The organism is Paenarthrobacter nitroguajacolicus, assembly GCF_029952445.1.
GTDB lineage: Bacteria > Actinomycetota > Actinomycetes > Actinomycetales > Micrococcaceae > Arthrobacter > Arthrobacter nitroguajacolicus_B.
The window spans coordinates 1-57,671 of sequence record NZ_JAQPPK010000023.1; the positions used below are offsets into that span (position 1 = coordinate 1).

A 57,671-nucleotide genomic window follows, 5' to 3' on the forward strand; every position below is an offset into this window, starting at 1 on the left:
GCGGAGTCCGTCGCGGCCGGGGTCAGCGTCATGGCGCACTGGAGCGCGCAGTAAGGGCAGTGGGTATCGGCGCCGTTGGGCATCTAGATGTGTCCGATCGTGTTGCGCTTCCGGGCCGGGCGGATGTAGCAAACCCAGCAGACGGTGAGCATCAGGACATAGGCTGCAACGAATCCGTAGAACGCGGGTGTGTAGGAGCCGCTTGTTGTGTTGGAAGCGTTGAGCACCTGCGGGATGACGAAGCCGCCGTAAGCGCCGATCGCCGAGATCAGGCCGAGGGAAGATGCCGCAAGGCGGGCCGTGGCGGCGCTGCTTGCACCGGACCGGGCTGCCCGGCTGGACGTTGCAAAGATCACCGGGATCATGCGGTAAGTTGCGCCGTTTCCGAAGCCGCTGGCCACGAAGAGGAGCAGGAACAGGGCCAGGAACAGCCAGAAGCTCTTCAGGGGCAAGGTCCAGATCATGGTGAGGGTGATGACGGCCATCGAAGCAAATGAGGTGATGGTCATCCGCGCGCCACCCATGCGGTCCGCCATGCGTCCGCCGTAGGGACGGGCCAGTGAACCGACCAGCGGGCCGAGGAAGGCCAGGGACAAGGCCACGGCGCCGACATGGATCGAGGAGAAATCAGGGAAGTAGTCCTTGATCAGTTTGGGGAACACTCCTGCGAAACCGATGAACGAGCCAAACGTGCCGATGTAGAGGAACGCCATGATCCAAAGGTGGGGTTCCTTGACGGCGGCCAGGGAACCGGCCACATCACCCTTGGCGCTGGTGAGGTTGTTCATGTACTTCCAGGCACCGAAGGCGGCGATGATGATCAGCGGGATCCAGATGATGCCTGCCATGGGCAAGTTCACGGTTCCTGCCGCCAGAAGGGTGATCGCGATGGGGACCACAAGCTGTGCGACGGCGGCACCGAGGTTACCGCCCGCGGCGTTCAGTCCCAGCGCCCAACCCTTTTCGCGGGCGGGGTAGAAGAAGGTGATGTTGGCCATCGAGCTGGCGAAGTTGCCGCCACCGAATCCGGCGAGGGCTGCGACCAGGAACATTACGCCGAAGGGCGTCTCCGGGTTCGCTACGCACAGGGCCAGTCCGGTGGTGGGGATCAGGAGGAGCAGCGCCGAGACGATGGTCCAGTTGCGGCCACCGAACTTGGGAACCATGAACGTGTAGGGGATGCGCAGTGTTGCGCCGACGAGGCTGGGGATGGAGATGAGCCAGAAGATCTGGTTGGTGTCGAATTTGAAGCCGGCTGCGGGGAGTTGGACCACAACGATGGACCACAGCTGCCAGACGACGAAGCCGAGGAATTCGGCAAAGATGGACCAGTACAGGTTTCGCTTGGCGATGGACCGGCCTTCGGCTTCCCACTGACCCTTGTCTTCAGCATCCCAGTTGGCTATCCAGCGGCCGGGGCGGTGTTCAAGGGTGGGGGTGGCGGCAGCGGTTGACTGGGCGGGAACCAGTGCATCTGCGGTGCTATCAACAGTCACGGAGTGCCTCCTTGGTGGGGGACGTTGTTCTTCCAAGGTAGGTTTGGCGCATTTCACGGACGGTCGCTGTTTGTAAACGCCCTGTGACATTTCCCTATCGGCGGGGTCACCGGCGCGTGAGACTGCGGTGAGGTAATGTGGCGGAGACCACATGGTGGGATTTCTCGGTACGTCCACATACTGGACTTGGTTGTCCGGTCAATGGACGCCGGGAACTATTATTGAACTCTCGAATAATCCTTCGCCGGACAGGCTCCGAGGGGCATTGGCCGGTGTGAACGAAAGCTGTTATTACATGTCTTCCACAGCACCATCCAGGGAAGGCGAGTCCACAAAACCAGTGAACTCGCGGGGCCGGGTCATTGTTGCAAGCCTCATCGGCACAACAATCGAGTTCTACGACTTCTACGTATATGCCACAGCGGCTGTCCTCGTGTTCCCCAGCCTGTTCTTCCCCAACCTGAATGCAACCACCCAGCTGTTGAGTTCCTTCGCGGTCTTCGGTGTGGCCTTCATCGCCCGCCCGCTCGGGTCAATCATCTTCGGGCACTTTGGTGACAAGTTTGGCCGAAAGGGAACCCTGGTCGCCTCGCTGCTGACGATGGGCATCGCAACCTTCCTGATTGGCTGCCTGCCCACTGCGGATGTGCCCGGCTGGACGGTGCTCGCTCCCGCACTCCTTGTGGTCATGCGCTTCGCCCAGGGCCTGGCGCTCGGTGGTGAGTGGAGTGGCGCTGCGCTTCTGGCTACGGAAAACGCTCCGGCGAACAAGCGGGCCATCTATGGCACGTTCCCCCAGTTGGGTGCGCCCATCGGCTTCATCCTGGCAAACGTCATCTTCCTGGTCTTCAGCTACACGCTATCCCCGGAAGCATTCCAGGCCTGGGGCTGGCGCGTCCCGTTCCTTCTCAGCGCAGTGATGGTGATCATCGGCCTTTACGTTCGACTCAAGCTGATCGAAACCCCGGCCTTCACTAAAGTTGTCCAGTCCAACGAAGTGGCCAAGCTGCCCATCGGCCGGGTCTTCAAGAGCAGCTGGCGCGAGCTGATTCTGGGCACGTTCATCATGCTGGCCACCTATGTGCTCTTCTACCTGATGACCACCTTCACGCTCACCTATGGCACCAAGCCCACGTTGGCTGGAGCCCAGGCTGCGGCCGAAAAGGCCGGGAAACCCTTGACCGAAGCTGCGGCGGCAGCGTTTGTTCCCGGCCTCGGCTACACCCGCAATGAATTCCTGTGGATGCTGATCGCCGGCGTTGTGTTCTTTGGCATCTTCACCCTGGTTGCGGGCCCCCTTGCGGAGAAGTACGGGCGCCGGAAGATGCTACTGACCGTGACGGCCGGCATCTTCGTATTCGGCCTGCTCTTCGTCCCGCTCTTCGGAGCCGGATTCGTGGGGACCATGGCGTTGCTGATCCTGGGCTTCACGCTGATGGGGCTGACCTTTGGTCCCATGGGCGCGCTGTTGCCCGAGTTGTTCCCCACGAACGTCCGTTACACGGGCTCGGCAGTCAGCTATAACGTCTCAAGCATCCTGGGCGCAGCTGTTGCACCGTTTATCGCCGTGTGGCTCTGGGAAGTCGGCAAGGGCAGCACCGTGCTGGTGGGTGTCTACCTCAGCGCAATGGCCGTTCTTACGCTCATTGCCCTGTTCCTGTCCAAGGAGACCAGGGACACTGACTACGAGAACAACGTAGCCTAAGCACCCCAAACAACGACGTCGGCCCCGCACCATTTGGTGCGGGGCCGACGTCGTTAATTCGTTAAGAGGTGCCTAGTCTTCGATGGTGGCGATCACGGCACCGGCCGCGACAGTCTCGCCTGCGGTGGCTGCGAGGCCCCGCACAGTGCCGGCCTTGTGGGCGGTGAGGGGTTGTTCCATCTTCATGGCCTCGAGGACCACGATAAGGTCGCCCTCGGCCACGACGTCGCCCTCGGAGGCTGCGACCTTGACGATGGTGCCCTGCATCGGGGAAGTCAGCGCGTCTCCGCCGGCAGCAGCCGCCGCGGCACCGGCCGAACGGGACCGCTTCTTGGACTTGCCGGACTTGGTTCCCGTACCGGCTGCAGCGGTGGCGACGCCGGCACCCAGGCCGGACGGCAGGACCACCTCAAGGCGCTTGCCGCCAACCTCGACGACGACGCGCTGGCGCTCACCGGCGTCGGGCGTTTCAGCGTTGGCGCCGGCAGCGGACCACGCCGGGATGCTGTTGACGAACTCGGTCTCGATCCAGCGGGTGTGGACCTTGAACGGGCCCTCGGCGGGCGCGAAATCGGGATCCGTGACAACCGCGAGGTCGAACGGGATGACAGTGGGGATACCCTCGACAACCATCTCTTCCAGGGCGCGGCGTGAACGCTGGAGCGCCTGGGCGCGGGTGGCGCCGGTGACGATCAACTTGGAGAGCATGGAGTCGAAGTTGCCGCTGATGACATCGCCCTGTTCCACGCCGGAGTCCACCCGGATACCGGGGCCCGTCGGGTTCTTCAGGGTGCTGATGGTGCCCGGTGCGGGCATGAAGTTACGGCCCGGGTCTTCGCCGGTGATGCGGAACTCGAAGGAGTGGCCGCGGACTTCCGGGTCCTCGTAGCCCAGGGCTTCGCCGCGGGCGATCCGGAACTGCTCGCGGACGAGGTCGATGCCCGTGACTTCCTCGGAAACACAGTGCTCCACCTGGAGGCGGGTGTTGACCTCGAGGAAGGAGATGGTGCCGTCCTGGCCCACCAGGAATTCGCAGGTGCCGGCGCCGAGGTAGTTGGCTTCCTTGAGGATGGCCTTGGAAGATTCGTAGAGGCGCTTGTTCTGCTCTTCGGTCAGGTAAGGCGCCGGGGCTTCCTCAACGAGCTTCTGGTTGCGGCGCTGCAGCGAGCAGTCGCGGGTGGAGACAACAACCACGTTGCCAAACGCGTCGGCCAGGCACTGGGTTTCAACATGCCGGGGCGCGTCGAGGAAGCGCTCAATGAAGCACTCGCCGCGGCCGAAGGCCGCTACGGCTTCGCGGACTGCGGATTCATACAGCTCGGGAATTTCTTCCATGGTGCGGGCTACCTTGATGCCACGTCCGCCACCACCGAACGCTGCCTTGATGGCAACAGGCAGGCCGAATTCTTCGGCAAACTTCAGGATCTCGTCAGCATTCTGAACCGGGTCCGCTGTGCCGGGGACCAGCGGAGCGCCAACCTTTTCGGCAATGTGGCGGGCCTGGACTTTGTCGCCGAGTGCGGAAATTGCTTCGGGGGAGGGCCCGATCCAGTTGATGCCGGCCTCGATCACCCTGGCTGCGAACTCGGCGTTTTCGGCCAAGAAGCCGTAGCCGGGGTGGATGGCGTCGGCGCCGGACTGCTTGGCGACCTCGATGATCTTGTCCATTACGAGGTACGACTCAGCAGCCGTGTTGCCGCCCAAAGCGTAGGCTTCGTCGGCGAGGCGGACATGGAGTGCGTCGCGGTCAGGGTCGGCGTAAACGGCTACGGAGGCAATGCCTTCGTCCCGGGCGGCTCGGATGATGCGGACCGCGATTTCGCCGCGGTTGGCAATCAAGACCTTGGTAAGAGGGCTGGAAATGGGCTGCGCCGGGTTAGCTGACAAGTTGTTGACTCCTTCTGTCCTTCAGGGAGCCTAGCGCGATTGTGAGGGTTCCGCCCATATTGATGGGGGATTCCGTGTGTGAGGCGATGTTCCTTTGTAGGGTTGCTACAAACCGCGTTTACTGAATGGCCGTGTCCCACAGTTCCGTAATGCCCACGTTCGCGTGGACCAGCAGGTCCCGCAGCGTCGAGATGGAAAGCCCGACGACGGCGTGCGGGTCACCGTCGACCTTGCGGATGAAGGCCCCACCCAGGCCGTCGATGGTGAAGGAGCCGGCACAGTGGAGCGGTTCGCCGGTAGCAATGTAGGCCTCGATCTCCTGCGGGGCCATCTCCGCGAAGTGCACCTCGGCGCTGGAGACGGCACCCACGGTGGCCCCCGTGCCGTCGGCCGTTTCGTCGTCGTCGAGGTCCGCAGCGGTGTCCCGGCAGTCAACCAGCCAATGTCCTGTGTGGAGCACTCCTTGTGAGCCGCTCATCCGCAGCATCCGCTCCCGGGCAACGTCCGCCGTGTACGGCTTGCCGTGGGACTCGCCGTCGAACTCGAAGACTGAGTCGCAGCCGATCACCAGTGCGCCCTCCGCCTCGGGGAGGGCGGCGACGGCCTCGGCCTTGGCCCGTGCCAACAGGAGGGCGGTGTCGTGGGCATCGGTCACGCCATACTTGGCCTGGACCGCGTCCTCATCGACGTCCGAGACCAGGACTTCGTGCCTGATGCCGGCCTCGGTGAGGAGCTTGGTACGGGCAGGGGACTGGGAGGCGAGGATCAATCGGGTCACGTGCCCAGCCTAATATGATCCTCCATCACCTCCGCCCCTCTTGGGCGCGACCCTCGATCACCTCCGGCCCTCTTGGGCGCGATCCTCGATCACCTCCGCCCCTCTTGGGCGCGATCCTCGATCACCTCCGGCCCCCCCCTTGGGCGCGACCCTCCATCACCTCCGGCCCCTTTGAGCGCGACGCTCCATCACCTCCCACCCCAAAACGACCGATGCTCTCTCACTATCGTCAGGAAAGTGAGAGAGCATCGGTGGATTCAGGCTGGTAGGTGAGAGAGCATCGGTGGATTCAGGCCCGTAAGTGAGCGAGGGCTAGTGCACCAGTTCCTCGGAGGAGGTCTTCGAGCGGTCGCTGCGGTCCAGCTTGGCGCCCTCTACATCCACGTCCGGAAGAATCCGTCCCAGCCACTTCGGCAGCCACCAGGCCTTTTCGCCGAGCAGGTACATGATGGCCGGGACAATCGTCATGCGGACAACAAAGGCGTCGATCAGCACGCCGAACGCCATCGCGAAGCCGAGCGGACGGACCATGGTCAGGTGGCTGAAGATGAAGCCGGAGAACACGCTGACCATGATGATTGCAGCCGCAGTCACTACGGCTGCTGCGTGGCTGAACCCGGAACGGACAGCATGCTTGGCAGATTCACCGTGCATGAAGGATTCCCGCATGCCCGAGGTAATGAACACCTGGTAGTCCATGGCCAGGCCGAACAGCACGCCGATCAGGATGATGGGCAGGAAGCTCAGTACGGCCCCAGGGTTGGCGACGTCGAAGATCCCGCCAAGCCAGCCCCACTGGTACACGGCAACTACGGCACCAAAGGCAGCAGCCAGGGAGAGCAGGAAGCCGCCGGTGGCCAGCAAAGGCACCACGATGGATCGGAACACCAGGAGCAGAAGGATCAGGGATAGTCCCACCACGATCGCCAAATAGGGTGGCAACGCAGCACCAAGCTTTGCGGACACGTCGATGTTGCCGGCGGTCTGGCCTGTCAGGCCGATCGTTGTGTCCAGGTCATCGTGGATCGCGGTACCTTTGGCGCGCAGATCGGACACAACCTGCACGGTTCCCGCGCTGGCCGGGCCTTCCTTCGGGATGACCTGGAAGACGGCGGTGCGGTGGTCGTCGCTGAGCGCAACCGGAACGGCTGCTACTACGTTTTCGACACTCCGGAGCCGGTCCGCGACGTCGTACTGCTTATTCTTGGCATCGTTTTCGCTGAGGCCCCCAGGGAATTCGGCAACCACGATAATCGGTCCCGTCATGCCTTCGCCGAAGCTGCTGCGCGTCAGGTCGTAGGCCTTGTAGGCCTGCGAATCCACAGGTTCCGAACCGCCGTCGGGCAGTGCCAGCCGCAGCTGCGAAGCGGGCAGCGCCAAGGCGCCCAAAAGGACAATGCTCGCAATCAGGGAAACCCACGGGTGGCGCGTGACGAGGCCGCCCCAACCTCCACTGCTTCGCTTCTCTTCCAGCTCGCGGTCTGTGGCTTCATGGCCGGGCTCTGCATTGTGCTTGGCAGCCTTCGCCCAAGCGCGCTTGGAGATGAGCCTGCGGCCAATCAGCCCCAGGACGGCAGGCGTCAAGGTCAAAGCCACGACGACGGCGACACCGACTGTCGCTGCGGCAGCAACACCCATGACGGCAAGGAACGGCAATCCGGGCACCACCAGGGCTGCCAGCGCGATGATGACGGTGAGTCCCGCGAAGAGCACGGCGTTGCCCGAAGTGCCGGTGGCCAAGGCGGCCGACTCTTCCCCGTCCATCCCGGCCAGCAGCTGGCCACGGTGGCGGTTGACGATGAAGAGGGAGTAGTCGATGCCCACGGCGAGGCCGAGCATCAGTGCAAGCATGGGGGAGATGGAACTCATGTCGATCACGCTGGTGAGCGCGAACGTTCCTCCGACGCCCACTGCCACGCCAATCAAGGCCATGAGCAGCGGAAGGCCTGCGGCGATGAGGGTGCCGAGCATGAGGATCAGGACCAGGGCCGCAACCGCGACGCCCACAATTTCCGCGATGCCGAAGATTTCGGAAACGTCCTCAGTAATTTCCTTGCTGGCATAGGCCGTAACGCCTGCGGATGAGACGCCCTGGACGATGTCCTGGACTTCCTTGCGGACGGCCGGGTCCACAGCGTTGATGGATGTCTTGAACTGGACCTGGGCAACAGCGGCCTTGTTGTCGCTGGAGACGAAGCGCAGGCCTTCGGAGGCCTCGGCCTGCCGCTTGCCGAGCGCCAGTTTGACGGCGCCGTCGGCAGCTTCCTTGTCTCCGGCGTCGAGCTTTTCCTTGGTTGCGGCCAGCTGGGCGCGGGTGGGTGCCAGCTGGGCGTCGATCTGGGCCGGCGTGAGACCGGAAGCGGCCAGCTGCTGTTCGGTGGCGGCGAGCTGGGCTTCGCCTGCGGTGAGCTGTGCACGTCCGGCATCCAACTGGGCCTTGCCTTCGGCTGCCGTGGCCTCACCTGCGGCGATGTCACCGGCTGCCTTGTCCAGCTGTTCCTGCGTTGTAAAGGGGTTCACAGTGGACTGGACGTCGGGCATGGCTTCAAGCTTGGTCAGCGCAGCAGAGACGGCATCCTTCTTCGCTTGGTCGAACCCGGCATCCCCGGCGTCGAAGACCACGCTGGCGGAGCCGCCGGACGCGTCAGGGAGGGCTTCCTTGAGTTTGTCAGCCATCCGCTGGGTTTCTGTGCCGGGAATGGTGAAGTTGTTGGACATGGTGCCGTGGAAGGCGGCGGCGGAACCGCCCACGGCCACCAGGACTGCCAGCCAGATGGAGATGACCAGCCAGCGGCGGCGATAGGAAAACTTGCCGAGACGGTAGAGGAACGATGCCATGTCAGAACCGATCTGTGGTGTTAGGAACGGAGGAGGATGCGGAGGCGAAAGAGCCCGACGCCGGCGCGAAGCCGGCACCCAAGAGCCCCATCGCGTCGATGAGGTGCTGGCGGAGGGCGGCGAGGGATTCGGGCGAAAGGTCCGGTCCATGTTCGGTGAACCAAACAGTCATGGCGGCCTTGCCGCAGGAGATGACCGAACCGGCCAGCGCATGGAGGTAGAGCTCGCTGACGCCGGAGCCCAACCTGCTGCGGGCGGCGTCGATGATCTGCTCTGTGCAGTGGTCCCAGGCCTCGAGCTCGGAGCGGGCCAGGGAACGGTTGTCCTGCGTGAGGCTGAACAACTCAGCCATGGGGGCAACAGACATCGGGTCGGCCAGCGCCATGAGGGCTGCTTGGGCGGATTCGAGGATGGACTCCTCAGCTGGGCGCAGCCGGAACTGCTCCAATGCATGGTCCATGAAGCCGTCTGCCACGGAGGCCAGGGCAGCTTCGAGGCTCGGGAAGTAGTTGAAAAACGTGCGTCGGGAAACACCTGCGCTGGCGGCGATGTCCTCGACGGTGAAATTGCCGGACCCTTGGCTGCGCAGAAGGTCCAGGGCTGCTGCGGCGATGGAGCTACGGGTGGCGGCTTTATTGAGCTCCCGCCGCGAAGGGGCGCTGGCTTCGGTGAGGCCAGGATTGTCTGTGGCCACATCTTGGCTGTTGGTTTTGGTCACGTTATTACACTAAGTGCAAGTTTGCACTCTGCGCAATTTGATTCAACTCTGGAGTAAAAGAAAATCCCGTTCTTGCCCATCGTCCCCCGCGTTTTGCGGCAGGAACGACGGGCAGGAACGGGATGGAGTGGGCGGGCCGTCAGGCCAGAAGGGCTAGCGGCCCAAAGGACTCAGAACTGCTGCGGCGGAGCCGGCGGGGCCTGGTTCATCGGGGGAGCCTGGTTCATCGGCGGGGCCGGAGGTGCGGGCTGCTGCGGAGCTGCGGGCTGGGAGGCCTGCTGGCCCGCAGTCTTGGTCAGGTAGACCGACTGGCCCGTGGCTCCCGGCTCGCCCTCACCCAGCGGAAGAACGTAGACGGCGGTGCCATAGGCACACACTTCGGTCCAGTTGGTTCCCATTTCGGAGGTGTCAAAGCGCATGGCAACGATGGCGTTTGCGCCGCGCTGTTGTGCTTCATTGACCATGCGCGCCATGACTTCCTGGCGGCTTTCGTAGAGCGCCTTGGTCATTTCGGGCAGCTCGCCGCCGCCCAGGGAGCGGAAACCGGCAAGCATCTGCGAGCCGATATCGCGCGAGCGGACGGTCAGGCCCATGACTTCGCCGAAGACGGCGTCAATACGGTGGCCCGGGATTTCATTGGAGGTGACGATCAACATGGTCAGAGCCTATCCAGCTTTGGGCCCATTAACGGGGAAATCCCCCGGGGAGAACTCCCCAGGGGATTCGCGCCGTTACCTGGCGGACCGGTGTCAGGCCTTGGAACCGGCCAGCTCCCGCTCGTCGGCTTCCGCGGCGGCCTTGTCGGCTGCGTACTCGTCGGCGAACGCGGCACCGTTACGTGGCGCGTTGTACAGCGACTCGTCCAGGATGCCCTGGCGCTTGGCGACGATCGCCGGAACCAGCGCCTGGCCAGCCACGTTGACGGCTGTGCGGCCCATGTCCAGGATGGGGTCGATTGCCAGCAGGAGGCCGACGCCGGCCAGCGGCAGTCCCAGCGTGGACAGGGTCAGGGTGAGCATGACGACGGCGCCGGTGGTACCTGCCGTTGCGGCGGAACCGAGCACGGAGACCAGCACGATCAGCAGGTACTGGGTGAAGTCCAGGTTGATGCCGAAGAACTGTGCCACGAAGATTGCAGCGACTGCCGGGTAGATGGCTGCGCAACCGTCCATCTTGGTGGTGGCGCCCAGCGGTACGGCGAAGGATGCGTAGCCGGAGGGGACCCCAAGGTTCCGTTCCGTGACGCGCTGGGTGAGCGGCAGCGTGCCGATGGAGGACCGGGAAACGAAGGCCAGCTGCACTGCCGGCCATACGCCGGAGAAGTACTGCTTGATGGAGAGGCCGTGTGCGCGGACCAGGATCGGGTACAGGACAAACAGCACCAGGGCCAAGCCGATGTAGATGGCGGCCGTGAACTTGCCCAGGGAGCCGATGGTGTCCCAACCGTAGATGGCAACGGCGTTACCGATCAGGCCGATGGTTCCCAGCGGGGCAACGCGGATGATCCACCAGAGCACCTTTTGGATGACGGCCAGTGCGGAGGCGTTGAACGTCAGGAAGACTTCGGCCTGCTTGCCAACCTTGAGCGCAGCAACGCCGACCGCGATCGCGACCACCAGGATCTGGAGGACGTTGAAGCTGACGGAGGTGCTCACCGTGGTGGCGGCGTTGGCGCTTTCGGTCACGGTGGAGCTGGCGCCGAGGCCCAGGAAGTTCTTGGGGAACAGTCCGATCAGGAACGCCCACCAGTCACCGGTCTTGCCGGCGTATTCGGCCTTCTGGGTGATGCCGGTAGCGGCGCCGGGCTGCAGGAGCACACCCAGGCCGATGCCGATCAGCACTGAGACGAGCGAAGTGATCGCGAACCAGAGCAGCGTGTTCCATGCAAGGCGCGCGGCGTTGGACACCTGGCGCAGGTTGGCAATGGAGCTCACCACGGCAGTGAAGATCAAGGGAACGACGGCGGTCTGCAGCAACGAGACGTAGCTGGACCCGATCGTCTGGAGGGTTGCGCCCAAGCCGTTGGGTGCGGTCTTGGTGCTGCCCGTGTACTTGGCGATGAGGCCGAGGACGAGCCCGATGATGAGGGCGGCGATGATCTGGACGCCGAAGGAACCGGCCCACTTGGGGAGCCGGAAGCCGGTCTTTCCAGCTGAAGGGGAAGTTTGGGTTGAGGTGCTCACCGGAACACGGTAGGTGCTTGGGAAATAACATAGCGAACGGACATTGAGAAATGTTACGTGCGCAAAAGTTATTCCTTGTGCGTTTGTGACGTTGCTCTCCGGCAAAACACCGATGCCAGGGGCGGGGGTTCGCGGCGTCGTTGTTTTGGGCCGCACCCGCTAACGCCGATCGCACCCGTAACCGCTGGTGCATTCGGCGGAAACGGGTGCGAAGCCAACGCCGAAGGGGTGCATTTGGCGGGTACGGGTGCGGGCACCGCGGAAACGGGTGCGAAGCCGACGCCGAAAGGGTGCGAACCCCGCCGGACAGGGCTTGGTAGAAACGCCAAGGCCGGACATCCGGCAGCGTGCGTCAAAGCGACGAAGGAGCAGCACGCCGAGGATGCCCGGCCTTTGGCCGTATGCACCAGGTCAACTCAGCCCAGCAACGCCTTTCGAAGCACGTCCAACCCCACCGAACCGATGTTCAGTGCTTTGCTGTGGAAGGACTTGAGGTCAAAGCCGTCCCGGGACTCGAGCTCGGCACGGATCTGCTCCCAGAGCCGCTGGCCCACCTTGTAGGAAGGAGCTTGTCCCGGCCAGCCGAGGTAGCGTGCGAACTCGAACTGCAGCTGGCCCTCGCTGATGTCCAGGTTGGCCTTGAGGAAGTCGAAGCCCTTTTCCGGAGTCCAGGTACCGGATCCCCATCGCTCGGGAACGGGCAGTTCCAGGTGCACGCCGATGTCGAACACCACGCGGGCTGCCCGCATGCGTTGTCCATCCAACATGCCCATGTGATCGCCCGGGTCCTTGAGGTAGCCAAGTTCCAGCATGAGCTGCTCGGCGTAGAGGGCCCACCCTTCACCGTGTCCGGAGACCCAGCAAACGTTGCGGCGCCAGTTGTTCAGGAGCTCGCGGCGGTAGGTTGCCGTCGCGACCTGCAGGTGGTGGCCAGGAACGCCTTCGTGGAAAACCGTGGTTGTTTCGGACCAAGTGGTGAAGGTGTCCTCGCCGGCGGGAACGGACCACCACATGCGCCCAGGGCGGGAGAAATCATCCGAAGGTCCGGTGTAGTAGATGCCACCTTCATCCGTGGGTGCGATCATGCATTCAAGAGTCCTCATGACGTCCGGGATGTCGAAGTGGACGTCTGCGAGCTCGGATACGGCCCGGTCGGAGAGTTCCTGCATCCAGGCTTTCAGGGCGTCGGTGCCGTGGATCTGCCGGGCGGGATCGTTATTGAGGATGCTCTTGGCTTCCTCGATCGAGGCACCCGGCTTGATCTGTCCGGCAACCTTCTCCTGCTCGCCGATAAGCCTGTCGAGTTCCTGCACACCCCAGGCGTACGTTTCCTCCAGATCCACTTGGGCGCCGAGGAACGACCGGGAAGCCAGGGCATAACGCTCGCGGCCAACGGCGTCCTTTTCGGGGGCGGCGGGCAACAGTTCGTCGCGAAGGAAAGCACCAAGTGTTCCGTAGGCTGACCGCGCGGCTGAAGCACCGGCGTCGAGCTTTGACTGCAGTTCAGCAGGAAGCGGCGCGCCCTCCAGCGAAGCGCCGGACGCCAGCTTGGCGAAAAAGCCGTCCTCCGCGGCGTACCGGCCGGTCTGTTCAATGACGATCCGAACCTGCCGGGCGGCCGATACCTTCCCATCCGAGGCGGCAGCGCGGAGAGAGGAAATGTAGCCCTCAATAGCGGCTGGTACATTCGCGGCCCGGCCGGCGATGTGCTCCCAGTGCTCAACGGTGTCGGTGGGCATGAGGTCGAAAATGGCGCGGATGTCCTGGGCCGGCGATGCGATGTTGTTCAGGTCCGCGGCGTCCCAGCCGGAGTCGTGGAACTCCAGGTCCAAGCCGAGCCGCTCGCGCATTGCGTCAAGGGTGACGACGTCGGACTCGTCGGCAGGCTCCAGGGCGGCCAGGGCCTCCAGCGCTTCCCGGGTGGCCCGTGCGTGCGCTTCAGCCCCTGCCGGCGAGTAGTCCTGGTATTCGGTTTCGTGTCCCGGCAACCCCAGCGTTGTGGCGAAGCTGGGATTGAGTTCGATCAGCTTTTCTGTGTACGCGTCAGCGACGGCATCGATGGCGGACTTCGGGCGTACAGGGGTGTTTGCAGTAGTCACCCACAGAGCCTAACCGCGACACCGCTTACGTGAAAGGGTTGTTGAACTTTCCGGGGAGGAAATTACCCGCGGCTGCGCCTCCACGCGCCAGGACCAGGGGTGGGATCCAGCCGCAACTGCTGGCGACGCACCCAGTGCCGGACGTTCGGCTTGGAAGGAGCAGCTTCCTGCCGGGCACCAAGGGAAACCACGACGGCGGCAATCGCCGCGAGTTCTTCGGCCGTCGGTTCCCCTTTGACCACCGAGAACAGCGGTTCAGCGGGTGTCTCTTCGGGCGCCGCGTCGGCACGGTGCTTCGGCGCCGTCACAGCGGGATGTTTCCGTGCTTCTTGGTGGGCAGGGAAGCACGCTTGTCCCGAAGGGCTCGCAGGCCCCGGATGATCTGGGTGCGCGTGTCCGAAGGCGCGATGACGGCGTCAACGTAGCCCAGCTGCGCAGCCTGGTAGGGGTTGAGGAGTTCTTCCTCGTAGCCCTGGATGATTTCGGCACGCTTGGCTTCAACATCCCCTCCGGCCTCGGCAACAGCAGCGAGATCGCGGCGGTAAAGGATGTTGACCGCACCCTGGGCGCCCATGACGCCGATCTGGGCCGTGGGCCAGGCAAGGTTGAGGTCTGCACCGAGCTTCTTGGAGCCCATCACGATGTACGCGCCACCATAGGCCTTGCGGGTGATGACCGTGAGCTTCGGGACTGTCGCCTCTGCGTAGGCGTAGAGGAGCTTGGCTCCGCGCCGGATGATTCCCTGGAATTCCTGGTCCTTGCCGGGGAGGAAGCCGGGGACGTCCACCAGCGTGATGATGGGGATGTTGAAGGCATCGCAGTGGCGGACGAACCGTGCCGCCTTTTCCGAGGCCGAGATGTCCAGCGTTCCAGCAAACTGCATTGGCTGGTTGGCAACGATGCCCACGGTGTGCCCCTCGATGCGGCCGTAGCCGATCATCACGTTGGGTGCGTACAGCGACTGCATCTCAAGGAAGTGGGCGTCGTCAACGATCTGCTCGATGACCTTGCGCATGTCGTAGGGCTGGTTGGCCGAGTCCGGGATCAGGCTGTCAAGGGCGAGGTCGTCGTCGTTGATTTCCAATTCCTGGTCGTGCTCCACAACGGGGGCCTCGGACAGGTTGTTGGACGGAAGGAAGTCCAGGAGCTCGCGCACGAACTCGATGGCATCAGCTTCGTCGGATGCCAGGTAGGTGGACGTGCCGGTGGTGGCGTTGTGCTGCCGGGCGCCACCCAGGGTTTCCATGTCCACGTCTTCGCCGGTGACTGTCTTGATGACGTCAGGGCCGGTGATGAACATGTGGGAGGTCTTGTCCACCATCACCACGTAGTCGGTCAGGGCGGGGGAGTAGGCTGCGCCACCGGCGCAGGGGCCCATGATGAGGGAGATCTGCGGGACCACGCCGGAAGCGTGGACGTTGTTGCGGAAAATGTCCGCGAACATCGCCAGCGAGGCCACGCCTTCCTGGATGCGTGCGCCGCCGCCGTCGTTGATGCCGACAACCGGGCAGCCATTCCGGAGGGCGAATTCCTGGACCTTGACGATCTTCTCGCCGTTGACCTGGCTCAGCGAGCCGCCGTAGACGCTGAAGTCCTGGCTGTAGATGGCTACCAGGCGACCGTCCACGGTTCCGTAACCGGAGACCACGCCATCGCCGAGGGGCTTCTTCTTCTCCATGCCGAAGGCGGTGGAGCGGTGGACAGCCAGGGCGTCGAACTCAACGAAGGAGTCCGGGTCAACCAGCAGGTCAATGCGTTCGCGGGCAGTGTTCTTGCCGCGCGCGTGCTGCTTTTCGATCGCTTCCGGACCGGAAGGCTGCTCAGCCCGTGCCTGGCGGTCGCGGAAGTCGGCAATCTTTCCCGCTGTCGTTGTCAGATCGTGGCTCATCAAGTGTCTCCGGCTCTGTAGCTGATATTCGCTGGCGCAGTCCTATGTGCGGACAAGTAGCTGACTTAAGTAGCTTCCGTACAAAGAACAGGCCCCGCAGGCCAGTCTAGTGACGCGTTTGCCGCGAACCGCTGTAGAAACCCTACAATTTTCCGCGTCGTTGCCAAATCCTTCACTATGTTACCCGCCAGTAACATACGTGGGCTAGAGTGTCCCCATGAGTTCAAGCAACGACGCTTCCAGCACACTTTCCCAGGGCGGCACCCCCTATGTCGCAACGGGTTCGCTCAAGGACCGGACCATTCTGATGTCAGGCGGCAGCCGCGGCATCGGATTGGCCATTGCCACCCGCGCGGCCCGCGACGGCGCAAACATCGTCCTCATGGCCAAGACCGGCGATCCCCACCCGAAGCTCGAAGGCACCGTCTTCACGGCAGCGGAGCAGTTGGTCGCCGCCGGCGGCCAGGCCCTGCCGCTGGTGGGGGACGTCCGCAACGATGACGACGTCACCGCAGCGGTAGCCGCCGCCGTCGAGCGTTTCGGTGGCATCGACGTCGTGGTCAACAACGCCTCGGCAATTGACCTGTCCCGCACCGACGCCGTCGACATGAAGCGCTATGACCTCATGCAGGACATCAACGTCCGCGGCACGTTCCTGCTCTCAAAGCTGGCGCTGCCGGCCCTCAGGAAGTCCGGCAATGGCCACATCCTGACGCTTTCGCCACCGCTGAACCTCGATCCCAAATGGGCGGGGATGCACTTGGCGTACACCATGGCCAAGTACGGGATGAGCCTCACCACCTTGGGACTCGCCGAGGAATTGAAGGACGACGGCGTGTCGGTCAACTCGCTGTGGCCTTGCACGTTGATCGACACCGCCGCGATCCGGAACATGCCCGGTGGGCGGCAAATGGTGCAGGCAGCGCGCGGCCCGGAGATCATGGCCGATGCGGCGCACGCGGTGCTGACGGGCTCTGGAGCCACCGGAAACTTCTTTACCGATGAGCAGGTCCTGCGCGCGGCCGGTGTTACCGATTTCGCGCCCTACAGCCTGGGAGCCCCGGAGGGCCGCCTGGTACCGGACATCTTCCTCTAAGCGTATTCAGGGGTTCTTTTCAGGGCGGCCAGCGTACCGGGGCTGCACAACTGGATAGGATTCAGCTATGGATGCCGAACAGCCAGAGAGCAGCGAACAGCATGTCCCGTCGAGTGGCGCGGAACGGCCGGCGCTGGATCGCCAGGCGCTGCTGCAGCCGGACTTCCTGTCCGCCACCGGCATTTCGCAACTGAACATCGTCGACTCCACGGGTTCGACCAACACGGACCTGGTCCGGGCCGTCACGGTAGAGCCCAAAAAGTGGGCCGATCTGGCGGTGCTGACTGCCGAGCACCAAACAGCAGCGCGCGGGCGTTTGGACCGGCAGTGGGAAGCACCCGAGCGTTCTGCGGTGTCGGTCTCCATCGTGCTGCGGCCCGTCACTTCCCAGGGCATGCCGGTTCCCACCCAGAGCTACTCGTGGTTGTCGCTCCTTGCAGCCGTTGCCCTTCGTGAAGCGTTGCAGGAGACAGCCGGGGTGACCGCAGAGATCAAGTGGCCCAACGATGTCCTTGTGAAAGGGCGGAAGATCGCCGGCATCCTCGCGCAGATGACGCCCATGGGGGACGGATCCGTTCCAGCCGTGATCCTGGGGGTAGGCCTGAACGTGTCCCTCGCCGAGGAGGAACTTCCGGTTCCCACCGCAACCTCGCTCGCCGTGGAAGGGGCCACGACGACGGACCGCACCGCGCTGCTGAAAAGCTACCTTTCGCGTTTTGCCCGGCTTTACCGCAGCTTCTGCAATTCCGAAGGCGACCCTTCGGCCGGCCTGGCAGGGGGAGCATCCCTGCACAAGCGGGTCGAGTCCGCCATGGTCACCTTGGGCCGTGAGGTCCGGGCCCATTTGCCGGGCGACCTTGAGTTGGTAGGCCACGCCTCCCGCCTGGACGAGCACGGTTCCTTGCTGGTGGTGGACCACGGTGGACGCGAACACGTCATCACCGCAGGCGATGTGGTGCACTTGCGCGCCACAGAAAGCGGTTATGCGTAAAGAGTTGCTTCCGGGGGAGCAGGTCATCACCATCACGCGCCCACAGGGCCGTTCCCTCTTCATTCCCGTGCTGGCCTTCATCGCAGTTCCCGCCCTCGCTGCCTACGGCTGCGCCTGGATAGTCAAAGGCAACGCACAACGGTTGGTCCCTTTCATTACCGTGGAGTGGACACCGTGGCTGATGGGGGCCTGGATGGTGCTGGCCTTATGGTTCCTTCTGGCGTACAGCGTCAAGCGCGTCCTCAAGTGGCGATCCATCAGGTACACCCTCACGAGCCGGCGCATACTTGCCAGATACGGAATGTTCAGGCGCAACGACTGGCAGGTCTCCCTGGCGTCCATCCGCAATGTGGGAGTCCACCAGAGCCTGATCCAACGGACATTGCACTCCGGGAATATATCCTTGGATACCGGGCACCCTGGAACAGCCTTGCTGGCGGACGTCCCTGAGGCAGGTAAATTCAGGGGTTTCATTCTTGACGCAATGGACGAACTCCCGCAAGGTGAGGCATTTGAGGGTGAAGTACTGGGGGACTATGAAGAATTGCCGTGGGAATTGAGAGAAGGTGGATGAGATGAGCGTTGAGGATCAGCAGTCCGGCGGGGACCTGGACCAGGAGTTCGACGCCGTACCCGAACCTTCAGTGGACGACGACACCGAATCCGGACCCGCGCAAACTCCCGTGCCCACGGGTCCGCCCACCGGCGTGATGTCGGCGGAGCGCCTGGCCATCAAGGCCTTGGAATCGAAGCTCCTTGGCGGAGAACGCAAGCTTCGGCGTCGTGAAGTTGCCGCCGGCGCGGGCGTGTCCATTCTGTCTGCGCGCAAGGTGTGGCGTGCGTTGGGTTTCCCGAACTTCAATGATGAGGACGTTGCCTTCACCGAGCGGGACCAGGCCGCGCTGTCCAGCATCCTGGACCTGGTCCGCGCCGGGATCCTGACCGAAGAAGCAGCAATCTCCGTGACCCGGTCCATCGGGCAGATGACTGACCGCATGGTGGTCTGGCAGATCGAGGCCCTGGTGGAAGACATGGTGTCCGAGCAAGGCATTCCCGACGCCGTGGCCCGCAAGCAATTGGTTGGCCGCTTACCGTCCCTGGTGGACTCCCTCGAAGAAATCCTGGTGTATTCCTATCGGCGCCAGCTCAATGCAGGCGTCCAGCGGCTCGCCGTCCGGGCCGAGGCAGGGTTGCAGGCAAGCGAAGAAGGCCGCGAAGGCGACGAAGACGACTCTCCGCTGCCCTTGGCACGCGCCGTTGGCTTTGCCGACCTCGTCTCCTACACCAGCCTCTCGCGTCGGATGAACGAGAAAACGCTGGCCCAGCTGGTGCAGCGGTTCGAGAACAAGTGCGCCGAAATCATCTCCGTGGGTGGTGGACGCCTGGTCAAGACAGTGGGCGACGAAGTCCTGTACATTGCCGAGACGCCAGCGGCCGGAGCCGAAATCTCCCTCGCCCTGGCACAGGCTTTTACCGAGGACGAGATCCTGCCCCAATGCCGCGTCTCCATGGTGTGGGGGCGGATCCTTTCGAGACTTGGCGATATTTACGGACCCACCGTGAACCTGGCCGCGCGACTGACCACGCTGGCCCAGCCGGGGACGGTGCTGGTGGATGCCATGACGGCGGCAGCCCTCGGCCAGGACGACCGCTTTGTCCTCGTGCCACAGAAATCGGAGAACGTTCGCGGCTTCGGCGAGATCCACCCGGTCATGCTTGCGCGCGGCCGCGGCAAGGGCCTGGTCCTGGACTAAAACGCCCGCTCCGCCCGGAACTGTTTCGTGCCGGGAAGGCCATGTTGCGTCCGTCTTGGCTAATCGATGGATTAACCCGTTACTCTTGGGTTGTTTGTGTCGTGATGGTCCGGGGTTGGCTACGGGCTGTCTAAAAGTGGGGAAAATGGATGACTCTTGCCGATGGGTCCGGGAATCGCCGTGCCAGGATTCGCCGGCGGAAGGTCCTCACCGCTACCGCTTTTACGGCCGCAGCGGCAGTCCTGGTAACCGGTGCCATTCTCTATCCGGGTTTTAAGACCACGGAGGTGGACCTCAACGACGGCGGCGTCTGGGTGGTCAGTAAATCCAAGGGTGCCGCCGGAAGGCTCAACTATCCGTCCAAGTCCTTGGACGGTGCTGTCACCCCAGCCAGCAAGGACTTCGAAATCCTGCAGCAGGCCAGCGATGTTTTCATCGACGACGCCGATGGCGCCACGATCAACCCCGTCAGCGCAGCCAACATGCGCCTGGGTGGCGACCAGAAGCTTCCCGGTTCTGCAGCTGTCAGCTTTGGCAACAAAGTCCTTGCCGTCACCGACGCCTCCAAAGGCAAAGTCTGGGCACTGACGCCCGGCTCCGTGGGTGGCTTCAGTGACGAATCCGAGCCGATACTGGAACAGTCCACTGGCATCGTCTCTGTTGTTGGTACCGATGACACCATCCACACCCTGGATCCGGAGACTGGAAGCCTGACGGCTACCAAAGTGGATGCGAACGGCCAGTCCGTGGAATCCCAGAGCCGCAAAGACGACGCCTTGAAGGGAGCCGGAAACCTCCAGCTGACGGCTGTGGGGGACAAGGCAGTTGTCCTCAACGAGGCCACTGGAAACATCGTGCTGCCTGGTGGAGCAACCGTGCACCTGGACGACGCCCGCGATGCCAAGCTCCAACAGAGTGGGACCGCTGCGGATTTCGTTGCCATCGCCACCAACAAAGCCCTCCTGCTCCAGCCGCTGGACGGCGGGACGGCCAAGACCATCCAGGCCGACGGCCAAGGCGTCCCCGCAGCGCCGGTCCACTTGGGCACCTGCACCTACGCCGCCTGGTCCGGTGCCAACAAGTACCTGCGCGAATGCGGCAACGAGGCTGACAACCGCCGCGCCGACGTTCCCAAGGCGAGTGCGTCGCCGTCGTATGTCTTCCGGGTCAACCGTGATCTGGTGGTCCTGAACGACGTCAACTCCGGCAACGTCTGGATGGTCAACCAGAACATGCAGCTGGTCAACAACTGGGACGACGTCATCCCGCCCCAGCAAACATCGGACGACGCCGACAAAGACTCCGCGGACGAGGTCCAGCAAACGGTCCTTCCGGACCGGAGCAAGCCAAACACTCCGCCGGTGGCCAAACCGGACGCCTTTGGCGTCCGGGCAGGTAAGACGACCCTGCTGCCGGTGCTGGACAACGATGCCGATTCCGACGGCGACGTCCTGACCGTCTCAGCCGACCAGGTCCTCAAATCAGGGGCGCTGGCTCCTGTCTACGGAGGGACGGGCTTCCAGATTTCCGTTCCCGCCGAGCAGTCCGGCACGGAGACGTTCAAGTACTCAGTAGATGATGGCCGCGGGGGAACTGCCTCGACGAACGTGGACCTCAGGATTGTTCCGCCGGGCGAGAACGCAGCTCCGCAGCAGAAGGCCAACAGGAACAATGCCCTGGTGGTGCAATCCGGAAAGATCGCCAATCAGTACATCCTCAGCGATTGGATCGACCCCGACGGCGATGACCTCTTTGCGGTGGCAGCAAGCAGCAGCGACCCCGCCGACCAGGTCAGGATCAGGCCGGACGGGCTCCTGACGTTCCAGGACTCGGGGGCCGGACCGGGGAAGAAGACGATCTCCGTCACGGTATCGGACGGCACTTTGAGCACCGAGGGGCGGATCAGCGTCGATGTCCGCGCCGCAGGAGCCCTGCCGCCTATCGCGAATGCCGACCACGTGGTGGCGGTTGCCGGCCAGGACACCGTAATAGCTCCGCTGAAGAACGACTCCGACCCGCAGGGCGGCACCCTTCGGCTGGCACAAGCGCAGCCGGACGACCAAGCTACCGCGGTGATCGGCCCGGACCAGCAGACGTTCACGTTCAACTCCACGAGTGTCGGCCCGCATTACGTCACCTATATGGTCACCAACGGCCCGGCGAGTGCGCAGCAGTTGGTGCGCGTCGACGTCGTGTCCGGAAGCAATGACGGCGCGCCCGTAGCGGTCCGCGACATTGCGCTCCTTCCCAGCGGTGGCAGCACTGTGGTGGACGTGCTGGGCAACGACTCGGATCCCGCGGGCGGTGTGCTGGTTGTCCAGTCCGTCACCGCAGCCGACGGACTTCCGGTCACGGTAGCGGTCCTGGACCATTCGGTGGTCAAGATCACCGATATCCATGCGACGGGGCAGTTGTCCCTGAAGTACACGATTTCGAACGGCAAAGCCTCGGCCACCGGCGACATCTCCGTCCAGGTGGTTCCGGCCCCCAGCAAACTCCAGGCACCGCAGGCCAAGCCCGACGAAGTGTCGGTTCGGGTTGGCGATGTGGTCACCATCCCCGTCCTTGAAAACGACTCCGACCCCAACGGCGGCGAGTTGAAGCTCGATCCCGTCCTGGCGCAGCAGCCGGATGCCGCGGACGGGCGGATGTTCATCGCGGGCAATTACCTGCGCTTCATCGCGGGCGAGGTTCCGAAAACGGTGTACGCGATCTACAAGGTCAGCAACTCCTCGGGGCAAACCGACTCGCAGCAGGTGACCATCCGTATCCGGGCCAGGGACGACGCCACGAACACCCGTCCGGAACCACGCAACCTCACGGCCCGGGTAGTTGCCGGCATGACCGTCAAGATCCCGGTTCCGTTGGATGGCATTGATGCCGACGGCGACTCCGTCCAGCTCATCGGCGTGGACAAGGCACCTGCCATGGGCACCGCAGTAATACGGGACGGCTACATGGAGTTCACGGCCGGCGGAAAGTCTGCCGGAACGGACACGTTCAGCTACCGGGTCCGGGACCGCATTGGCGCCGAAAACACGGGTACCGTGATCGTCGGTATCGCTCCCGCCGAGGCCAACAACCAAAAACCGATTGCCGTGGACGATGCCATTGATGTCCGGCCAGGACGCCGCATTGCCGTTGACGCCCTCAAGAACGACTCGGACCCGGACGGTGACCCTATCGCCTTGGTCAATTCCTTCGAGGCCAACCCTGGGCTGCAGGTTGAAGCAGCCTCCGGGAAGATCCTCCTGACTGCCCCCGGCGCCGCCGGGACCGAAAGAGTCAGCTACCGGATCCAGGACGACAAAAAGGCCGAAGCCAGCGCCGTGGTCAGGGTCCAGACAAGCCCGACGGCGGCCCTCCACGTTCCGATTGCCGTGGACGACCGCATTACGCTCGCCGAGACCCTGGGCAAGACCGCCGTCGACGTCCCGGTACTCAAGAACGATTCCGACCCCGACGGCGTCGCCGAAGACCTCACCATCACGCTGCCGGACGGAAATCCGAACGCCCGTGTGGGCACATCGGGCAATGTTGTGGTGACCCTTGTTCCCCAGGACCAGCTGATTCCGTACACGGTCACTGATATGGATGGTCAGTCGGCCACTGCCGTGATGTGGATTCCGGGCCAGGGCCTCCAGTACCCGACCCTGGCCAAGACGGACCCGGTGGAAGTCATGTCAGGCAAGGACGTCACCCTGGCATTGCAGGAGTATGTCCGCGTTCGGGAAGGTCGCCAGGCCCGCATCACCGTGGCCGACAAGATCCGGGTACAGGGCGGCGACCCCACCAACGTGATCTCCGGTGACGGCAATGCCCTGCGGTATGCGGCACAGGCCGATTATGTGGGTCCCGGGTCCATCACCTTCGAGGTCACCGATGGTTCGGGCCCGGATGACTCCCAAGGGCTGAAATCGACCTTGACGATTATCACCAAGGTGATCCCGGACCCCAACGCAAACCACCCGCCAACCTTCAGCGGGGCATCAGTGGAGGCGCCTAAGGGCGAGAGTACGGATGTTGAGCTGGCCAACCTGGCCAAAGACGTCGATGAGCGCGACCAGGGGAACCTGAAGTTCGAACTCGACGGCCAGCAGCCCGCAGGTTTCCAGGCAAAGGTGGAGGGCACCGTCCTCAAGATCACCCCTGATCTGTCCCTCAATCCGGGAGCGGTGGGTTCCTTCCCGCTCAAGGTCACTGACGGCCGCTCCGATGCCGTTCGCGCCACCGTGACCGCCAGCGTTGTCTCCTCGAACAGGCCGCGCCCGGTCGCGAACGACGACGCCGTAGAGAAAGCCAACGCGGGTCGCTCGGAAACCATCAACGTCCTCGCCAACGACTTCAACCCTTTCAGCGACGCACCGCTGACCATTGAGAGTGCAGCGGTGGAGACCGGTTCTGCCGCAGGTCAGCCGACGGTTTCCGGGGAGTCGATCAGCGTCACCCCGGCGGACGGCTTCAAGGGCGTGATGGTGGTTCGCTACACCGTGCTGGACAAGACCAAGGACCCCTCCAGGCAAGCCACTGGCCGCGTCCGCATTACCGTGCGGGACAAGCCGGATGCTCCGTCAGCGCCCGTCGCCACGGATGTCCGGAGCCGGACGGCGGTGCTCAAGTGGACACCGCCGTCGGATAATGGCGCAGCCATCACCAAGTACACCGTGAAAGCGGCTGGGTTCGAGCAAACATGCCCGACCACCACCTGCACGCTTTCAGGGCTGACCAACAACGTGAAGTACGTGTTCACCGTGTTCGCCACGAACGAGGTAGGCGATTCGCCCGCCTCCGCGGCGTCCAACGAGATCCGGCCGGATGAGAAACCCTCACCGCCGGATGCGCCCACGGTCAAGGCCGGGGACAAGAACATGGCCATCACGTGGACCCCTGCCAAGACTGAGGGATCGCCGGTTAAGCACTACAACCTGGAGATCTCGCCGCCTCCGGCCAACGGTATTGCCGTGAAAAACGAGGTCACAGGGCTCACTTACACCTGGCCGGGGCTCACCAATGGCGTGAAGTACAAGGTGCGCGCCCAAGCGGTCAATGAACTCGGTCCCTCGGATTGGGGAATGTACTCCATCGAGGACAACCCCGCGGGCCTTCCGGGTGCCCCGGCAGCGCCCACCACTGCCGTAGTGCAGTCCGTGGGAACGCAAAACCAGATCCGGGCCGATTGGACCGAACCGGACATCAATGGTGATCCGATCAAGGCCTATTACGTCACCATGAGCGGTGGCGATGGGGTTACCCAAACGCAGACCGTTCCTGGCAGCGTGCGGTCAGCAACGTTCACGGCAAATAATTCCGAGGCGGGCTATACGTTCACTGTGCAGGCTGAGAACAAAGCCGGAAAGGGCGGCGTCAGTGCTGCGTCGGCTCCGCGCCGCGCCACCGGCAAACTCGGAACGGTTGGAAACGTCACGGCAACTCCGGCGAACACCGGCGGCGCCGGCAAACAGGTGACCATCAACTTTACGGCGCTTACTCCGGCGCAACGCAACGGATCCTCCCAGGGCGAAGTCAGCTACCGTTACAACGCGAGCACTGGCCAGTCCGGCCCCATTACTCCTGGACAAACGGTGGGTGGATTCACCAATGGGCAAGCCACATCAATCACAGTGACCGCGGTGTCGTCGGTGGCCCCCAGCTCGGATGCCAGCGCACCGGCTACAACCACACCGTATGGTTCGCCGGGCACGCCTTCTGCATCGGGTGCCAATGGTGGCCAGAACCAGACCACGTTGACCCTGAACTGGTCCTCGCCCTCCACGGCCAGCAACGACGTCGCGGTGACCAAGATCAGGATCACTGGTGGCGGAACAGACACGGGCTGGATCAACGAATCGGCCTCCGGCAGCAGGGTTGTTAATACCGGCGGCTACAACCAACCGCGCACCATCGAGGTCCAGACCTTCAACTCCGTGGGCCAAGGTGGAGGGGTGGCCTCGGCCAGCGCCCAGAGCGGTCCGCAGAAGACCTCGTGGGACGCTACTCTGCCTCCAGGCAGCTTCCGGACGTGCACTGACACGGCGGCTTCGGGGCAGACGTCCTGGGATCCGAAGCCCGGAGACCATCGGTGCGACGGCGTGGTCTACGGCGCCCCCTGGCAGTACGAGTCCAACGGCCCGTTCACGGTCAATTGCTACGTCAACCGCAGCACCCCGTACCTGAACTACGCTGCCTGGTACCGCCTGACCAGTGGCCCGAATGCAGGCCGCTTCATCGCTCAGGGCAACACCACCCTGGGCGATCCCGGACCCCACCAGATCCCGCAATGTTGAGGCCATCAGCATCGCAGTGCAGGGAAGTTGTCCCCATCGCCTCCCACGGCCTGACGGCATTAGGCTGTCAAAGCCAATGGATAGCCCGCTCCCGGGTTTCCTTGGCTGGCCGTGGGGCGCGTGGGATAGTCTTAGGGACTGAAAATTCCGCCGCCGTTCGGGGACACTGCGGATTGTACGGCTGCCGGCACTTGCCGGCTGGCTTGGAAGCCTCTGGGGGGCGGCTGAAAACAAAGGGAATTCTGGGGCTGTGACAACTTTCTTCGGCAAGCTGGGGCTGAAAAAGCGTCAAAACAAGAGACTCATCACGGGCACTGCTGTGACTGCGGCGGGCGCTTTGCTGATCGCGGGTGCAGTGCTGTACCCGGGGTTCAAGACCACTGAGGTGGACTTGAACGACGGCGGCGTGTGGGTTGTGAGCAAGACCAAGAACGCCGTCGGGCGGCTTAACTACCCTTCCCGGGTGTTGGATGGCGCCGTGACGCCTGCCACCACGACGTTCGATGTCCTGCAGCACGACGGCAACGTCTTCGTCGATGACGAGTCCGGCTCCACCATCAACCAGGTCTCCGCCGCCAACCTCAAGCTTGGTGGCGATAAGCAGCTGCCGTCGTCGTCGCAAGTCAGCTATGGTTCCACGGTCCTGTCGGTAACGGACCCTGCCCGCGGCAAGGTGTGGGCGCTTTCGCCGTCCACGGTCAACGGCTTCGACGAGGAAGGGACCGAACCGGTCCTGACCGGTGACCAGGGCATTGTCTCGGCGGTCGGCGCGGATAACCGCATCTACACAGCCGATCCCGGCAAGGGCGAGATCACGGCTATCACCGTGGATGCGGACGGCCAACGGACCAATTTGGAAGTCACCAATGTGGACGACCTCAAGGGCGCCGGCGATCTGCAGATCTCCGTGGTGGGGGACAAGCCGGTAGTCCTGGACGCCGCCTCCGGGAACCTCTTCCTGCCAGGTGGCCGAAAGCTCCAGTTGCAGGACGCCCGCGAAGCCAAACTCCAGCAGACCAGCGAGGAGGGCAGCTATGTGGCCATCGCTACCCGCAAAGCCCTCCTGAAGCAGCCGTTGGACGGGTCAACAGCCGCGACCGTCGATGCCGGTGGTGAAGGCGTGCCCGCCGCTCCCGTGCAAGTGGGCAAATGTGTCCACGCTGCGTGGTCCGGAGCCAACAAGTACGTCCGCGATTGCGAGAACGACGCCGACGATAAAAAGAACGACGTCCCCAAGGCCAGCGCCTCTCCGAGCTACGTGTTCCGCGTAAACCGCGACCTCGTGGTCCTCAACGACGTGAACTCCGGCAGCGTGTGGCTGGTCAACCAGAACATGCAGCTGGTCAACAACTGGGACGATGTTGTCCCACCCAAGAACCAGTCCGATGACCAGGACCAGGAGTCCGCGGACAACAACACCATCAACGTCCTCCCGGACCGCACCAAGCCAAACCGACCGCCGGAAACCAAACCGGACGAGTTCGGTGTCCGGCCGGGGCGCACTTCCATCCTGAGCGTCCTTGACAATGATTCAGACCCCGACGGCGACGTCCTCACCGCGTCGGTTGGCCCCAACGGTCCCAAAATGGGGGCGCTGGAAAACATTTACGGTGGTTCGGCTTTCCAGATCAAAGTTCCGGCGGATGCCAAGCCGGGAACGGAAGTCTTCGACTACAACGCCGCTGATGGCCGCAGCCTGTCCGCAGGCGGCAAGGTGACCCTTCACGTGGTGGGGCCCGAAGAGAACAAACCACCGTTCTTCAAACGTGGCGAGCCCACCACCATGCTGGTGGAGCAGGGAAAGTCCGTCAGTCAGAACATCCTGACCGATTGGATGGACCCCGACGGCGATGACCTCGTTTTGCTCGACGCCAAGACGGACAACGACCAGGACCAGGTCAAGGTCCGCCGGGACGGGCTGCTGACCTACCAGGACTCCGGCGCCGCGCCGGGCAAGAAGAACGTCACCATCACCGTGTGGGATGGCCGGGCCACAACCACCGGCCGTGTCGTAATCAACGTGCAGCCACCGGGCGCCCTGGCTCCCGTGGTCAATGCCGACCATGTGACAGCGGTGGTGGGGCAGGACCTGGTCATCGCACCGTTGAAGAACGACGTGGACCCCAACGGAGGTGCCCTGCGCGTGGCCCACGTTGAGGCTGCCGGTCCGGCTGATCTGGGACCTGTCACTGATGGCGGGACGTTCACGTTCCGGAGCACCACGCCGGGGCCGATCTACCTGACGTACATCGCCAGCAACGGACCGCAGAGCAGCCAAGGGCTCATCCGCGTAGACGTGGAATCCGGCAAGGACGCCGGAGCTCCCGTCGCCGTCCATGACGTGGCACTGCTTCCCGTGGGAGGCAGTGTCCTGGTTGACCCATTGGCTAATGACTCCGATCCCTCCGGCGGAGTGTTGGTCCTGCAGTCGGTGACAGTTCCGGATGGCTCGTCAGCCTCCGTCAGCGTGATTGACCACAGCGTCCTGCGCGTGACGGACGTGCTCGGAGCCAAGGACCCGTTTGTCTTCAGCTACACCATGTCCAACGGCCGTTCCTCGGCGACCGGAACGGTGGGCGTCGTACCCGTGCCGGCCCCCGCCGTCGTCGAAGCTCCCCAACCCAAGCCGGACGAAGTGAACGTGCGTGTCAACGACGTCGTCACCATCCCGGTCCTGGACAACGACACGCATCCCCAGGGAGAAGAGCTCTCCGTGGATCCAGTCCTGGCGCAGACCATTCCCGAGGAAGACGGCAAGGCGTTCATCTCCGAGAAGACCCTGCGCTTCATCGCCGGACCTACTCCGAAAACCGTGCGGGCAATTTACAACGCCGTCGATCCGCAGGGCCAAAAGAGTGCTGCTGCCGTGACCATCCACATCCTTCCCCTGGAAGGCACCCAGAATTCGCGGCCCCAGCCCCAAAACCTCACGGCGCGCGTGGTGGCCGGCGGCAGCGTCCGGATCCCGGTCCCGCTCGATGGCATCGATCCCGACGGCGATTCGGTCCAGCTCACCGGCATCGACAGCACACCCACCATGGGAACCGCGACGGCGGGCAGCAGCTTCATCGATTTCGTCGCCGCGGGCGACGGTGCGGGAACCGACAGCTTCCGCTACAAGGTGATTGACCGCCAGGGTGCGGTCAACACCGGGACGGTGACGGTCGGCGTCGCGCCCCGAGGCGACAACAACCAAAAACCGGCGCCCGTTGATGACGAAGTGAAGGTCCGGCCCGGCCGCCAGATCGCGGTTGACGCCACCGCCAATGACACCGATCCCGACGGTGACATCATTCGTATCCTGACGGACAGCCTCGAAGCCGATCCGGGCCTTGACGCCCACGTCAGCAAGACCAGTGGCCGCATCCTCGTGACGGCGCCGGCAGCAGAAGGTACTGTGAATGTCCGCTACTCCGTGGCCGATGACCGCGATGCCGTGGGCCAGGCCAGCATCCGGGTAGTGGTCAAGAACGACATTCCGCTGCAGGCACCCATTGCCCGGGACGACCGCGTGACATCTGCCCAGACCCTCGGGAAAACCGCCGTGGACGTTCCTGTCCTCAAGAACGACGAAGACCCCGACGGTGTGGGGGAGAACCTCAAGGTCAGCACAGACGTGACCACGGCGCGACCGGGGCCCGAAGGCAACGTGATCATTGAGCTGACCGAGCAGCCGCAGCTGGTGCCGTACACGGTGGAGGACGTGGACGGACAAAAGTCCACGGCCATCATCTGGGTTCCGGGCATCGGCCAGCAGGTTCCGACGCTCGCCAAGGACGAGGTCATTGAACTGGTTTCCGGCCAGTCGGCCACCGTTGACCTGGCCGAATGGGTAAAGGTCCGCGACGGCCGTTCACCTCGGCTGACCCAAACCGACCGGATCAAGCTCATCGGTGCCGACGGCGCCGACCCGGTGGCCAATGGTGGCACGGCCCTGAAGTACACGGCTGGAGCCGAATACGTGGGGCCCGGCTCCATCAGCTTCGAAGTTACCGACGGAACGGGGCCGGACGATCCCAACGGATTGAAGTCGACGTTGAGCATCCGGACCAAAGTGCTGCCGGATCCCAACAAGAACAACCCGCCTGTCCTGCTGGGCAGCGACGTTGAAGTGCCCAAGGGTGACTCAACGAGCCTGGATCTGGAGAAACTGACGTCGGATCCTGACTCGGACGATGTCCAGAACATGAAGTACGAGCTCGCAGGTGCTGCAACGGGTGGCTTCAAGGTCTCGGTGGACGGAAAATCGCTCAAGGTATCCGCCGATGACTCCGTGCAGATCGGCCAGTCCGGCACCGTCCAGGTGAAAGCCAAGGACCGCCGCGGCCTGGAAGCCGTTGCTACGTACAAGCTCTCGCTCTCGGCATCCAACCGCCCCAAGCCTGTGGCCAACGACGACGCCGAGCCGGATGCACAGTCCGGCAAGCCCGTCACGGTCAACGTCCTGGCCAATGATTCGAATCCGTTCCCGGATACGCCGTTGAAGATCGTCTCAGCTGTTACGGAGACAGGGCAGGGAACGGCCGAGGCAGGGGGAGACAGCGTGACTGTCACGCCTGCGGGTGGCTTTACCGGCACCATGGTTGTTGCCTATACGGTGCAGGACAAGACCGGCGAAATTTCCCGCTATGCCACAGCCCGCATCCGCTTGACGGTCAAGGACAAGCCCGCGCCGCCCACGACGCCGCTCGCCCAGAGTGTTGGCGACCAAACGGCGTTGCTGACGTGGAACGCCCCCGCTGACCGGGGCTCACCCATCACCAAGTACACGGTGTACGGGGAGAACGGCTTTAAGCAGGACTGCCCCGCGAACACCTGTACATTGACGGGCCTGACCAACAACGTGAAATACCACTTCGCGGTGACGGCCACCAACGCCATCAACGAGTCCGAGCGGTCGCCAGTCTCCGCAGAGGTCCGCCCGGACGTCAAACCTGACACTCCGGTGGCTCCGACGCTGAAGTTCGGCGACAAGCAACTCTCGGTCGCGTGGGTTCCCCCGGCCAGCAAGGGCTCGCCCATCAAGTCCTACGACCTGGAGATTTCGCCAGCACCGGCAGGCCAGAACCCCCAAATCCAGAACCTGACGGGCAACAGCCACGTCTGGACAGGGCTGACGAACGGTGTGGCCTACAAGGTCCGGGTCTTGGCGCGCAATGATGCCAAGGAACCTTCGGAATGGAGCACCTACTCTGCTGCGGAGACTCCGGCGGGCGTGCCCGCGACGCCTGCCGCCCCGTCGGTAACCGGCGCCGGCTCCGTGGGAAGCCAGAGCCAGTTGCAGGTCAGCTGGGCGGCCCCGAACAACAACGGCGACGCCGTGTCTACGTACACGTTGACCACTTACCGTGGTGGCGCCGTCGTGGGTTCGCAAGCGGTAGCAGGGACTTCCCAGAACGTGACGGTCGACAACTCCGAAGCCGACTATTCGTTCACGGTATCGGCCACGAACAAGGCAGGCGTCAGCGGCGTGAGCCAGCAGTCCGCTGCCATCCGTGCTGCAGGCAAGCCCGGAATAGTGGGCGCGCCATCGGCGGCCCTCGTAGAGACCAACGCCGACGGCGGCAAGATCCGCGTCGCTTTCAACCCGCTCTCCGCGGCGGAACGGAACGGCGCCAACGCCAACGAGATCAGTTACCGTTATGCGCTGACCTCCGGTGCCGGCACCGGCGCCATCCCGGCCGGCGGTGGCGTGGTGGCAGCACCCAACGGTGCAGACACAGCCGTGGTGGTGTGGGCGATCTCCAGCCGCAACCCGACGCCGGGTGACAGGAGCGCGGCTTCGAACACTGTCAATCCTTACGGTTTGGCCTTTGCTCCCACAGTCAATGGCAGCAAGAGCAGTGGCGTGGGTGACAAGACAGTGTCGTGGACCTGGAGCGCCCCCAACGGCAACGGCCGGCCGGTCACCGGCTACCAGTACAGCCTCGACGGCGGCGGCTGGCAGAACACCGACCAGCGCAGCTTCTCCAAGACTGTTGGGTTCAGCGAAACACACACCTTGCAGGTCCGTGCCGTCAGCGGTGGGCAGGCGGGTCGCGTCGGAAGCGATACCTCGCGCAGTGGTGCAGAGCCGCCACCCCCGCAGCCGCCTGCAGGCGAGATCAGGGCCCACAACAACACCTGCCCAGGCAAGCCCGGACAAACAGACACCTACAATCCGAGCGGTCCAAGCTGTGGCGTTGGCTGGGTTTCGAACTCGGAAGGGTGGTTGAACGTCGACTGCACCAAGGACATCTACAACAACGGCACACCTTGGTACCGGGTTACTCAAGGCAGCCACCCGGGCTGGTTCGTGAAGTCCACCACTGTGGATCTTCGCGGAACGAAGCCCGGCAGCTGCTAGTTTCCTGCCACCCTCACCAAACAACTTCATCCCAACACCCAACACCCAACACCCAACACCCAACACAAGGAACAGGATCAACCGATGACCATGACAAACGAGCAGGCCGCGTGGTTTGCAGAAACGTTCGAGAAGCTCGTTGCCAACGTGGGCCAAGCCGTCCTGGGCAAGGAACACGTCATCCGGCTGACGTTCACTGCGATGCTGGCCGAGGGCCACGTCCTCTTTGAAGATGCACCCGGTACGGGCAAGACCTCATTGGCCCGTGCCTTGGCCGCTACGGTGCAGGGTTCCCACAACCGCATCCAGTTCACGCCCGACCTCCTGCCCTCGGACGTCACGGGTGTGACCATCTACGACCAGAAGACGCAGAAGTTCGAGTTCCACAAGGGACCGGTCTTCAACAACATCGTCCTGGCCGACGAAATCAACCGTGCTTCCCCGAAGACACAGTCGGCACTGCTGGAAGTCATGGAGGAGTCCCGGGTCACCGTGGACGGCACCACCTACGAGGCCGGCCGGCCCTTCATGGTCCTGGCCACCCAGAACCCGATCGAGCAAGCCGGTACCTACCGCCTTCCGGAAGCCCAGCTGGACCGCTTCCTGATCAAGACCTCCATTGGCTATCCGGACCACGCTTCGACCGTCCGGCTGCTTGGTGGGGCAAACCTGAAGGACCGTTCGAAGGACCTGACAGCCCTGATCACCACCCAGGCCGTGGCCGACATGGCGGACCTTGCGGCCACCACCCACGTGGACACCGCGGTGCTCGAGTACATCTCGCGTTTGTGCGAGGAAACCCGCAATGCCTCCGAAACCCGCCTTGGTGTTTCGGTCCGTGGTGCGCTTGCGATGGTCCGTGCCGCCAAGGTGTGGGCAGCGGGTCAGGGCCGAAACTTCGTGTTGCCTGACGACGTCAAGGAACTCGCTCCCGTGGTGTGGACTCACCGCTTGGTGATGGATCCTGAGGCGGAGTTCTCGGGCGCCACGCCGGAGGTCGTACTCTCGCGCGTACTGTCCGAAGTGGCTGCCCCGCAACAACGCGCCACAGCCTAAGCCAACACCGCCTAAGTCAACACAGCCTAAGCCAGCGCATTAGCCAGCGCATTTCCCTCCTCGCGCCCAGTTCGAACAAAGGTCCCCCACATGTCCTCCAGCAAACCCCTGACAAGGGCTGCTGATTCGCTGAAACGTGCCACATCAGCACTTGGCGGCACCGTGCGCTCCATGCGTGGTGCCGGCAACGAAGCAGGAAGCCCCAAAAAGTCAGGCAAAACCAGGAAACTGCACCCGGCTGCCGTGTGGGCCGAGGCTGCCGGAACGGCCGGTGAAGCACTGGCGCCGGTCTGGGACAAGATCCGCGATATGTGGCGGCGCTTCGTATGGCCGGTGCTGTCCGTTGTCAGCTTGCTCGGCTGGGTTGTCCTGGCTGCGTCGATCGGCCTTTGGTGGGCAGGGCAGGCATGGGGTTGGCAGGAAGCCAAGTCGGCTGCCATGGTGGCCTTCCTTCTCTTCCTTTTGGCTGTCGGCTTCATTGTGGGCCGCTCAGCATATGGCGTAGTCCTGGACCTGGCCCGTACCCGCGTGGCAGTGGGGGACGACGCGGTGGGAAGCATTGCGGTCTCCAACGTTTCGACGCGTCCGTTGCTGCCTGCGGCCCTGGAACTGCCCGTTGGCGCCAATACCGCGGTTTTCCATCTGCCGCGTATGAAGCCGGCGCAGGTGCACGAAGACCTGTTCACCATTCCCACAGCCCGGCGGGCTGTCATCGTGGTGGGACCGGTGCGCTCCGTGCGTGCCGACCCCCTTCACCTGCTGCGCCGCCGGGTGCTCTGGACCGAACCCGTGGACCTGTTCGTGCACCCGCGGACAGTTGTCCTGGGCAGTTCTGCCGCTGGATTCATCCGCGACCTCGAGGGCATGCCCACCACGGAACTTTCCAGCGCCGATGTCTCCTTCCACGCCCTGCGCGACTACGTACCGGGCGATGACCGCCGGCACATCCACTGGAAGACCACCGCCCGTACCAACAAGCTCATGGTCCGCCAGTTCGAGGAGACGCGAAGGGCGCACCTGGCCATATCCCTGTCCATCAACACGGACGAGTACGAATCCGACGCGGAATTCGAGATGGCAATCTCCGTGGCTGCGTCCATTGGCCGCCAGGCCATCAGCGAACAGCGCGACCTGGACGTCCTGACCCAGAAGGGACCGCTCCGCTGCGAAACGGGCCGCAACCTCCTGGATGACATGACCCGGATTGTCGGGGCACCCATGCGGAAGACCGCCGTCGACCTTGCCCGGACGCTCTCGGATACCGTCCCGAACGCCTCCGTCGTGTTCTTCGTGGTGGGCAGCCACGTCACGGCCACGCAGCTGCGTTCTGCCGCCGCGTCCGTCCCGCCGGGTGTCCGCAGCCTGGCCGTCCGGGTCCAACCCGGGGCCGCGCCGTCGAGGGCCAACATCGCGGACCTGACGGTCCTCACGGTGGGCGACCTTGACGATCTCGCCATTGTTCTTCGAAAGGCGGCAGCATGAGCACCGCACCCAACCTCCGCGTCCGGCCGCGTGCGGACAAGTCCGCAAAGTCCGGTTCCCGGGCCAGGAAGCGGGCCGCCGGGGCATCGGTCTTCGCCGACGACCGTCCGCTGTGGCATTTCTTTGTGGACTGTGGCGCCCTGGTGGTGCTGCTTCTCCTTGGCGTCCTCGGATTTACGCTGAGCTTCGGCGGCGATGCGCGTTTCCTGGTTGCAGGTTTGGGCGGAGTGGTCCTGGGGCTCGGTATTGCCGTACTGAATGCCCACCTCCGACTCGGCCTGCTGATCACCACAGCCCTCGCCTTTGGCGCGTACATGGTGTTTGGTTCGGCGCTTGCAGTGCCGGATTCCGCGGTGCTCGGGTTCCTGCCGTCCCTGGATTCGCTGCGGACGCTGCTCCTGGGCATTGTGTTCTCGTGGAAGGACATGCTCACTGTCGGGGTTCCCGTGGGCACAGCCAACGGCACCCTGATCGTGCCCTTCCTGAGTTCACTGCTCATGGCCTTGGCTGCCGGACTTCTGACCTGGCGGCTGAAGAGTCCCTACTGGCCGCTGCTGCCGGTGCTGGTTCTTTTCATCACGGGTATCGCTTTCAGCACGAGCTCGGGATTCCTGAACGTGGAGCGGGGAGTTTCACTGACGATCGTTTCGATCGTCTGGGCGACGTTCCGCCGCGACGTGCTCCGCCAGCGCAGCACCCGGACCGTTTCGGCCAACAGGCCGGATTCCGACGCCGGTGCGGCCCGCCGTGGCCAGCTGCGCCGGTTGGGGACTGCTGCCGCGGTGATCGCCGTGGCCGTGGGCGTGACAGCCATCGCGTCTCCCTTGGTGACAGCGAGCGATGACAGGAAGGTGCTCCGCAACACCATCGTCCCGCCGTTTGATCCACGTGATTACATCACTCCGCTGGCGAGCTTCCGGAACTTCGTCAAGGACGAAAAGGACACAACGCTGTTCACCGTCAAGGGCCTGCCGAAGGATGGCCGCATACGGCTGGCGGCGCTGGACGCTTTCAACGGTTTGAACTACACCATGGATCCGAACAGTTCGGGCAACTTCAGCAAAGTGGGCGACGCCAAGTCGCTCAATACGCTGGCCGATTCCGGAAGCCCCGTGGAGGGCACGAACTACACGCTGGACATCACCGTGGAGGATTACCAGGGCTACTTCGTTCCCGGTGGCCGCCACACCACCGGGATGAGCTTCGCGGACAGTTCCGGAGCGGCGTCGGGCCTCTACTTCAACGCGGGCACCGACACCGCCGTAACCACCAAGGGCCTGGGCAAGGGCGAGAACTACACCGTCCAGGTCTCCGATCCCGGCACCTTGGAGCACGGTCAGCTCACCCAGTACGACTTTGCCAAGCTCACGCTTCCCGACGCTGAAGAAGTGCCGCCGATCGTGGCCTCGCAGGCGAACGAGTTGTCGGCCGATGCCCCGACCGCCATCGACAGGGTCCGCCAGATCGAGGCACATTTCCAGAAGAGCGGCGCGTTCAGCAATGGCCTGGTGGCCGACGGACAGCTCCCCAGCCTCCCCGGCCACAGCGCAGCGCGCATCCGTAACATGCTCTCCGCCAAGCAGATGCTCGGAGATGATGAGCAGTACGCAGTGTCAATGTCATTGATGCTCCGCCACCTGGGCATCCCTTCGCGGGTTGTCATGGGTTTCTACCCCGATCCCAAGAGCCCCGAAAACGGCGCGGGCGATGTCAAGATCACCGGCAAGGACGTCCACGCCTGGGTAGAGGTGGCTTTTGACCGCGTGGGTTGGGTTTCCTTCGATCCCACCCCGCCCAAGGACAACGTGCCGATCCCGCCGGACCCACTGAACAAGTCCAAGCCCAAGCCACAGGTCCTGCAGCCGCCGCCCCCGCCGCAGGAGCCCGCGGACCTGCCGCCGGACTCCACTCCTGACGCCCTGGACGCGGACGAGAAGAAGAACAATCCGTGGCTCTTCTGGGGACCCCTGCTGGCTGCCATCGGCGTGGCCCTGATTCCCTTGGGGATTCTCGCCATTCCGTTGCTGCTGATCCTCTTGTTGAAATCACGACGCCGTAAGGCGCGTTTCCGGGACGGCCACCCCGCCCAGCGGGTCGGCGCAGGCTGGAGCGAGGTATTGAGCCTTGTCACCGACATGGGGGCATCGATCGATACCAAGTCCACGAGGCGGGAATCCGCCTCGGTGATTGCCGATGCCTTCCCCACCGCGGGGAACACCACCACCTTGCTGGCGCACCGCGCCGACGCCGCAGTCTTCGGTGCCGGGCAACCCAGCGAGACGGAGGTCAAGGAGTACTGGGAGATCGTCGATACCTCGCTGACCGACATCACCGCCAGTGTTGGTTTCTGGAAACGGCAGCAGGCCCGGTTCTCCCCACGGTCGTTGTTGTCGGACGGTCGGGCTGCCCTCCGTCGCCGGAAACAAGCCCCCGCCGAGCCCGGTTCGCGGCGCTTGACGCTGCCCTTCAAGAAGGACGCCACGGATGAACAGTGACGCGGAACTTTGCCCGGCATGCCGGCACACCGTCCGTCCGGGCGCGGCGTTCTGCAACCAATGTGGATCGCCGCTGAACAACCGCGGAGCCCGCAAGGAAGGGAACATCAACCACGCCCAGAGGGCTGCGCTGGAGTCCGCCAACCGGCAGGGCCTGGCCGATCCCGGTAGTATCTCCGTAGTGTCGGCGCCAACAGCGCCGTCGCATCCGGGAACGAATGCCGTGCCCGACAGTATGCCGGGGCCAGGGGGAGGGACCACTATGACCACCAAGCTCGAACTGGTGCCCGCCTCAGCGGGGAAGCGGTTGGGTGCGGCCGTTTTGGATTGGTTGGGTCCCGTGGCTGTCCTCGCCACAACTTTTGCCATTGGCATCGCGGGTATCACACAGACGCGGCGGAACGGCTTCATTGTTTATGACACCGGCCTGCTGGTCCTCCTGGGCAGCATTGGCATTGGGGTCACGGTGGTTTACACCTTTGTCCTGCTGGGACTCGAAGCCAAGTCCGGGAACACCATCGGCAACCAGCTCATGGGAATCCGCAGCACGGATGCCGACGGCTACGCTCCGGGCGCCGGCGCGGTTTTCGTGCGGGGTATCCTCACCGGTGGATTGCTCATCGTGGGGTTCTTGGCTGCGGTCATCCTCTCGGCCCTCGGCTTGTTGGGCCTCGTTGTGTGGATCGCATTGCCGTTGATGGTCCTCGGTGTTGTGTGGGCCATCCTGGTGGTCATCTCCAATGCCTGGGACAACAACGGCAAGCTGCGCGGCTGGCATGACAAAGCGGCCAAGGCCTTGGTGTTCGACGTCAACGCCGGCCGCAATCCTGTCACCTCCGGAGGAATCCAAGGTCCCTACAGCTTCGCTCCCATGGATTTGCCGCCGGTCCAGCCGGTGGCCTCCCCGGTGCCGTCCGGGCGCGCGTCCACCCCGGTGAAAGCCCCTTCCGCGCAGGTAGCCCCGACGCAAGCAAGCCCAACCACACAGTCCGCAACGGCGTCGCCAGCCGTGCAGCCTTCGCATGATCCCAACCAGTGGCGTCCACCGACGCCGCCACGGCAGGTTCCGCCCGCGCCGGCAGTGCAGCTAGCCCCGCAGGCTCCCGTTGCGCCCCAAGTTCCCGTTGCGCCCCAGCCTCCCGCAGTAACGCCGCAAACCGCGGCCGCCCATCCTGACGACGACGTCGAACGCACCCAGATGCGTCCCGGAACGGCCCGTGCGCAGGCTGTCCTGCGGATAAGGATCGACGACGGCCAGGACGTCCAGCTCGGCGGAACCGTCCTTCTCGGCCGGAATCCTGCGCCCCAGCCAGGGGAAACGGTGGAGCAGCTCTTGCCGGTGTCCGATCCCGACAGGTCCATCTCCAAGACGCACGTCCATCTTCGGGTTGACGGGGATGGCGTGTGGGTGACGGACCGCAATTCGACCAACGGCAGTGCTGTCACCACTCCGGACGGCCTGCAGACCAGGCTTGCCGCGGGCGAGGCACTTTTCGTCCGACCAGGTTCCACAGTTCATTTCGGTGACCGCTCCTTCCACCTAGGACAAGCATGAATTCACAGCCGGCCACTCCTGCCAACGCCGACGCCGGGCCAGCCACAGGAAGATCCTCCTTCCGCCTTGGCTACGGCTACGGAACGGATCGGGGACTTCGTCGCGAGCTGAACGAGGATTCGTTCATCGCGGCGGACCCGGTGTTCGCCGTCGCCGACGGCATGGGTGGCCATGAGGCAGGCGAAATTGCCAGCGGCATGTGCGTCCGCACCTTGGGCAGCGCACCCGAGCTGGCTTCGGGGGTGCGGACGGCTTCTGCGGCGGACCTTCAGGCGTGCCTGTTGAAAGCCGATGCCGCCATCCGGGACGCAACAGGCGCACGCGCCGGGACCACACTTTCCGGCGTGGTCGTGGTGGAACAGATGGGCTTGCCGTACTGGCTGGTCATGAACATTGGCGATTCCCGTACCTACCGGCTCAGCCAAGGTGAGTTCGCGCAGATCAGCGTGGATCACTCGGAAGTCCAGGAGCTTGTCGATTCGGGGGACATCACCCAGGAACAAGCCGCCGTCCATCCGCGCCGCCATGTTGTCACCCGCGCCCTGGGCACCGGAGATGAGACCGAAGCCGATTTCTGGTTGCTTCCCATCCAGGAAGGCGATCGGATCATGGTCTGCTCTGATGGTCTGAACGGCGAACTCGGCGATGACCACATGTTCCGGATCCTGAGCACCGTTGCCCACCCGCAAGACGCCGTGGATGCCCTCATCCAGGCTGCCTTGCGGAGCGGTGGACGCGACAACGTCACGGTCATTGTGGTTGACGCAAAGAACGTCCTGAACGACGCCGGTATCGCCATTACGGCTCCCCGTCCGGAAGTCGGGTCGGAAGTCGAGGAAGACACCCTCCCCAGGGCTTGGGTGAATGGTACCGACCGGGAGGAAGGCAGCGATGGCAAGCAGTAATCTCCTGTCCCACACGCGTTACCAGCAGGGTGGGTGGTTTGGCGTTGTCCGCAACGGGACCGTTGTACTCCTTGGCCCCGACACACCCCATGCCCTGATCGACTCCGTCTGGGAGTTGCTGGCCTCATCGCCGGAAGCCCACGAAGTCCTGCACGAAGTGACCGAAGCCTTCGGTGTTTCGCTGAGCCGGATCCCGCCGTTCGGCATCATTGATTCGAAGGATGCGCTCCGGGTGTTCCTCCGTGGCGACCTCGAATTGTCGGTGCAGGTGGGCGGTGGACAGGAACAGCTCACTGGCCGTGACGTCACCACGTGGACGGAGCGCCGCATTGCCGGAGTTACATCCTTCAGCGTTTACATCGGTGCGCAGGCCGCTGATGGAGGAGAGCAGCCACTGCTGGACACCCTGCCGTTGAAGGACGGGGTGGTGCTGCTTGCTTCCTTGGAAGCAGCAGGCGAGGGAGCTGGGACCGTGCGGAAGGATACTCCTGGGGCGGAGTCCGTCGAAGTGGAGCGCGTTCCGGGGGCACCCATCGTTCCGGTTTCCGATGAAACCATGATCGGCTACCACGAAGCCGACCTCGGCCTGACGATCGCGCCAGGACAAGTGCAGGTCGTCGCCGAGCAGGTTCCTGCGGACGAAGCGTCCGCCGCGGAATCCATCGCGGTGGTCGAATCCATCGCCGCAGCGGAGCCTGTCACTGAAGTGGAACCTGCTGAAGTGGAACCTGCTGAACTGGAACTTGTCGCTTCGGGTGAACCGGAGTCGGAGAAAGCTGCTTCCAATGATGCCGATGCTGATGTTGACCTTGATGCTGATCTTGATGCGGCGGGCGTTCCGGTCCACACCAGCACGACTGATCCCTTGAGCCATTCGCTGGAAAACACCACGAACTATGACCACCTGTGGGACAAGACCGTGATGCGCACCATCGAAGATGCCGCGGTCCGTCTGGACGGCGACTCCGATGACCACGACGCTCCGGTTGCCCACGCTCCTGCGCCGCTACCGCCGTCGGCTCCGCAACCGCAGTCTGAGCCGGAACAGGCTCCGCAACCGCTGTCTGCTCCGCAACCGCCGTCGGAGACGGAACAGGCCGCGGCGCCATCCGCCGCTCCGGCGCCTTCGGGTGGCCTCATTGATTCCGTGCCCTGGCTGCGCAGCGCTCAACCGTCGCCACCCGTTGCCGCTCCCGCCCCGCAAGTACCGGCAGCCTGGACGCCCGCGCCCGCGATTGGCCCCGTCGACGAGGATTCGGACCATGACGGCCAGACCGTCATGAAGAGCAGTCTGCCCCTGGCCGACGACGCCGAGCCGGCTGGGGCTGCTGGCGACGCTCCCGCCGTCAATGGCCCCAGTGTGTTGGCCAGGGTCTGCTCGCAAGGGCATGCCAACCCGCCCACCTATCCGCTGTGTTCGGTCTGCGGAGTTGCCATTTCCGGGGATTCGGTCCACGTCCCGCGCCCGCGACTGGGCCGAATGCGGCTGTCCACCGGCGAATTGATCGATCTTGACCAGTCGCTCATCATTGGGCGCCAACCCTCGGTTTCCCGTGTCCAGGGCGGCACCATGCCACGCCTGGTCCAGGTGGAGAGCCCCGGCGGGGATATCTCGCGCTCCCACGTCGAAGTCCGGCTGGAAGGCTGGCACGTGATGCTGTGCGACCTGAAGGCAACCAACGGCACTGTGCTCATCCGTGAGGGCCAGGCGCCCCGCCGGCTTGCCCAGAACGAGATGGCGATCCTGCTGGACGGCGATATCGCCGAACTCGGCGACGACATTTCATTGCGTTTCGAGGAGATTCTTTGAGTTCCAAGAGGCCCCCCGCGCCGCCTCCGCCCATCCCGGGATTCAAGTACATCAGCTTGCTTGGCTCCGGTGGGTTCTCCGATGTGTACCTGTACGAGCAAGACCGGCCGCGCCGGAAAGTAGCCGTCAAGGTGCTGCTCTCCGACCTCAAGACCGAAGGGGCGCGCCGCCGCTTCGAGTCTGAGGCGAACCTGATGGCGCAATTGTCCTCGCACCCCTACATCGTGACGATCTTCGAAGCGGAGATCACCGAGAGCGGGCACTCCTACCTGGCCATGGAGTACTGCTCACGGCCCAGCCTCGACGTCCGGTACCGGCGCCAGCGCTTCAGCGTGGACGAGGTCCTTGCCGTCGGCATCCAGGTGGCGTCCGCCGTCGAGACCGCCCACCGGGCAGGAATCGTGCACCGCGACATCAAGCCCGCCAACATCCTGGTGACCGATTACAACCGTCCGGCGCTGACGGACTTCGGTATTTCCGGCACCATTGGTGCCGACGCCGAGGACGACGCCGGTATGTCCATCCCGTGGTCGCCCCCCGAACAGTTTCGCGGCGGCGCCGTGGAGGGTGTCCCCGTGGACATCTGGGCACTGGGGGCCACGCTCTATACGCTGCTGGCCGGGCGCTCGCCTTTCGTTCTTCCGGGACAGGACAATTCGCAGCGCGAACTGATCTCCCGCATCACCAACGCGCCGCTGCCCAGGCTTGGCCGCGCCGATGTTCCGGAGTCTCTGGAACTTGTCCTGGCGACGGCGATGGCGAAGTCTCCGGGGTCCCGCTACTCGTCAGCGCACGCCTTTGCCCTGGCACTGCAGCGCATCCAGACCGAGCTGAACCTGTCCGTGACACCGTTCGAGGTACTAGAAGAGCCCGGCCACGGCGACGAACAGCACCCTGACGACAACTTCGAGGAAACCCGGGTCCGGAGCATCGCCTCGATCGATCCCGATGCTTCGGGGACCGCCACGACGGGATCGGCGCCGACCTTCCCGGCGCGGACGTTCCCATCCACGGTGCCGGGAAATACGTCGCGCACGGCACAAACTCCGGCCGCCTGGCGAGTTCAGGCCCAGCAGGATGCTGCCCAGCAAGCGCCAGCGCAGCAAGCGCCAGCGCAGCAAGCACCAGCCCAGCAAGCCCAGGACCAGCAGGCCGCGCCGCCACAATTCCAGGCGCCGCAGCCGGGCACGCACGAACCCGATTCCGCGGAGTCCACTGTCCTGCGTGGCTGGCAGCCATCAGGTAGGCAGGACATCGTTGACGATACTGTCAGTCGCTCCGCGTCGCAGGCACCCCAGGACACCGGCGATGAAGCGCCGGCTGCAGACCACAGCAAACGAAATCTGTGGCTTGCTGCAACTGGCGCGGCGGTGCTGGTTGTCGCGATCGTGGTAGGCGTGGTGCTGGGCGCCCAAGCGCAGCCGAAGGTGGCACCCACAGAGACGGCCAGCAAGCCGCCGGCGGACCCGATAGGCGATGGTGGGGTGCCCGAGGTTACGGACATCACTTACGAGATCCAAAGCGGTGGCACATCAACGACGCCCTTGGTCGTTTTTCGCTGGGACAGCCCTGACTGGAAGGTGACGGACACTTTCAAGTGGCGCCTCAAATCCGCGAAGTCCGAGGGCACCTACGAATCGACGTCCGAACTTTACGCCATCATCACGGGCCACGCCGAGCGGCCCCTCTGCATCCAGGTCATCATGATCCGGGAAGATGGTTCGGCCTCGCCGGGCGGTCCTGAATCCATTGCCTGTGTGGAGAAATAGACGGCTCATGACAGAAACACGTTGTCCAGCGAGGAGGCACAGATCATGGGGGATCTAGCAATAGATTTCTGTGGGGAATGGTACGAACCATCCGACGAGGACGTCTTTGACATCGGCCGTGAAGGCGATCTTGAAGTCGACGACAACCCGTACCTGCACCGGCGCTTCCTGCAGATTGCCCGATACGACGGCATCTGGTGGCTGAGCAACGTAGGCAGCATGCTCTCGGCCACCATCGCGGACGGCTCCGGTGGCATGCAGGCCTGGCTGGCGCCAGGGGCCAGGATCCCTTTGGTGTTCAGCCACACGAACGTCATTTTCACTGCCGGTCCCACCACGTACGAGTTTGCGGTGCATCTGAAGACGCCGTCCTTCCGCCATGAAGCCCGCGACGAAGACCAGGCCGGTGATACGACCATTGGCCCGGTAGTTTTCACCGACTCCCAAAAGGCGCTCATCGTTGCCCTGGCCGAACCCATGTTGCGGCGCGATGGCACCGGCTTCAGCGCCATTCCGTCCTCCGCGGAGGCCGCCAAACGCCTGGGCTGGGCCCTGACCCGGTTCAACCGCAAGCTGGACAACGTGTGCGACAAACTGGACCGCGTCGGCGTCGTGGGACTGCGCGGTGGCGCCGGAAAACTGGCCACCAACCGCCGGGCGCGTTTGGTTGAGCATGCCGTGACGTCCCACCTGGTGACGCCGGCCGACCTGAATCTTCTTGAGAAAATGAGTGGAGTCGACGAAGGATGAAGTTCCGCCTGACATTGCGGCGCGACCCTGCGGAAGCAAAGGACCTCGCCGTAACGGTGGACGGCCGTGCCACCGTGGCCGATATCGCCACCGAACTCTGGGCTGCCGACCCCGCCCGCAAGGGGACTGAACCGCCGTCGAACCTGTCCATCAGCGTGGACGAAGCGTTCGTTGGCGGTGGCTTGTCCGGACACGTCCTCAGGCCCACGGACAACCTGCTGGAGTCCGGGCTTCGCCCAGGTTCCAAAGTGTCGCTGGCCCACGTCAGCGAGGAATTTGCCTCCAACGGGCACGGGTCCAACAGGGGACCGGCGGCGGCGACGTTGCGCGTGATGTCAGGGCCCGACGTCGGCCGCGAATTTTCGCTGCCGTTCGGCACCAGCTACATCGGCCGGGACCGGGACGCCGACATCCGCCTCTCGGACCCGCTCACCTCCAAGCGCCACGCCCGCATCACGGTAGGCGAGACGGTGGAGATCGTGGACACGAACTCCGCCAACGGCCTGCTCATGGATGGCCTGCCGGTTACCCGTGCCACGCTTGGATCCTCGGACACCGTGACGCTTGGCGATACGTCGGTGGGCGTTGTCTCCCTCTCCCGGAACCATGGTGGCGGCCCGTCCTCGCCGCTGGTCGACTTCAACCGTTCGCCGCGGGTGCTGCCGCGCTTCGAGTCACCCAAACGCGTGCCGCCTGCCGGTCCCAAGCGGCCCGAACACCAACCATTCCCGTACATCATGCTCGTTGCGCCGCTGTTGATGGGTGGCGTTCTCTTCGCCGTTACCCAGAACCTGCTGTCGGTGCTCTTCATGGCCATGATGCCGCTGTTCATTGTGGGCCACTATGTGGATCACAAGATGCAGGGCAAGCGCCAGGCGAAAGAAGGCCACAAGCAGTTCAAGGCCGCCATGCTGGCGTTCCGCGAGGACATCGACAGGCAGCAGAACATCGAGCGCGCTGTCCGCCTCCAGGAGGCGCCTTCCGTGAGCGATACCGTGGACGCGATCTACAAGCTCGGGCCTTTGCTCTGGACCAACCGTCCAGAGCACCAGCACTTCCTCGGTGTACGTTTCGGCCTGGGTTCGGCGCCTTCGCGCATCCCCTTCGATGAACCCGCCGCCAACGAGACTGAGCCGCAGTACATGCGCGAAATCCAGGAGTGCCTGCAGCAGGTACGTGTCATCGAGGGCGTGCCGATCGTGTCGCAGCTGCGCACGTCAGGTTCGTTTGGCGTTGCGGGGGACCGCAACGTGGTGGACGACGTCGCCCGAGGCATGGTGCTCCAACTGGTGGCCCTCCATTCGCCTGCGGAAGTGGTCGTCACCGCGCTGACGTCGCCGCGGTCGCGCGAACGGTGGGATTGGTTGCAATGGCTCCCGCATGTCGGCTCAGGCCACAGCCCCGTTTCAGGCGACCACCTCGCGGCCGGTCCCGGTGCGGGCGCTGCCTTGTTGTCCCGCCTGGAAAACCTCGTGGAAGAACGCGAGTCGCTATCCAAGGAGCCAGGTCCGCAGCCGCGTCCCGGCCTCAAGGACGAGCACGAGGAGCTTCCCTCCCCGGTGGTGCCGGCCGTTCTGGTGATCGTGGAGGACGACGCTCCCGTGGACCGTGGGCGGCTGACCCGCCTGGTGGAACGCGGGGCCGATTACGGTGTGCACGTCATGTGGGTGGCAGCCAATGTGCAGTCCCTCCCGGCCGCTTGCCGCGACTTCCTGTCCGTCGACGGCGACCACGGCACCACCACGGGCCAGGTCCGTTTGGGCCGGCACACCTACCCGGTGAGCTGCGAAAGCCTCGACGCCGATCTCGCCACCCAGCTGGCACGCATGATGTCGCCGCTGGTTGATGTCGGCAACCCGCTCGAGGACGACTCCGACCTCCCGCGCGCAGTTTCCTATGCCACGTTGATCGGCAAGGAGCTGATGGACAATCCTCAGGCCGTGGCCGAACGCTGGCAGGAGAACAACTCCGTGCACGCTACTGCTGTGCCCAACCGCAAGGACAACGGGAGCCTCCGTGCCTTGGTCGGCTCCAAAGGTGTGGAACCGTTCTACCTCGACCTGAAGAATGAGGGTCCGCACGCCCTGGTTGGCGGAACCACCGGCGCCGGCAAGTCCGAGTTCCTGCAGTCCTGGGTGATGGGCATGGCTGCGGCCTACAGCCCGGACCGCGTCAGCTTCCTTTTTGTGGACTACAAGGGCGGCGCGGCCTTCGCGGACTGCCTGCATTTGCCCCACACCGTGGGCCTGGTCACGGACTTGTCCCCGCACCTGGTTCGCCGGGCACTGACCTCCTTGCGGGCTGAACTGCACTACCGGGAACGCCTGCTGAACCGCAAGAAAGCCAAGGACCTGCTGGCCCTTCAGCGCGAAGCGGATCCTGAAGCGCCGCCGTACCTGATCATCATCGTGGACGAATTCGCGGCCCTTGCCACGGAAGTTCCCGAGTTCGTTGACGGTGTTGTGGACGTCGCCGCCCGTGGCCGGTCCCTCGGCCTGCACCTCATCCTGGCAACCCAGAGGCCTGCCGGCGTCATCAAAGACAACCTGCGGGCCAACACCAATCTCCGTGTCGCCCTGCGCATGGCCGATGAAGTGGACGCCGTAGACATCCTTGGCGTCCCCACGGCCGCCTATTTCGATCCGTCCATTCCGGGCCGTGGCGCTGCCAAGACCGGACCCGGCCGCATCCAGGGTTTCCAGACCGGATATGCCGGCGGCTGGACCACCGAGAAGCCGCAGCGTCCCAGGATCGACATCGTGGAGATGGCCTTTGGCTCCGGCCCTGTGTGGGAGCCGCCGCTGGTTACCCAGGTTGAAGAAGAGCCCGCCGGACCGAACGACATCGCAAGAATGACCGGAAACATCATCCGTGCGGCCGACGTCCTGTCCATTGCACCGCCCCGGAAACCGTGGCTCAACGAACTCGCCACCACCTACGATTTCTCCAAGCTTCCCAACCCGCGCACCGACGAACGGCTTCTTTTGGGCGTGGCGGACGATCCCGCCCACCAGGACCAGCCCACGGTGTTCTACGAGCCGGACAAGGACGGCAACATGGCCGTCTACGGCACCGGTGGATCCGGAAAGTCGGCAGCGCTGCGGGGCATCGCGATTGCCGCGGCCGTGACGCCGCGCGGTGGGCCGGTTCACGTGTACGGGATCGACTGCGGCTCTTCGGGACTGAAGATGCTGGACGGGCTTCCGCATGTTGGCGAGATCATCAACGGCGACGACGTGGAGCGAGTGGGCCGCCTGCTGCGCTGGCTCAAGGAAGTAGCCGATGACCGGGCAGCGCGATTCGCAGAAGTCCGGGCCTCCACCATTGTTGAGTACAGGCAACTGGCCAACAGGCCGGATGAGAAGCGCATCTTCATCCTGGTGGACGGAATGTCAGCGTTCCGGGAAGGGTACGAGTACAGCAACCTCTCGGCACTGTGGGACATCTTCCTCACGTTGGCCACGGACGGCCGTCCCCTCGGTATCCACCTGGTAGTGAGCGGTGACCGCACCAACTCCGTTCCGGCGTCGCTCCTTGCTTCCATCCAGAAGCGGCTGGTCCTGCGGCTCAGCTCCGAGGACGACTACATGACCCTGGACGTCCCCAAGGACGTCCTGAACGCTGCCTCGCCTCCCGGCCGGGGCCTGCTGGATGGCCTGGAAGTCCAACTCGCGGTCTTGGGCGGCAACTCGAACCTGGCCCTCCAAGCACGTGAAGTGGCCAAACTGAGCCAGGCAATGGTTCGCCAGGGGCTCGAACAGGCACCCCAGATCCAGCGGCTCCCGGAGTTGGTGGACCTGGACATCCTGCCTACCGGCGCCCCGGACAACCCCGTTATTGGTGTCGACGACGAAACGCTGGGTTCGGCGGCCATCGGCGCCAAGGGTTCGCTGCTGTTGGCGGGCCCTCCCGGTTCCGGACGCACGGTGGCCCTGGTTACGCTGGCCTACGCCTTGCGGCGCTCCAACCCACGTACCGACCTCATCTACATTGGTTCCCGTCGCTCGGCGGTGGCGTCGTTGAACATCTGGAGCCGCTCGCTGGTAGGACCCGACGAGGTCTCCGATGTCATTGACGACCTCGTGGACAAAGCCTCAGACAACCCCGGAAGCATGGCCATCTTCATCGAGGGCCTCACGGAGTTCACGGATACCTTGGCGGAATCGGGGGTGGGCCGCCTGGTTACCGCTGCCATCAAGGCAGACCAATGGGTGGTGGGAGAGTCCGAAACGTCCACGTGGTCCCAGGCCTGGTCCTTGGCGCAGCCCTTCAAGTCCGGACGACGCGGGCTGCTGCTCAACCCCGGCGACGTGGAGGGCGACACCCTCCTCAACACCTCCCTGGGCCGGATCAGCAAGGACTTCATTCCCGGCCGCGGCTACATCGTGGGTCGCGGCAAGGTCCGCAAGCTGCAGATCGCCATGCCGCCGGAAAACCGCAGCTAGGAGGGTATTGGGCCAGAATGTCGGTGGCTTGCGGCAAGATAGAGCTGTGAGCACACCAGAAACTGCGAATCCGGTAGAAACCACAGGTGACCACTCCGCGGCTGTTGCCGTGGAGGGGGAGGGAACCCCGCCCGCGGAGTCCTTGCGTGACGAATATGAGCAACTGGCTGACCTTGTCCGCAAGTACCGGTATGCCTATTACCAAGAGGACTCACCCACAGTTTCCGATGCCGAGTTCGACGAACTGTACCGGCGCCTTGAGGAGCTCGAAGCCCTCCACCCTGAGCTCGTTTCCAATGATTCGCCCACCCAGGAAGTGGGCGGGGAAGTCTCCTCTGCTTTCGCGGCCGTGGAACACTTGCAGCGGATGTACAGCCTGGATGACGTCTTCTCGTTGGAGGAGCTTGAGGCCTGGGTCCGCAAGGCCGAAGCCTCCGTGGCCAAACTCGGCGATTCCGTTCCACCCATCGCGTGGCTGACGGAATTGAAGATCGACGGACTGGCGGTGAACCTCCTGTACCGGGACGGAAAACTGGTCCGGGCCGCCACGCGTGGAGATGGCACCACGGGCGAGGACATCACGCACAACGTGCTCACCATCAAGGAGATCCCGCGGGAACTGAGCGGTTCCGGGTATCCATCTGAAGTCGAAATCCGTGGTGAAGTGTTCATTCCTTCCAAGGCGTTCCTGGAGTTCAACGAAACACTCGTGGCCGCAGGGAAGGCACCCCTGGCCAACCCACGCAATGCTGCTGCCGGGTCACTGCGCCAGAAAGATCCGGCCGAGACAGCCAAGCGCCCCCTGAGCATGTACGTGCACGGCATCGGAGCACGTGAAGGACTGGACGCCAAGAGCCAGTCCGGGACGTACAAGCTACTGGAACAATGGGGTCTCCCTGTCAGCCCCTACCTCAAAGTGCTGGGCTCCTTCGCGGAGGTCCTTGAGTTCATTGCCCACTATGGAGCACACCGCCACGACCTTCAGCATGAGATCGACGGCATCGTGGTCAAGATCGACGACTTCGCCACCCAACGTGCCCTCGGCTACACGTCCCGTGTTCCCCGATGGGCTGCAGCGTACAAGTACCCGCCGGAGGAAGTGCACACCAAGCTCCTGGACATCGCCGTCAACGTTGGCCGGACAGGACGCGTGACTCCTTTCGGGTTGATGGAGCCGGTGAAGGTGGCGGGTTCCACCGTGGGGATGGCCACCCTGCACAACCAGGACGTCGTCAAGGCCAAGGGCGTCATGATCGGCGACATCGTGATCCTCCGGAAGGCCGGAGATGTCATTCCGGAAATCGTGGGCCCGGTGTTGGCCTTGCGCGACAAACAGGACCCCCCGGTGCGCGAATTCGTCATGCCCACCGAATGCCCGTCTTGTGGCACTCCGCTGGCCCCGGCCAAGGAAAGCGACGTGGACATCCGTTGCCCCAACGCCAAGTCCTGCCCGTCCCAGCTCCGTGAGCGCGTCTTCCACTTGGCCGGCCGCGGTGCGTTCGACATCGAAGCCCTGGGGTGGGAAGCTGCAATCGCCCTTACCCAGCCTGCCGAGCCTGAGACGCCGCCCTTGACCAGTGAAGCGGGCCTGTTCAGCTTGAGCCGTGAAGTGCTCGCGGACGTCAGGATCCGCCGGGAGAAGCGGTCCAAAGGCGTGGGTACCGGCGAATACGAACTGGTTCCCTACTTCTTCACCAAGGGCACGGCCAAGTCGCCGTCCAAGCCCACAGCCACCACGGAGAAGCTTTTCGTCGAGCTGGAGAAGGCCAAGAAGCAGCCACTCTGGCGCGTGCTGGTGGCCTTGTCCATCCGGCACGTAGGACCCACGGCGTCCAGGGCCTTGGCCACTGCATTCGGCAGCATGGACGCAATCCGCAGCGCCACAGAGGAGCAGATCGCCCACGTGGACGGCGTGGGACCGACCATTGCCGCGGCACTCAAGGAGTGGTTCGCCGTGGACTGGCACAACGAGATCGTGGACAGTTGGGCCGCTGCCGGCGTGCGGATGGAGGACGAACGGGACACCTCCGTGCCGCGCACCCTTGAAGGCCTCACCGTGGTGGTCACCGGCACCCTGCCCAACTTCAGCAGGGATGAAGCCAAGGAGGCCATCATCATCCGCGGCGGCAAAGCCTCCGGATCCGTTTCCAAGAACACCAGCTACCTGGTGGCTGGCGAGAGTGCCGGGACAAAACTGGACAAGGCCGAGCAGCTGGGCGTTCCGGTGCTGGATGAGGACGGCTTCCGCGAGCTGTTGGCCAACGGGCCGGCAAAGACCGAGGCGGAAACTGACGGCGGATCCGAAGCAACGCCGGCAGGGACCGAAGCAACAGCAGCCGAGGTGGAATCCGAATGACGGAAGCCACTGGGCTGCTTGATGTTGCCAAGCGTGCTGCGGCCGCAGGCGCCGCCGTACTGGCTAAACGGTCCGCCGGCGGTACTGCGGGCGACGGCCTGCAGACCAGCAACAAGGGTGAAGCCGGCGACTGGGTCACCGCTTATGACGTGGCCGCGGAGAACGCGGTCCGTGAAGCGATCCTGGCCGAACGACCCAACGACACCATCACGGGGGAGGAACACGGAACCACGCGTCCCACCAACCCCTCCGGCTACCGCTGGTCCATCGACCCGCTGGATGGGACCACCAATTTCATCCGGAACATCGTCTACTACGCCACTTCCGTTGCGGTGGCGGATTCCGACGGCGTCTGGCTGGCCGGCGTCGTACACGCACCTGCGCTTGGGCGCGTGTATTCAGCTGCCCGCGGACAGGGAGCGCAGCTGGAAACAGCAGGGGAAACTACTGCCCTGGCGGGCCCGGTTCCCGGGCGGACCGGACTCATCCTTGCTACCGGCTTCAGTTACGATCCCCTGACCAGGGCCGACCAGTCAGCCGGACTGGCCGGCCTCATGGATGGCTTCGCCGACGTCCGCCGGCTCGGTTCCGCGGCACTGGATCTTTGCCTGGTGGCTGACGGCACCTTCGACGCCTACGGTGAGCGTGGTTTGAACGAGCACGATTTCGCAGCCGGTGCGTTGATCGCCGAGGAAGCCGGTTGCTGGGTACGCAGGCCGCGTTTGACCAGCCCGCTCGACGGCGGACCCAGCACCGAGGACCGGCTGGCGGCGTGGATGTGTGCGGCTACCTTGGAACTTTCCGGCAAGTTCCCGTTGTGAGAACAATCCGGTGATCAGGACACTGGCCATCGCCAACTACCGATCGATCCGGGATCTTGCCATTCAGTTGCATGGCTTGGACATCGTGACCGGAGCCAATGGCAGCGGAAAGTCCTCGCTATACCGTGCCCTGCGGTTGCTGGCCGAGTGCGCCGGCGGAGACTCCGGAAACGTAGTGGGCTCCCTCGCCAGGGACGGGGGATTGTCGTCCACTCTCTGGGCGGGACCCGAGACCATCAGCGACGCCATGCGCCGGGGTGAGGTACCAGTCCAAGGCACGGTCCGCAAGGCGTCGGTGAACCTGAAACTGGGCTATTCCGGGGACGACTTCGGTTACCTGGTGGACCTTGGCATGCCTGTGCCGGGAGGCGTGGGATTCGACCAGGAAACGGGCAGGCCGCGTCCTTCGGCTTTTGGGCTCGACCCCGAAATCAAGCGGGAGCAAATTTTCTCCGGCCCCGTTGCCAGGCCTGGGTCCTTGCTGGTTGACCGCAAAGGCAGTCTGGCCCGGCTCCGTGGCGCCGGTGGGGAATGGACGGAGCTGTCGCGGCGCCTGGATACCTACCAAAGCATGCTCACCGAAGTCTCGGACCAGGACCGCGCGCCGGAGGTCTTGCGGGTGCGGGACTCTGTGCGTTCCTGGCGCTTCTATGACCACTTCCGCACCGACCCCGATGCCCCAGCCCGCCAGGCGCAGATCGGGACCCGTACGCCGGTACTGCATCACAGTGGCAGGGATCTCGCGGCCGCCCTCCAGACCCTGCGGGAGGTGGGGGTCGAACAGAAGCTGGATACCGCCGTCGGCCACGCTTTTCCGGGAAGCCGGCTGCAGGTCGCCGTCAATGATGGCAGGTTCAGTATGGAGCTGAAACAGCCCGGGATGCTGCGGCCCATGAAAGCTGCCGAACTCTCCGATGGAACCTTGCGTTTCCTTCTGCTGACAGCTGCGTTGCTGACTCCGCGGCCCCCTGAGCTTATGGTCCTCAACGAACCCGAGACCAGTCTCCACGTTGACCTGATGCCGGCGCTGGCCGGACTGATTGTCCAGGCCAGCGCCTACAGCCAATTGATCGTGGTGACACATTCCGAGGCCCTCCTCGCAGCGCTCCGGGAGACCGGGGCCGCGCATGAGCACGAGCTCTACAAGGAATTGGGCGAAACCAGGATCAAGGGCCTGGGCGCCCTGGAAGGTCCGCTGTGGAGCTGGCCCAAGCGCTGACCCCTGGCAAGGGTCAGCCATGCATTGTGTAGCGCCTAGAAGGCCGAACCAATGGAAGTCAGCTCCTGGGCAGCACTTCCGGCATAACGGTTACCGGGCCGGTCCAGCCCATAGTGTCCCCGAAGCGTTGTGGCCGTGTACTCGGTGCGGAAGAGGCCGCGCTGCTGCAGGATCGGCACCACCTGGTCAACAAAGACTTCCAAGCCGGAGGGAAGGACGGGCGGCATGATGTTGAAGCCGTCGGCAGCTCCTGCGTGGAACCATTCCTGGATGGCATCGGCCACCTGTTCCGGTGTGCCGGAAAAGGTCCGGTGCCCGCGGCCGCCACCCAACCGGCCAATCAACTGCCTGACAGTCAGTTTCTCTCGGCGGGCCAGTTCCACGATCAAGGTGTACCTGCTCTTGGCTCCTTCGATGTCGTCTTCGGAGGGAAGGTCCGAAGGGAGCTGCCGGTCCAGGGGAAGGTCCTCAGGTGCCAGCCGCAACGTCCGCGCAAGCTGTTCGCGCGCGTATTCGGGTTTGATCAGCTCATCAAGTTCCCTTTCGAGCCTGAGGGCTTCGGCTTCGGTGGAACCGATCACCGGGACGATGCCCGGCAGGATCTTGATGCCTTCGGGGTCCCTTCCGGCAGCGGCTGTGCGTGCCTTTAGATCCGAGTAGAAATCCTGTGCGTCGCCGAGTGTCTGGTGGGCCGTAAACACGGCTTCGGCATACTGGGCCGCCAGGTTCTTACCGTTTTCCGAGGACCCCGCCTGGACAACCAAAGGGTGGCCCTGGGGTGAGCGGGGAACGTTGAGGGGACCGCGGACCCGGAAGTGCTTTCCTTCGTGGTCGATGACCCGGATCTTCGTGTCGTCGCCCCAGACGCCCTGTTCCTTGTCGGCAAGGATGGCGTCATCGTCCCAGCTGTCCCACAGCTTTTGCGCTACCTCGATGAACTCGGCCGCCCGTTCGTAGCGGACTGCGTGTGCCGGCTGGTCGTCCACCCCGAAGTTCCGTGCTGCATCGGGGCCCGCGGTGGTCACCACGTTCCACCCGGCGCGTCCGCCGCTCACCCAGTCCACGGAGGCGAAGCGCCGCGCGAGGTTGAAGGGGTCGTTGTAGGTGGTGGACGCGGTGGCGATCAGGCCGATCCTTTGCGTTGCCGCGGCAATGGCCGTCAGCAATACCGTGGGCTCCAGCTTTCCGGCCGGACGGCGGCCCACCTCGCCAAACAGGACGGGGGAGTCGGCGAAGAAGATGGAGTCGAGCTTGCCTCGTTCCGCGGTGCGGGCGAGGTGCTGGTAGTGCTCTATTTTGGTGGAGGCAAAGGGATCACTTTCCGGCAGACGCCATGAGGCTTCGTGGTGTCCGGTGCTCATGAGGAAAGCGTTCAGGTGCAGTTGGCGCTTTGGCGGGGTCATGTTTCTCCTTGGTTCAGGACAGTGCGGGGCTGGTGGGTGGCGGGTTGTGTGGCAACTTAAGCACGTCCTCGAAGACCACCGCCAGCAGCCCGACACGTCCGCGCAACAGCGGGAAACCGGGGTTCACCAAACGCAACGGAACGGCATTCAACGCCACAGGAGGCAACAGAAAGGAACCCGCCTGGCCCGGCCGAGCCACCCAAACCGGCCACCCGGCGTCGGGCGTCTTGGGTAGGAAGTCCCCGCAAAGGTGATAGTTCCATCACGGAAAAGGGCATTTGGTATCCCAGGAGCACCAGACGCGACTACCATTGGTAGGTGCTTTCTCCGATTACCGTCCGTCCCGCCCTGCCTGAAGACTACGACGCCGTTGCCCGCATCACGCAGGATTCCTACGTCACCGCGGGGTACTACGGCGACGCCGACCACCCGTACCTGCAGAAGCTCCAGGACGTGGCCGGACGCGCGGAGCATGCTGAGATTTTGGTGGCAGAGCGTAACGGCGAGGTGATCGGATCCGTTACGGCAGCTCCGGCAGGCGGCGGTTTCTCGGACATCGGACTCGAGGACGAATTGGAATTGCGCACCCTCGTTGTGGATCCCGCAGTCCAGCGCTCAGGTGCGGGCCGCGCCTTGGTGCAGGCCGTCGTCGACCAGGCGAAGTCGATGGACGGGATTAAGGCTGTGTCGCTGACCACCGGGGCCACCTGGGAAAGCGCCAACGCCCTGTACGCCCGGACCGGATTCGACCGTGCACCCCACCGTGACTGGTTTGTTCCGGGTACCGACATAAAACTGTTCGTTTACAGGCTCGAGCTCGGGCAGTCATAAAGTTTCCTTCGAAGCGTCGGTCACCGGGCCGGTCGCAACGACAGGAAGGCGCGGCATGCGCAAGACATTCGGCACGGGTTCGGTCTGGGAACAGACCCTTGGCTACTCCCGCGCAGTCCAGGTGGACAACACCCTCTTCATTTCGGCCACGGCCGCCTCGGGACCTGATGGAATTGTGGGCGACGACTTCTACTCGCAGACCAAGTACATCCTGGAAAAACTCGGCACGGTCCTGGAGGACGCCGGGTTCTCCTACGAAGACGTGGTGCAGTCCAAGCTGTACCTGACCGACATCAGCAAGTGGGAAGACGCCGGACGCGCGCACGGCGAAGTCTTCGGCGAGATCCGCCCGACGCTTTCCTTGGTGCACGTCCTGCCGTTCCTGGACCCGCAGATGCTCGTGGAAATCGAACTCGTAGCCCAAAAGTCCGCATAGCCCCACACCCAACTGGGTGACAGCAACTGCTCCACTGACACCTCATTGGAGCAGTTGCTGTTACCCAGTTGGGTCAGCCCGGGACGCCGTACCGGTGTTCCGGGCGGCCGGTGCTTCCGTAGCGCAGTTGGATTTCGACGGCGCCATCGTCAGCGAGCGAGGACAGGTACCTTTGCGCTGTGGCCCGAGAGACACCGACCCGTTCAGCGACTTCGGCAGCGGAATACTGTTCGCCGGGGACCAGTGATTCCAGGACTGCAGCCTCCGTGGCGGAGCGTGGCTTGGCCGCCGGGGCAACGTCTCCGGGAATCAGGGAGCGCTTGGCCCGTTCAATGGTGGTCTGGTCAACGGCCGTTTGCTGTGCCAGGATCCGGCGGTAGCGCGCATAGGACCTAAGCTGCTGGGACAAGGACTCGGCGGTAAAGGGCTTAAGCATGTACCCCAATGCACCCCGGCGGAACGCCACCTTGATGGACTGGGCATCGGAGGCAGCCGTGAGCATAATGCCGTCCACGTCCAACTGCCCGAGGAGGTCAAGGCCGGACCCATCAGGCAGGTAGACATCCAGCAGTACAAGATCGGGCCGCAAGCTGTGGATCGCCTGCAGGGCCTGGGAAACGGACCCCGCCGGGGCGAGCGCCATGAACCCCGCCACTGAGTCCACATAAGCTGCATGGAGTCTTGCCACGTGGAAGTCGTCATCCACGATCAGCACCCTCAAATCCTCAGCCACCGTTATCCTCCCTCATCGTTGACCCCGCCTGTGCTGTGCCGCTACCAGTTCCGGTGCTGTCCATGACTCCGGGGATGGTGGCCATGAACACCGCGCCGGGCCCGCCCGCTGTGCCCCGTTCCAGGACCCGGACATCACCACCGCGTCGACGCGCAAGCTGCCGCACCAAGGCCAGCCCCAAACCTTGTCCGGCTCCCGGACGAACCGGTTGGTCCGACGTCGTGAACCCTTCAGCGAAAACCTCCTCAGGTTCCAGGTTCCCAAGCCCGTCCCCGGAGTCGGCCACCACGATGTGAAGGGCGCCGCCGTCGCCGCTTTGCTCGTCCAGCAGTTCGATGTCCACCCAGCGCTCTGCGGCAGAACCGGCGACGGCGGCGCTCACCGCGTTATCAATCAGGTTGCCGAGCACTGTGGTGACGTCCTGGGGATCGGCCACATGTCCACGGACCAGGGTTTCGGGGCCGATGCGCAGGGCCACGCCGCGTTCGGAAGCTTCCACGCCCTTCGCGCCAACGAAGGCCTGGAGATAGGGATCCTGCAGGAGTTCGGCTTGCTCCACCGGGAATTTCAGGGGCCCGGTGGCAGAGATCCTGGCCAAGTACTCCTTGGCGGAATCGTGCTGGCCGATACTCATGAACCCCGCAATGGTGTGCAACTGGTTGGCGAATTCATGACGCTGCGCCCGGAGCGCCGTGGACATCGTGCCCACCGCATCCAGTTGCCGGGTCAGTTGCTGCAATTCGGTGCGGTCACGAAGCATGACCACCCAGCCGAGGTCTTCCTTCCGGTGCCAGGCTTTGCGGGCGCTTGCCACCAGGACCCGTCCGCCGGCCACGATTTCCACGGCTTCGGCGTCTTGCGCTGCGGGTCGCGTCAGCTGTTTGAGTTGCTCCGGGACGTTCGCCGACGTCCAGTCCTGGCCCGTGGCATCCGGCATGTCCAGGAGCCGGGCTGCGGCTGCGTTGAACACGGAGATGCGGCCATCGGCGGCGATGCCGATCACGCCATCATCAACACCTTGAAGGACCGCCACTTGGTCGTGCACCAAGGTGCTGATCTCCTCGGGTTCGAGTCCGAGCGTGAGCCGCTGGAGGCGCCGGCGGAGGAGGAAGGAAGCGAGGACGCCGGCCAGGAGCGCACCACCAGCCGTCAGGGCAATGGGTGCGATGTCGCGCCCCAGACTCTTGGTCAGCGATTCCATGGAGTAGCCCACGCTGACTTCGCCCACTATTGTTGCGGCGTTGTCGGGGGAGTAGACCGGGACTTTGGCGCCGGCCGAAGGCCCGAGCGTCCCTGTGTTCCGCGTGGTGATCTCCTCGCCGGCAAGGGCCACGGAGGGATCGGTGCTGACCCGTTCGCCGAGCCGTGCCAGGTCCGGGTGTGCCAGCCGAAGTCCTGTTTCATCCGTGATGACGACGAACAATGCGCCTGTCCGGACCCGGGCTGCTTCCGCTGCTGCTTGGAGGGGGCCGGCAGCGAGGACGTCGGGCGGCGGAGTGCCTTCCTCTTTGCTGATGGCCTGGACGTCGGCGCGGACATCCG

34 protein-coding genes (1 of these 34 running past the window's edge) are annotated in these 57,671 nt (G+C 64.1%); 21 read left to right on the forward strand and 13 right to left on the reverse strand.

The window, feature by feature from the left end:
- Window positions 1–83: 83 nt before the first annotated feature.
- Window positions 84–1,496: an MFS transporter gene (locus PJL15_RS16380; protein WP_281452203.1), complete on the reverse strand. Its 1,413-nt coding sequence runs from the start codon at window positions 1,494–1,496 to the stop codon at window positions 84–86.
- A 295-nt stretch (window positions 1,497–1,791) separates the two neighbouring features.
- On the opposite strand from PJL15_RS16380, the gene PJL15_RS16385 reads away from it, so the two are divergent.
- Window positions 1,792–3,201: an MFS transporter gene (locus PJL15_RS16385; RefSeq protein WP_281452204.1), complete on the forward strand. Its 1,410-nt coding sequence runs from the start codon at window positions 1,792–1,794 to the stop codon at window positions 3,199–3,201.
- 72 nt (window positions 3,202–3,273) lie between these two features.
- Here PJL15_RS16385 and PJL15_RS16390 read toward each other — a convergent pair whose 3' ends face one another.
- The 9 genes from PJL15_RS16390 to PJL15_RS16430 form a co-directional block, all read right to left on the reverse strand.
- A complete protein-coding gene (locus PJL15_RS16390) occupies window positions 3,274–5,088 on the reverse strand; it encodes an acetyl/propionyl/methylcrotonyl-CoA carboxylase subunit alpha (RefSeq protein WP_281452205.1) in 1,815 nt (604 codons plus the stop codon).
- A gap of 118 nt (window positions 5,089–5,206) precedes the next feature.
- The gene (locus tag PJL15_RS16395) at window positions 5,207–5,866 is read right to left on the reverse strand and encodes a Maf family protein (protein WP_281452206.1); all 660 of its coding nucleotides are present in this window, start codon (window positions 5,864–5,866) and stop codon (window positions 5,207–5,209) included.
- A gap of 312 nt (window positions 5,867–6,178) precedes the next feature.
- Complete coding sequence (locus tag PJL15_RS16400) at window positions 6,179–8,704, reverse strand: MMPL family transporter (protein ID WP_281452207.1); 2,526 nt, start codon at window positions 8,702–8,704, stop codon at window positions 6,179–6,181.
- A 1-nt stretch (window position 8,705) separates the two neighbouring features.
- Entirely contained in the window at window positions 8,706–9,422 is a 717-nt protein-coding gene (locus PJL15_RS16405) for a TetR family transcriptional regulator (RefSeq protein ID WP_281452208.1), read from the reverse strand.
- A gap of 170 nt (window positions 9,423–9,592) precedes the next feature.
- A complete protein-coding gene (locus PJL15_RS16410; protein ID WP_281452209.1) occupies window positions 9,593–10,078 on the reverse strand; it encodes a YbjQ family protein in 486 nt (161 codons plus the stop codon).
- Window positions 10,079–10,171: 93 nt separating this feature from the next.
- Complete coding sequence (locus PJL15_RS16415; protein WP_281452210.1) at window positions 10,172–11,605, reverse strand: dicarboxylate/amino acid:cation symporter; 1,434 nt, start codon at window positions 11,603–11,605, stop codon at window positions 10,172–10,174.
- A 416-nt stretch (window positions 11,606–12,021) separates the two neighbouring features.
- Complete coding sequence (locus PJL15_RS16420; RefSeq protein WP_281452211.1) at window positions 12,022–13,704, reverse strand: DUF885 domain-containing protein; 1,683 nt, start codon at window positions 13,702–13,704, stop codon at window positions 12,022–12,024.
- 62 nt (window positions 13,705–13,766) lie between these two features.
- Window positions 13,767–14,012: an acyl-CoA carboxylase subunit epsilon gene (locus PJL15_RS16425; RefSeq protein WP_281452212.1), complete on the reverse strand. Its 246-nt coding sequence runs from the start codon at window positions 14,010–14,012 to the stop codon at window positions 13,767–13,769.
- Window positions 14,009–15,592, reverse strand: coding sequence for an acyl-CoA carboxylase subunit beta (locus tag PJL15_RS16430; protein ID WP_281452213.1), 1,584 nt, complete (start codon window positions 15,590–15,592; stop codon window positions 14,009–14,011). Before PJL15_RS16430 ends, PJL15_RS16425 begins: the two co-directional genes overlap by 4 nt.
- A 217-nt stretch (window positions 15,593–15,809) precedes the next feature.
- Here PJL15_RS16430 and PJL15_RS16435 point away from each other — a divergent pair, with 217 nt between their 5' ends.
- The 18 genes from PJL15_RS16435 (at window position 15,810) to PJL15_RS16520 (ending at window position 52,726) form a co-directional block, all read left to right on the forward strand.
- Window positions 15,810–16,688: an SDR family oxidoreductase gene (locus PJL15_RS16435; RefSeq protein WP_281452214.1), complete on the forward strand. Its 879-nt coding sequence runs from the start codon at window positions 15,810–15,812 to the stop codon at window positions 16,686–16,688.
- Between the two features lie 67 nt (window positions 16,689–16,755).
- Window positions 16,756–17,679 (forward strand): biotin--[acetyl-CoA-carboxylase] ligase, encoded by a 924-nt coding sequence (locus PJL15_RS16440; protein WP_281452215.1) that lies wholly within the window; start codon window positions 16,756–16,758, stop codon window positions 17,677–17,679.
- Entirely contained in the window at window positions 17,672–18,253 is a 582-nt protein-coding gene (locus PJL15_RS16445; RefSeq protein WP_281452216.1) for a PH domain-containing protein, read from the forward strand. Before PJL15_RS16440 ends, PJL15_RS16445 begins: the two co-directional genes overlap by 8 nt.
- Window position 18,254: 1 nt before the next feature.
- On the forward strand, window positions 18,255–19,433 hold the full coding sequence (locus PJL15_RS16450; RefSeq protein ID WP_281452217.1) for an adenylate/guanylate cyclase domain-containing protein: 1,179 nt from the start codon (window positions 18,255–18,257) through the stop codon (window positions 19,431–19,433).
- Window positions 19,434–19,582: 149 nt separating this feature from the next.
- Entirely contained in the window at window positions 19,583–25,717 is a 6,135-nt protein-coding gene (locus PJL15_RS16455) for an Ig-like domain-containing protein (protein WP_281452218.1), read from the forward strand.
- A gap of 250 nt (window positions 25,718–25,967) precedes the next feature.
- A complete protein-coding gene (locus PJL15_RS16460) occupies window positions 25,968–32,063 on the forward strand; it encodes an Ig-like domain-containing protein (RefSeq protein WP_281452219.1) in 6,096 nt (2,031 codons plus the stop codon).
- 84 nt (window positions 32,064–32,147) lie between these two features.
- A complete protein-coding gene (locus PJL15_RS16465) occupies window positions 32,148–33,119 on the forward strand; it encodes an AAA family ATPase (RefSeq protein ID WP_281452220.1) in 972 nt (323 codons plus the stop codon).
- A 90-nt stretch (window positions 33,120–33,209) separates the two neighbouring features.
- A complete protein-coding gene (locus PJL15_RS16470) occupies window positions 33,210–34,601 on the forward strand; it encodes a DUF58 domain-containing protein (protein WP_281452221.1) in 1,392 nt (463 codons plus the stop codon).
- Window positions 34,598–37,096, forward strand: coding sequence for a transglutaminase-like domain-containing protein (locus PJL15_RS16475; protein ID WP_281452222.1), 2,499 nt, complete (start codon window positions 34,598–34,600; stop codon window positions 37,094–37,096). The genes PJL15_RS16470 and PJL15_RS16475 overlap by 4 nt, the downstream gene beginning before the upstream one ends.
- Complete coding sequence (locus PJL15_RS16480; RefSeq protein WP_281452223.1) at window positions 37,086–38,651, forward strand: RDD family protein; 1,566 nt, start codon at window positions 37,086–37,088, stop codon at window positions 38,649–38,651. Before PJL15_RS16475 ends, PJL15_RS16480 begins: the two co-directional genes overlap by 11 nt.
- Window positions 38,648–39,556 carry a PP2C family protein-serine/threonine phosphatase gene (locus tag PJL15_RS16485; protein WP_281452224.1) on the forward strand — a complete coding sequence of 303 codons (909 nt, stop codon included), beginning with the start codon at window positions 38,648–38,650 and terminating at the stop codon, window positions 39,554–39,556. Before PJL15_RS16480 ends, PJL15_RS16485 begins: the two co-directional genes overlap by 4 nt.
- Window positions 39,543–41,366: a hypothetical protein gene (locus tag PJL15_RS16490; RefSeq protein ID WP_281452225.1), complete on the forward strand. Its 1,824-nt coding sequence runs from the start codon at window positions 39,543–39,545 to the stop codon at window positions 41,364–41,366. Before PJL15_RS16485 ends, PJL15_RS16490 begins: the two co-directional genes overlap by 14 nt.
- Window positions 41,363–43,135: a serine/threonine-protein kinase gene (locus tag PJL15_RS16495; RefSeq protein WP_281452226.1), complete on the forward strand. Its 1,773-nt coding sequence runs from the start codon at window positions 41,363–41,365 to the stop codon at window positions 43,133–43,135. The genes PJL15_RS16490 and PJL15_RS16495 overlap by 4 nt, the downstream gene beginning before the upstream one ends.
- A gap of 45 nt (window positions 43,136–43,180) precedes the next feature.
- A complete protein-coding gene (locus tag PJL15_RS16500) occupies window positions 43,181–43,885 on the forward strand; it encodes a hypothetical protein (protein ID WP_281452227.1) in 705 nt (234 codons plus the stop codon).
- On the forward strand, window positions 43,882–48,330 hold the full coding sequence (locus tag PJL15_RS16505) for an FtsK/SpoIIIE domain-containing protein (protein WP_281452228.1): 4,449 nt from the start codon (window positions 43,882–43,884) through the stop codon (window positions 48,328–48,330). Before PJL15_RS16500 ends, PJL15_RS16505 begins: the two co-directional genes overlap by 4 nt.
- A gap of 46 nt (window positions 48,331–48,376) precedes the next feature.
- Window positions 48,377–50,686, forward strand: a complete 2,310-nt coding sequence (ligA, locus tag PJL15_RS16510; protein ID WP_281452229.1) for an NAD-dependent DNA ligase LigA — start codon at window positions 48,377–48,379, stop codon at window positions 50,684–50,686.
- Window positions 50,683–51,507 (forward strand): inositol monophosphatase family protein, encoded by an 825-nt coding sequence (locus PJL15_RS16515; protein ID WP_281452230.1) that lies wholly within the window; start codon window positions 50,683–50,685, stop codon window positions 51,505–51,507. Before ligA ends, PJL15_RS16515 begins: the two co-directional genes overlap by 4 nt.
- Before the next feature lie 10 nt (window positions 51,508–51,517).
- Complete coding sequence (locus PJL15_RS16520) at window positions 51,518–52,726, forward strand: AAA family ATPase (protein WP_281452231.1); 1,209 nt, start codon at window positions 51,518–51,520, stop codon at window positions 52,724–52,726.
- Window positions 52,727–52,761: 35 nt separating this feature from the next.
- Here PJL15_RS16520 and PJL15_RS16525 read toward each other — a convergent pair whose 3' ends face one another.
- Window positions 52,762–54,129: an LLM class flavin-dependent oxidoreductase gene (locus tag PJL15_RS16525; RefSeq protein WP_281452232.1), complete on the reverse strand. Its 1,368-nt coding sequence runs from the start codon at window positions 54,127–54,129 to the stop codon at window positions 52,762–52,764.
- A gap of 318 nt (window positions 54,130–54,447) precedes the next feature.
- Here PJL15_RS16525 and PJL15_RS16530 point away from each other — a divergent pair, with 318 nt between their 5' ends.
- Together PJL15_RS16530 and PJL15_RS16535 are read left to right on the forward strand one after the other, a co-directional pair.
- Window positions 54,448–54,960: a GNAT family N-acetyltransferase gene (locus tag PJL15_RS16530; protein ID WP_281452233.1), complete on the forward strand. Its 513-nt coding sequence runs from the start codon at window positions 54,448–54,450 to the stop codon at window positions 54,958–54,960.
- 55 nt (window positions 54,961–55,015) lie between these two features.
- Window positions 55,016–55,396 carry a RidA family protein gene (locus PJL15_RS16535; RefSeq protein WP_281452234.1) on the forward strand — a complete coding sequence of 127 codons (381 nt, stop codon included), beginning with the start codon at window positions 55,016–55,018 and terminating at the stop codon, window positions 55,394–55,396.
- A 73-nt stretch (window positions 55,397–55,469) separates the two neighbouring features.
- Here the strand turns inward: PJL15_RS16535 and PJL15_RS16540 are convergent, their stop codons facing one another.
- Window positions 55,470–56,129, reverse strand: a complete 660-nt coding sequence (locus tag PJL15_RS16540; protein ID WP_281452235.1) for a response regulator — start codon at window positions 56,127–56,129, stop codon at window positions 55,470–55,472.
- A protein-coding gene (locus tag PJL15_RS16545) for a sensor histidine kinase (protein ID WP_281452257.1) crosses the window boundary here: on the reverse strand, window positions 56,122–57,671 show its 3' portion. It continues 157 nt past the right edge of the window; only the last 1,550 of its 1,707 coding nucleotides appear in the window; its start codon lies off the right edge, out of view — the gene reads right to left on this strand; the stop codon is at window positions 56,122–56,124. The genes PJL15_RS16540 and PJL15_RS16545 overlap by 8 nt, the downstream gene beginning before the upstream one ends.

What these genes read in the sequence shown, in the direction of transcription:
- PJL15_RS16385 (WP_281452204.1), top strand. Translation starts at nt 1,792, where the DNA reads ATGTCTTCCACAGCACCATCCAGGGAAGGCGAGTCCACAAAACCAGTG.
- PJL15_RS16400 (WP_281452207.1), bottom strand. Translation starts at nt 8,704, where the DNA reads ATGGCATCGTTCCTCTACCGTCTCGGCAAGTTTTCCTATCGCCGCCGC.
- PJL15_RS16410 (WP_281452209.1), bottom strand. Translation starts at nt 10,078, where the DNA reads ATGTTGATCGTCACCTCCAATGAAATCCCGGGCCACCGTATTGACGCC.
- PJL15_RS16430 (WP_281452213.1), bottom strand. Translation starts at nt 15,592, where the DNA reads ATGAGCCACGATCTGACAACGACAGCGGGAAAGATTGCCGACTTCCGC.
- PJL15_RS16435 (WP_281452214.1), top strand. Translation starts at nt 15,810, where the DNA reads ATGAGTTCAAGCAACGACGCTTCCAGCACACTTTCCCAGGGCGGCACC.
- PJL15_RS16440 (WP_281452215.1), top strand. Translation starts at nt 16,756, where the DNA reads ATGGATGCCGAACAGCCAGAGAGCAGCGAACAGCATGTCCCGTCGAGT.
- PJL15_RS16445 (WP_281452216.1), top strand. Translation starts at nt 17,672, where the DNA reads ATGCGTAAAGAGTTGCTTCCGGGGGAGCAGGTCATCACCATCACGCGC.
- PJL15_RS16450 (WP_281452217.1), top strand. Translation starts at nt 18,255, where the DNA reads ATGAGCGTTGAGGATCAGCAGTCCGGCGGGGACCTGGACCAGGAGTTC.
- PJL15_RS16455 (WP_281452218.1), top strand. Translation starts at nt 19,583, where the DNA reads ATGACTCTTGCCGATGGGTCCGGGAATCGCCGTGCCAGGATTCGCCGG.
- PJL15_RS16465 (WP_281452220.1), top strand. Translation starts at nt 32,148, where the DNA reads ATGACCATGACAAACGAGCAGGCCGCGTGGTTTGCAGAAACGTTCGAG.
- PJL15_RS16470 (WP_281452221.1), top strand. Translation starts at nt 33,210, where the DNA reads ATGTCCTCCAGCAAACCCCTGACAAGGGCTGCTGATTCGCTGAAACGT.
- PJL15_RS16475 (WP_281452222.1), top strand. Translation starts at nt 34,598, where the DNA reads ATGAGCACCGCACCCAACCTCCGCGTCCGGCCGCGTGCGGACAAGTCC.
- PJL15_RS16480 (WP_281452223.1), top strand. Translation starts at nt 37,086, where the DNA reads ATGAACAGTGACGCGGAACTTTGCCCGGCATGCCGGCACACCGTCCGT.
- PJL15_RS16485 (WP_281452224.1), top strand. Translation starts at nt 38,648, where the DNA reads ATGAATTCACAGCCGGCCACTCCTGCCAACGCCGACGCCGGGCCAGCC.
- PJL15_RS16490 (WP_281452225.1), top strand. Translation starts at nt 39,543, where the DNA reads ATGGCAAGCAGTAATCTCCTGTCCCACACGCGTTACCAGCAGGGTGGG.
- PJL15_RS16500 (WP_281452227.1), top strand. Translation starts at nt 43,181, where the DNA reads ATGGGGGATCTAGCAATAGATTTCTGTGGGGAATGGTACGAACCATCC.
- PJL15_RS16505 (WP_281452228.1), top strand. Translation starts at nt 43,882, where the DNA reads ATGAAGTTCCGCCTGACATTGCGGCGCGACCCTGCGGAAGCAAAGGAC.
- PJL15_RS16515 (WP_281452230.1), top strand. Translation starts at nt 50,683, where the DNA reads ATGACGGAAGCCACTGGGCTGCTTGATGTTGCCAAGCGTGCTGCGGCC.
- PJL15_RS16525 (WP_281452232.1), bottom strand. Translation starts at nt 54,129, where the DNA reads ATGACCCCGCCAAAGCGCCAACTGCACCTGAACGCTTTCCTCATGAGC.
- PJL15_RS16535 (WP_281452234.1), top strand. Translation starts at nt 55,016, where the DNA reads ATGCGCAAGACATTCGGCACGGGTTCGGTCTGGGAACAGACCCTTGGC.